Origin of the sequence: Actinophytocola sp., from assembly GCF_036002505.1 — a bacterium.
GTDB lineage: Bacteria > Actinomycetota > Actinomycetes > Mycobacteriales > Pseudonocardiaceae > DASYTH01.
Window position 1 is genome coordinate 1 of sequence record NZ_DASYTH010000021.1, and the last position, 57,229, is coordinate 57,229.

At 70.6% G+C, this 57,229-nt stretch carries 50 protein-coding genes and 1 pseudogene; 18 read left to right on the plus strand and 33 right to left on the minus strand.

Going from position 1 to position 57,229, the window contains the following annotated elements:
• A partial coding sequence (locus tag VGR06_RS00870) for an amidohydrolase family protein (protein ID WP_327556968.1) occupies positions 1-642 on the minus strand: 642 nt, incomplete at its 3' end.
• A 201-nt stretch (positions 643-843) separates the two neighbouring features.
• On the opposite strand from VGR06_RS00870, the gene VGR06_RS00875 reads away from it, so the two are divergent.
• The gene (locus VGR06_RS00875; protein WP_327556969.1) at positions 844-1,461 is read left to right on the plus strand and encodes a cellulose-binding domain-containing protein; all 618 of its coding nucleotides are present in this window, start codon (positions 844-846) and stop codon (positions 1,459-1,461) included.
• A gap of 34 nt (positions 1,462-1,495) precedes the next feature.
• On the opposite strand, the gene VGR06_RS00880 is transcribed toward VGR06_RS00875, so the two are convergent.
• Both VGR06_RS00880 and VGR06_RS00885 read right to left on the minus strand, forming a co-directional pair.
• Positions 1,496-2,377, minus strand: a complete 882-nt coding sequence (locus tag VGR06_RS00880) for a class III extradiol ring-cleavage dioxygenase (protein WP_327556970.1) — start codon at positions 2,375-2,377, stop codon at positions 1,496-1,498.
• 59 nt (positions 2,378-2,436) lie between these two features.
• A complete protein-coding gene (locus VGR06_RS00885) occupies positions 2,437-2,829 on the minus strand; it encodes a hypothetical protein (protein WP_327556971.1) in 393 nt (130 codons plus the stop codon).
• Positions 2,830-3,050: 221 nt separating this feature from the next.
• Here VGR06_RS00885 and VGR06_RS00890 point away from each other — a divergent pair, with 221 nt between their 5' ends.
• Both VGR06_RS00890 and VGR06_RS00895 read left to right on the plus strand, forming a co-directional pair.
• Positions 3,051-3,509, plus strand: coding sequence for a helix-turn-helix transcriptional regulator (locus VGR06_RS00890; protein WP_327556972.1), 459 nt, complete (start codon positions 3,051-3,053; stop codon positions 3,507-3,509).
• Between the two features lie 183 nt (positions 3,510-3,692).
• Positions 3,693-4,403, plus strand: a complete 711-nt coding sequence (locus VGR06_RS00895; RefSeq protein ID WP_327556973.1) for a creatininase family protein — start codon at positions 3,693-3,695, stop codon at positions 4,401-4,403.
• 56 nt (positions 4,404-4,459) lie between these two features.
• Here VGR06_RS00895 and VGR06_RS00900 read toward each other — a convergent pair.
• From VGR06_RS00900 to VGR06_RS00925, 6 genes and pseudogenes are all read right to left on the minus strand, one after another.
• Positions 4,460-5,053, minus strand: a pseudogene (locus tag VGR06_RS00900) (GTP cyclohydrolase II); the annotation flags it as partial.
• A complete protein-coding gene (locus tag VGR06_RS00905) occupies positions 5,017-5,943 on the minus strand; it encodes a lysylphosphatidylglycerol synthase transmembrane domain-containing protein (protein ID WP_327556974.1) in 927 nt (308 codons plus the stop codon). The pseudogene VGR06_RS00900 and the gene VGR06_RS00905, both read right to left, overlap by 37 nt.
• Complete coding sequence (locus VGR06_RS00910; protein ID WP_327556975.1) at positions 5,940-6,797, minus strand: class I SAM-dependent methyltransferase; 858 nt, start codon at positions 6,795-6,797, stop codon at positions 5,940-5,942. Before VGR06_RS00910 ends, VGR06_RS00905 begins: the two co-directional genes overlap by 4 nt.
• Positions 6,785-7,858: a glycosyltransferase family 4 protein gene (locus VGR06_RS00915; protein ID WP_327556976.1), complete on the minus strand. Its 1,074-nt coding sequence runs from the start codon at positions 7,856-7,858 to the stop codon at positions 6,785-6,787. Before VGR06_RS00915 ends, VGR06_RS00910 begins: the two co-directional genes overlap by 13 nt.
• Positions 7,855-8,253, minus strand: a complete 399-nt coding sequence (locus tag VGR06_RS00920; protein WP_327556977.1) for a 6-carboxytetrahydropterin synthase — start codon at positions 8,251-8,253, stop codon at positions 7,855-7,857. The genes VGR06_RS00915 and VGR06_RS00920 overlap by 4 nt, the downstream gene beginning before the upstream one ends.
• 16 nt (positions 8,254-8,269) lie before the next feature.
• Complete coding sequence (locus VGR06_RS00925) at positions 8,270-9,244, minus strand: dehydrogenase (protein ID WP_327556978.1); 975 nt, start codon at positions 9,242-9,244, stop codon at positions 8,270-8,272.
• Positions 9,245-9,271: 27 nt separating this feature from the next.
• On the opposite strand from VGR06_RS00925, the gene VGR06_RS00930 reads away from it, so the two are divergent.
• Entirely contained in the window at positions 9,272-10,054 is a 783-nt protein-coding gene (locus VGR06_RS00930; RefSeq protein ID WP_414637120.1) for a CDP-alcohol phosphatidyltransferase family protein, read from the plus strand.
• Positions 10,055-10,070: 16 nt separating this feature from the next.
• Here VGR06_RS00930 and VGR06_RS00935 read toward each other — a convergent pair whose 3' ends face one another.
• On the minus strand, positions 10,071-11,759 hold the full coding sequence (locus tag VGR06_RS00935; protein ID WP_327556979.1) for a sulfatase-like hydrolase/transferase: 1,689 nt from the start codon (positions 11,757-11,759) through the stop codon (positions 10,071-10,073).
• A gap of 201 nt (positions 11,760-11,960) precedes the next feature.
• Here VGR06_RS00935 and VGR06_RS00940 point away from each other — a divergent pair, with 201 nt between their 5' ends.
• Complete coding sequence (locus VGR06_RS00940) at positions 11,961-12,986, plus strand: glycoside hydrolase family 43 protein (protein WP_327557016.1); 1,026 nt, start codon at positions 11,961-11,963, stop codon at positions 12,984-12,986.
• Between the two features lie 73 nt (positions 12,987-13,059).
• Here VGR06_RS00940 and VGR06_RS00945 read toward each other — a convergent pair whose 3' ends face one another.
• The 3 genes from VGR06_RS00945 to VGR06_RS00955 all read right to left on the minus strand — a co-directional run bounded on the left by VGR06_RS00945 (position 13,060) and on the right by VGR06_RS00955 (position 18,733).
• A complete protein-coding gene (locus VGR06_RS00945; protein ID WP_327556980.1) occupies positions 13,060-13,512 on the minus strand; it encodes a VOC family protein in 453 nt (150 codons plus the stop codon).
• Positions 13,513-13,618: 106 nt separating this feature from the next.
• Positions 13,619-15,082, minus strand: a complete 1,464-nt coding sequence (locus tag VGR06_RS00950) for an alpha/beta fold hydrolase (RefSeq protein WP_327556981.1) — start codon at positions 15,080-15,082, stop codon at positions 13,619-13,621.
• Positions 15,083-15,172: 90 nt separating this feature from the next.
• On the minus strand, positions 15,173-18,733 hold the full coding sequence (locus VGR06_RS00955) for a M12 family metallo-peptidase (protein WP_327556982.1): 3,561 nt from the start codon (positions 18,731-18,733) through the stop codon (positions 15,173-15,175).
• 279 nt (positions 18,734-19,012) lie between these two features.
• On the opposite strand from VGR06_RS00955, the gene VGR06_RS00960 reads away from it, so the two are divergent.
• From VGR06_RS00960 to VGR06_RS00975, 4 genes are read left to right on the plus strand one after another with little or no spacing between them, the layout of a single operon-like run.
• On the plus strand, positions 19,013-20,344 hold the full coding sequence (locus tag VGR06_RS00960; protein WP_327556983.1) for a hypothetical protein: 1,332 nt from the start codon (positions 19,013-19,015) through the stop codon (positions 20,342-20,344).
• Between the two features lie 25 nt (positions 20,345-20,369).
• Positions 20,370-20,537, plus strand: a complete 168-nt coding sequence (locus tag VGR06_RS00965; RefSeq protein WP_327556984.1) for a hypothetical protein — start codon at positions 20,370-20,372, stop codon at positions 20,535-20,537.
• The gene (locus VGR06_RS00970; protein ID WP_327556985.1) at positions 20,537-22,009 is read left to right on the plus strand and encodes a TldD/PmbA family protein; all 1,473 of its coding nucleotides are present in this window, start codon (positions 20,537-20,539) and stop codon (positions 22,007-22,009) included. Before VGR06_RS00965 ends, VGR06_RS00970 begins: the two co-directional genes overlap by 1 nt.
• Positions 22,006-23,343, plus strand: coding sequence for a metallopeptidase TldD-related protein (locus VGR06_RS00975; protein ID WP_327556986.1), 1,338 nt, complete (start codon positions 22,006-22,008; stop codon positions 23,341-23,343). Before VGR06_RS00970 ends, VGR06_RS00975 begins: the two co-directional genes overlap by 4 nt.
• A 77-nt stretch (positions 23,344-23,420) precedes the next feature.
• Here the strand turns inward: VGR06_RS00975 and VGR06_RS00980 are convergent, their stop codons facing one another.
• The 4 genes from VGR06_RS00980 to VGR06_RS00995 are packed head-to-tail and all read right to left on the minus strand — an operon-like array spanning position 23,421 to position 27,582.
• Positions 23,421-24,314 carry a homocysteine S-methyltransferase family protein gene (locus VGR06_RS00980; RefSeq protein WP_327556987.1) on the minus strand — a complete coding sequence of 298 codons (894 nt, stop codon included), beginning with the start codon at positions 24,312-24,314 and terminating at the stop codon, positions 23,421-23,423.
• Entirely contained in the window at positions 24,311-25,435 is a 1,125-nt protein-coding gene (locus VGR06_RS00985; RefSeq protein WP_327556988.1) for a PLP-dependent aspartate aminotransferase family protein, read from the minus strand. The genes VGR06_RS00980 and VGR06_RS00985 overlap by 4 nt, the downstream gene beginning before the upstream one ends.
• Positions 25,432-26,304 (minus strand): class I SAM-dependent methyltransferase, encoded by an 873-nt coding sequence (locus VGR06_RS00990; protein ID WP_327556989.1) that lies wholly within the window; start codon positions 26,302-26,304, stop codon positions 25,432-25,434. The genes VGR06_RS00985 and VGR06_RS00990 overlap by 4 nt, the downstream gene beginning before the upstream one ends.
• Before the next feature lie 15 nt (positions 26,305-26,319).
• On the minus strand, positions 26,320-27,582 hold the full coding sequence (locus VGR06_RS00995) for a cysteine desulfurase (RefSeq protein ID WP_327557017.1): 1,263 nt from the start codon (positions 27,580-27,582) through the stop codon (positions 26,320-26,322).
• A gap of 65 nt (positions 27,583-27,647) precedes the next feature.
• On the opposite strand from VGR06_RS00995, the gene VGR06_RS01000 reads away from it, so the two are divergent.
• A complete protein-coding gene (locus VGR06_RS01000; RefSeq protein ID WP_327556990.1) occupies positions 27,648-28,313 on the plus strand; it encodes a hypothetical protein in 666 nt (221 codons plus the stop codon).
• 6 nt (positions 28,314-28,319) lie between these two features.
• Here the strand turns inward: VGR06_RS01000 and VGR06_RS01005 are convergent, their stop codons facing one another.
• Positions 28,320-29,624: an ABC1 kinase family protein gene (locus VGR06_RS01005; RefSeq protein ID WP_327556991.1), complete on the minus strand. Its 1,305-nt coding sequence runs from the start codon at positions 29,622-29,624 to the stop codon at positions 28,320-28,322.
• A gap of 211 nt (positions 29,625-29,835) precedes the next feature.
• Here VGR06_RS01005 and VGR06_RS01010 point away from each other — a divergent pair, with 211 nt between their 5' ends.
• Positions 29,836-30,804: a glycosyltransferase gene (locus VGR06_RS01010; RefSeq protein WP_327556992.1), complete on the plus strand. Its 969-nt coding sequence runs from the start codon at positions 29,836-29,838 to the stop codon at positions 30,802-30,804.
• Positions 30,805-30,872: 68 nt separating this feature from the next.
• Here VGR06_RS01010 and VGR06_RS01015 read toward each other — a convergent pair whose 3' ends face one another.
• The 3 genes from VGR06_RS01015 to VGR06_RS01025 form a co-directional block, all read right to left on the minus strand.
• Entirely contained in the window at positions 30,873-32,684 is a 1,812-nt protein-coding gene (locus VGR06_RS01015; RefSeq protein ID WP_327556993.1) for a GDSL-type esterase/lipase family protein, read from the minus strand.
• A gap of 79 nt (positions 32,685-32,763) precedes the next feature.
• Complete coding sequence (locus VGR06_RS01020; protein WP_327556994.1) at positions 32,764-33,405, minus strand: DNA-binding response regulator; 642 nt, start codon at positions 33,403-33,405, stop codon at positions 32,764-32,766.
• Entirely contained in the window at positions 33,402-35,609 is a 2,208-nt protein-coding gene (locus VGR06_RS01025) for a sensor histidine kinase (protein WP_327556995.1), read from the minus strand. The genes VGR06_RS01020 and VGR06_RS01025 overlap by 4 nt, the downstream gene beginning before the upstream one ends.
• 22 nt (positions 35,610-35,631) lie before the next feature.
• Here VGR06_RS01025 and VGR06_RS01030 point away from each other — a divergent pair, with 22 nt between their 5' ends.
• Positions 35,632-36,501: a hypothetical protein gene (locus tag VGR06_RS01030; RefSeq protein ID WP_327556996.1), complete on the plus strand. Its 870-nt coding sequence runs from the start codon at positions 35,632-35,634 to the stop codon at positions 36,499-36,501.
• Positions 36,502-36,653: 152 nt separating this feature from the next.
• Entirely contained in the window at positions 36,654-37,058 is a 405-nt protein-coding gene (locus tag VGR06_RS01035; protein ID WP_327556997.1) for a Scr1 family TA system antitoxin-like transcriptional regulator, read from the plus strand.
• A gap of 644 nt (positions 37,059-37,702) precedes the next feature.
• On the opposite strand, the gene VGR06_RS01040 is transcribed toward VGR06_RS01035, so the two are convergent.
• The 5 genes from VGR06_RS01040 to VGR06_RS01060 form a co-directional block, all read right to left on the minus strand.
• Positions 37,703-38,341, minus strand: coding sequence for a hypothetical protein (locus VGR06_RS01040; RefSeq protein WP_327556998.1), 639 nt, complete (start codon positions 38,339-38,341; stop codon positions 37,703-37,705).
• A gap of 3 nt (positions 38,342-38,344) precedes the next feature.
• Positions 38,345-39,196 (minus strand): methyltransferase domain-containing protein, encoded by an 852-nt coding sequence (locus VGR06_RS01045; protein ID WP_327556999.1) that lies wholly within the window; start codon positions 39,194-39,196, stop codon positions 38,345-38,347.
• A gap of 78 nt (positions 39,197-39,274) precedes the next feature.
• Positions 39,275-40,477 (minus strand): DUF6004 family protein, encoded by a 1,203-nt coding sequence (locus VGR06_RS01050; RefSeq protein WP_327557000.1) that lies wholly within the window; start codon positions 40,475-40,477, stop codon positions 39,275-39,277.
• Between the two features lie 178 nt (positions 40,478-40,655).
• Positions 40,656-41,522 carry a class I SAM-dependent methyltransferase gene (locus tag VGR06_RS01055; RefSeq protein WP_327557001.1) on the minus strand — a complete coding sequence of 289 codons (867 nt, stop codon included), beginning with the start codon at positions 41,520-41,522 and terminating at the stop codon, positions 40,656-40,658.
• Positions 41,522-42,238 carry a crotonobetainyl-CoA--carnitine CoA-transferase gene (locus VGR06_RS01060; protein WP_327557002.1) on the minus strand — a complete coding sequence of 239 codons (717 nt, stop codon included), beginning with the start codon at positions 42,236-42,238 and terminating at the stop codon, positions 41,522-41,524. Before VGR06_RS01060 ends, VGR06_RS01055 begins: the two co-directional genes overlap by 1 nt.
• A 197-nt stretch (positions 42,239-42,435) precedes the next feature.
• Here VGR06_RS01060 and VGR06_RS01065 point away from each other — a divergent pair, with 197 nt between their 5' ends.
• Both VGR06_RS01065 and VGR06_RS01070 read left to right on the plus strand, forming a co-directional pair.
• Positions 42,436-44,184, plus strand: coding sequence for a hypothetical protein (locus VGR06_RS01065; RefSeq protein ID WP_327557003.1), 1,749 nt, complete (start codon positions 42,436-42,438; stop codon positions 44,182-44,184).
• Positions 44,185-44,225: 41 nt separating this feature from the next.
• Positions 44,226-45,755, plus strand: coding sequence for a DUF6239 family natural product biosynthesis protein (locus VGR06_RS01070; protein ID WP_327557004.1), 1,530 nt, complete (start codon positions 44,226-44,228; stop codon positions 45,753-45,755).
• A gap of 25 nt (positions 45,756-45,780) precedes the next feature.
• Here the strand turns inward: VGR06_RS01070 and VGR06_RS01075 are convergent, their stop codons facing one another.
• Together VGR06_RS01075 and VGR06_RS01080 are read right to left on the minus strand one after the other, a co-directional pair.
• On the minus strand, positions 45,781-46,233 hold the full coding sequence (locus VGR06_RS01075) for an SRPBCC domain-containing protein (protein WP_327557005.1): 453 nt from the start codon (positions 46,231-46,233) through the stop codon (positions 45,781-45,783).
• 3 nt (positions 46,234-46,236) lie between these two features.
• Positions 46,237-47,862 carry an ABC transporter substrate-binding protein gene (locus VGR06_RS01080; RefSeq protein WP_327557006.1) on the minus strand — a complete coding sequence of 542 codons (1,626 nt, stop codon included), beginning with the start codon at positions 47,860-47,862 and terminating at the stop codon, positions 46,237-46,239.
• A gap of 217 nt (positions 47,863-48,079) precedes the next feature.
• Between VGR06_RS01080 and VGR06_RS01085 the strand changes: the two genes are divergently transcribed.
• Positions 48,080-49,102, plus strand: coding sequence for a methyltransferase (locus VGR06_RS01085; RefSeq protein ID WP_327557007.1), 1,023 nt, complete (start codon positions 48,080-48,082; stop codon positions 49,100-49,102).
• A gap of 8 nt (positions 49,103-49,110) precedes the next feature.
• Here VGR06_RS01085 and VGR06_RS01090 read toward each other — a convergent pair whose 3' ends face one another.
• Positions 49,111-50,727, minus strand: coding sequence for an MFS transporter (locus VGR06_RS01090; RefSeq protein ID WP_327557008.1), 1,617 nt, complete (start codon positions 50,725-50,727; stop codon positions 49,111-49,113).
• Between the two features lie 316 nt (positions 50,728-51,043).
• Positions 51,044-51,868 carry a metalloregulator ArsR/SmtB family transcription factor gene (locus VGR06_RS01095; RefSeq protein WP_327557009.1) on the minus strand — a complete coding sequence of 275 codons (825 nt, stop codon included), beginning with the start codon at positions 51,866-51,868 and terminating at the stop codon, positions 51,044-51,046.
• Positions 51,869-52,013: 145 nt separating this feature from the next.
• Here VGR06_RS01095 and VGR06_RS01100 point away from each other — a divergent pair, with 145 nt between their 5' ends.
• Both VGR06_RS01100 and VGR06_RS01105 read left to right on the plus strand, forming a co-directional pair.
• Positions 52,014-53,339 carry an aminotransferase class V-fold PLP-dependent enzyme gene (locus VGR06_RS01100; RefSeq protein ID WP_327557010.1) on the plus strand — a complete coding sequence of 442 codons (1,326 nt, stop codon included), beginning with the start codon at positions 52,014-52,016 and terminating at the stop codon, positions 53,337-53,339.
• Between the two features lie 28 nt (positions 53,340-53,367).
• Positions 53,368-55,050, plus strand: coding sequence for an ABC transporter substrate-binding protein (locus VGR06_RS01105; protein WP_327557011.1), 1,683 nt, complete (start codon positions 53,368-53,370; stop codon positions 55,048-55,050).
• Here VGR06_RS01105 and VGR06_RS01110 read toward each other — a convergent pair.
• The 3 genes from VGR06_RS01110 to VGR06_RS01120 all read right to left on the minus strand — a co-directional run.
• On the minus strand, positions 55,014-56,264 hold the full coding sequence (locus VGR06_RS01110; protein ID WP_327557012.1) for a DUF885 domain-containing protein: 1,251 nt from the start codon (positions 56,262-56,264) through the stop codon (positions 55,014-55,016). The genes VGR06_RS01105 and VGR06_RS01110 overlap by 37 nt on opposite strands.
• 99 nt (positions 56,265-56,363) lie before the next feature.
• Positions 56,364-56,897: an EF-hand domain-containing protein gene (locus VGR06_RS01115; RefSeq protein WP_327557013.1), complete on the minus strand. Its 534-nt coding sequence runs from the start codon at positions 56,895-56,897 to the stop codon at positions 56,364-56,366.
• A 148-nt stretch (positions 56,898-57,045) separates the two neighbouring features.
• Positions 57,046-57,229 (minus strand): hypothetical protein (locus VGR06_RS01120; RefSeq protein ID WP_327557014.1); only part of this gene is annotated, 184 nt, incomplete at its 5' end.

Genomic DNA, 57,229 nt, shown 5'->3' on the forward strand with positions numbered 1-57,229 from the left:
CTTGTGCGTGGCGATGGCCAGAGCCTCGTCCTGCCAAGGAAATGACGGGTGCGCGATGATGATCTTGAGGTCCGGGAAGTCCGCGGCAACGTCGTCGAGCGCGAGCGGGTTGGCGTACTTGAGGCGGATGCCGCCGCCGCCCCGCACGCCGGCGCCGATCCCGGTCTGTCCACTGTGGAACAACGCGACCATGCCGTGCTCCTGGAGGACCTCATAGAGCGGGTAAGCCAGGAGATCGTTGGGGTGGAAGGCTTGCAGGCTCGGATGGAACTTGAACCCGCGCACGCCGTGGCGCTCGATCAACCGGCGGGTCGCGCGGACGCCGGCCTGACCACGCCAGGGATCGATGCTGGCAAAGGGGATCAGCACGTCGGGATGCTCGGCGCAGGCCTCGGCGATCTCCTCGTTGGCGATGGGCGGATGGCCGGTGGCGGTCTCGGCGTCCACCGTGAAGATCACCGCGGCCATCCGCCGCTCCCGGTAGTAGGCGGCGATCTCCGGCACGGTCGGGGTGCGGGCGCCCTCGACGTGGAAGTAGGCGGCCGAGCCGGCCATCAGGTGCTCGGGCAGCGACGGATGGCCCGCGGCGGAGATCTCCGCGTGGGCGTGCACGTCGATGGCGACCAGATCGTCGAGGTTCATGGCTGCCACCCAACACCATGACGACCCGTGGTTTGACCGTGACCGCTCGTTGTCGTTACCGTGGCGGCACAGCCCTCATTCGAACGGCGTTCGATATTTCGAATTTCTGGGAGCGCTCCCAGAACCGGAGGGCACGGGCAACGATGCACGTACCGCCGGGAGGTCGACATGTCCGGTCGTCGTTTGCGGACAGTGGGGTCAGTGGCCGCGGCCGTGGCCGTCTTCGTGGGCAGCGGGGTCGTCGCGGGTGCACCGCCGGCCCGGGCGGCGGCGGGGTGCGCGGTGACGTACTCGGTGTCCTCCCAGTGGCAGACCGGGTTCGGCGCCAGCGTGGCGGTGACGAACCTGGGTGATGCGATCTCGCAGTGGACGCTGGAGTGGTCGTTCACCGCCGGCCAGCGGGTCACCGAGCACTGGAACACGGTGATCACCCAGAGCGCGGCCGCGGTGACCGCGCGGAACGTGTCCTACAACGGTTCACTGGCCACCGGTGGGCGTACCGAGTTCGGGTTCAACGGTTCATGGTCCGGCTCCAACCCCTCGCCGACCGTGTTCCGGCTCAACGGCACGACGTGTACCGGGGGTGTCGACCCCGGCCCCGATCCTGGACCAGGCCCGGGACCGGCGCCGGGGTTGCCGAACCCAACGAATGTTCGCCATGTTGGCCTCTGGCGGCGCCATGTTGGCGTGTGGCGTCGCCGTGTTGGCCGAGTGCGCGGTGCGGGTCGCCGCCAGCAGCGTCCGGCGTCGCCGTCACCAGCCAACACACCCACGCCAGAAGCCAACACAGCAACGTGGCGCGCCAACACAGCGACGTGAGACGCCAACACGGTGACGAAGTGGGGCTGCCGTGCTAGGCGGCGGTCTGGAAGGAGCGTTTGGAGAAGCCGATCATGTAGCCGTCGATGACGGTGTGCACCGGTTGATCGGCGCGGGCGGCGGCGCCCAGCGTGATGAACAGCGGGATGTAGTGGTCGGCGGTGGGGTGGGCGTAGGGCATGCCGGGCGCCTTGGTGCGGTAGGCGGCGAGCTCGTCCACGTCGCCGCGGGCGAGGGCGTCGGCGACCCAGGCGTCGAAGTCGGCGGACCAGGCCGGGACCGCACCGCCCAGCATCTCCGGGGTGATGAACGGCAGGCCGTGGGTCATGAACCCGGAGCCGATCACCAGCACGCCCTCCTCGCGCAGCGGGCGGAGCCACGTGCCGAGGTCGAGCAGCCGCGCGGGATTCTGGGTGGGCATGCTGAGCTGCAGCACCGGGACGTCGGCCAGCGGGTACATGGCCATCAGCGGCACCCACGCGCCGTGGTCCAGACCGCGGGAGGGGTGCTGGTGCGGGGTCTCCCCGTCCGGCACCGCCGCGGCCACCCGGCGGGCGAGGGCGCTGGCGTCGGGCGTGGGGTACTTCATCGTGTAGTAGCGCGGATGGAAGCCGCCGAAGTCGTACACCAGCGGGGTGTGCGCGGCCGGGGCGGACAGCGACAGGGGCGCGGACTCCCAGTGCGCCGAGACGATCAGGATGCTCCTCGGCTTCGGCAGCGACTGCGCCCACTGGAACAGCTGCCGCAGCCATGGCCCGTCGTCGAACAGCGGCGGCGCGCCGTGGCTGAGGTACAGCGCGGGCAGCGGTCCGTCCGCCTCGGTCCACGGGCGCTGGGTACGCGCCTTGCGGAGCGCGCCGGGGAGGAACTGGTCGTAGGCCCCCGCGGGCACCGCCGGGTCGAGGATGGAGTCCACCTCACCAACGTAGAACGAGCTAGTTGAACCGTCAACCAAACGTGCCGGCAGCTACCGCCTCAGAACTCGTCGCCGCTGGTCAGTTGCCGCTCGAACTCGTCGGCATGGCTGACCACGAGGTGCAGCGGCTCGACGAACTCCTCGCTGATGCTGAGATCGGTCAGCGGCACCGAGTGCCGCAGCAGCGCGACACCGTCGACCACGGCGGCCCCACCGACCGGCGCCGCCCCGGCGAGCTCGAGCAGGCGGTCAACGTCGATCTTGTCCGCCCACCCCACCGGTGACGAGATCTCGATCAGCTCCGGCCCGTCCGGAGTGGAGATGTGGTGCACCGCCACCTGCTGGGTGCGGTCGCCCTCAGTGTCCAGCCGGAACCGCAGCCAACTCTCGTTCTCCTCCAGCACCTCGTACCGCATCCGGACATAGTTGATCACGTCGGTCCAGCTGGTCACCCTCGTCGCCTCTCACTACCGGTCCCTGCGCGGCATGAGCATTTCACACTCCGCACCCCCGGGTCACCCGGCCGGCCGCTGCCGTGCAGGACGCCTTCGGGACGCGGGGCGACAGAAAGGGTCCCTTCAGGACATCAGACACCAATACCCGGCCGGCGACGTGGATTCGCAACTACTAGTGTCCGGGTGGTGAGGCGGAGCATGGAGGAATATGGAGGAAAGTGGTGCCGGAGGATTGGGCTGCGGTTGCCGAGGCAATCACGGGGCGCATGGCGATGCTCGGGTTGAGTCAGCGCGCACTTGCTGAGCGTGCGTTTGTTTCGCAGGCTGTCGTGCGGGAGATCCAGCATCATACCGTTGAGCGCCGGCGGAGTCCGCGAACGCTCGAGGCACTGTCGGTCGCATTGGGCTGGCCACCGCATTATCTCTCGGCCGTGGTCCGCGGCCGGCCACCGCTCGCCGGACCTGAAGTGGCCGCGGCCGATCGTCGCGGCCCGACGGTACTGTCCATTATCCAGAAACTGGATGAAATTGCCAGCCAGGTCGACAGTTTGACGACAATGACGACCGAGATCATGAGGCGGCTACCGGACTTGGCGGCGATGAGAGCTGAAACCGATCGGCGGGCCGCTCGATGCCGTTCGCCCGGAATGGGCGACGTCACCGGTGACCCAGGCTAGCCAGACCGATCACGAGCACGACGAACAGGCCGAGAACAAAAGCGGCGGCAAGCATGTACTTATCCTTTCGAGGGAATTCCCGAGCGAAATCAGCTTATCCGGTGCAGCCGGGACAAGTCATCAGGCGAACGAGCGAATGATTTGCCGGGCGGTAAAGTATTGCGAAGTAGGGAGGAGCGCGATATGGGCGAGTTGCTGCCGGTGGCGACGGCGGGTGAGGCGCGGGAGCGGGGGGCGCGGGTGGGGGTGTTGCCGGTGGGGAGTTTTGAGCAGCACGGGGCGTTTCTGCCGCTGGTGACGGATACCGTGGTGGCGGTGACGGTCGGGCGGGCGGTCGCCGCGGAGTACTCGCTTTTCGAGTTGCCGGCGGTGACGATTTCCTGCTCGCATGAGCATGCGGGGTGGGCAGGGACGGTGAGTGTCTCGGCGGCCACTCTGTACGCCGTCGTGAACGACGTGGCGGAGTCGTTGCGGCGGTCCGGTGTGGACCGGTTGGTGATCGTGAACGGGCATGGGGGGAACTACGTGCTGGGGAACGTCGTGCAGGAGGCGCACGGGCGGATGGCGTTGTTCCCTACCGAGGTGGACTGGGCGCGGGCACGCCAGGCGGCTGACATCGAGACGACGGCGGACGACGACATGCACGCCGGGGAGCTGGAGACGTCGATTCTGCTGCACGCCCATCCCGAGTTGGTGCGTGCCGATTACGCCGAGCACGACCATCTGGCTCCGGCAAGGGACCGGATGTTGACGGTGGGGTTGGCGGCCTACACCGAGTCGGGGGTGGTCGGGCGGCCGTCGTTGGCGTCGGCGGAGAAGGGGCGGTTGGTGCTGGCGAGCCTGGTGGCGTCGTTCCGGGGGGTGCTGGAGGCGTTCGGCCAGGTGTCGAGGTGAGGAAGCAGGTGGTTGAGGCGTTCGCGTTTGGTGCGCAGGTAGGAGAGGTTCTCGGCGGTGGGGGTGATCAGCAGCGGCACCTGCTCGGTGACGCGGATGCCGGAGCGGCGCAGGGAGGCGAACTTGTGCGGGTTGTTGGACAGCAGCCGGACCGAGTGGACGCCGAGGTCGCGGAGGATGCGGGCGGCCGGGCGGTAGTCGCGGGCGTCGACCGGGAGGCCGAGGGCGAGGTTGGCCTCGACCGTGTCCAGGCCCTGCTCCTGCAGGCACATGGCCTGGAGCTTGGCGAGCAGGCCGATGCCGCGGCCCTCGTGGCCGCGCAGGTAGATCAGGATGCCGGCACCCTCGGTGACGATCGCCGTGAGCGCGGCGGAGAGCTGCTCCCCGCACTCGCAGCGGGTGGAGCCGAAGACGTCGCCGGTGAGGCATTCCGAGTGCAGCCGGGTGAGCGGGGCGCGGGCGGTCACGGTGCCGTGCACCAGCGCGATCTGCTCCTGGCCGGTGGCCGTGTCGCGGTAGCCGACGGCCCGGAAGTCGCCATAGCGAGTGGGCAGATCGATGTCGACGACCCGTTCGAACAGGTCGTCGTCGTACCGGGCATCGGCCAACTCCGTCACACCACCGCCTCCCGTCGTCTCCGTGGCGCGCACGCCCGCACCAGCAGCACCCCGGCCCCGGGCAGGCTCGCCACCAGCGCCAGCACGCCGTACACCACGGCGGTGCTGAGGCCCAGCGCGGCGCCGAAACCCGCCGCGCCGAACACCAGCGCCGCCACCCCTTCCCGCGGTCCCCACCCGCCGACGTTCACCGGCAGCCCCATCGCGAGCAGCGACAGCACCACCAGCGGCACCAGCTCCGTGACCGGTGCGGTCGCCCCGGCCGCCCGCGCCGCCACGACGAACAGCGTCAGGTGCCCGGTCAGCGCCGCCGCGGACAGCGCCGCGACGCCCGGCCAGGCACTCCTGGCCAGCAGACCGGCCCGCACGTCCGCCGCCGCGTGCCACCACCCGGAGCCGTTCCGCGCCCACCGCCGGCCGGCCAGCACGGCGACGCCGAGCCCGACCGCCACGACGACGGTGATCAGCACCATACCCCGCACCGGCGCCACCGCCGGCCTGGTGAGCAGCACCGCAAGCCCGACGATGATCACCACGGCCTGCCCGGCGGTGCGCTCCAGCACCACCGCGCGCACGCCGCGGCCCACGTCGCCCTCCTGCCGGCCGTGCTCCACCGCGCGCTGCACGTCACCGAGCACCCCGGCGGGCAGCACCGAGTTGAGGAAGGTCGCCCGGTAGTAGTCGGCCACCGCCGGGCCCAGCTCCAGCCGCAGCCCGAGCCGGCGGGCCACCAGGCACCACCGGCCCGCGCTGAGCACCGTCGTCACCAACCCGATTCCCAGCGCAGTCAGCAGCTGCGGGGCACCGATCACGCGCAGGCTGTCCACGAACGACCGGGTACCCAGCCGCGCCAGCAACGCACCCACGATCGCCACGCCGATCAGAACCTTCAGCCACGGCCAGGCCTTCCGGAGCGCCGTCACCTCGCCACCTCCGGGAGGGCGAGGAGGTCGGCGTGGGACACGGTGACGCGCAGCGCACCGGCGGCGATGGCTTCGAGGCGGCGGTCGAGGTAGGAGCGGGCTGGGCCGGCGAGGGTCGGGAGCTGCTCCACCGCGGCGGAAACCCAGCCGTGCAGCCACTCCGCGGTCAGCGCGGTGTCGGTGGGGCCGAGCCGCCACGGGCTCGGCTCGCGGTAGACGACCGCACCGCGGGCGAAGGCTTCGGCGGCGACCTCGAACGCCGACGGGCCGAGCCGGTCGTCGCGGCGCTGGTGGGCGTTGAACGCGGCCGCGAGGTCCACGTCAAGCGGGTCGGGCGGATCGAACACGACGCGGCCCAGCACCGTCAGGGTGAGCAGGGCCGGGCAGCCCGCCCCGAGGCAGGCCGCGGCGAGCGCCTCCACCTCGGCCGCGGTGAGCAGGTCCAGCAGCGCGGACGCGGTCACCAGCGACGTGCCGGCGAGGTCCGCGGTGCGCAGCCCGGCCAGGTCCCCGGGCACCGCGGTCACCGACACCACCCGGCCGGACACGCCGAACGACTCGAGCGCCACCCGCAGCAGGCCGGGATCCCGGTCGTGCAGGACCCAGCGCTGCCGCCCGGGCAACCGGCCGGAGAGCCACCGGCCCATCGCGCCGGTGCCGCAGCCCAGGTCACGGATGAGCGGCTCCGCGCCGGAACCGGGAACTCGGGTGCTCGAACCGGGAACTCGCGTGTTCGAACCGGGGACTCGCGTGCTGGAGAGGCGGGCGAGCAGGTCCGTGGCGCGGGCCGCTGCGTCGGCGTTTTCGCGCAACGCCAACCATTCCGGGGCGAGCCCGGTGCTCAGGCCACCCATGTCGACTCCAGCGCCGCGAGCACCGCGGAGAGCTCCGCCGCGGCGTCGGCCCAGCCGCGGAGGTCCTTGCGCCGGCGCCGGGCGCTGACCCGCAGCGTGTCCGGCAGCCCGGGCTCGGTCAGCCAGTGCCGCAGCCCCTCCCCGAGCGCCACCGGATCCCGCGCCGGCACCAGAATTCCCGGCACGCTGCCGTCGGATGCCGCCCCGAGCGTGTCCGGGACCGCGCCGGCCGCCGTGGCCAGCACCGGAATCCCGCGCATCAGCGCCTCGGCGACGACCATGCCGTAGGTCTCGGCGCGCGACGGCAGCACGACCAGGTCGGCGTGGGCGTAGCTGGTCTCGAGTGCCGGGCCGGACCGCGGGCCGGCGAGCGCGACGCGGTCGGCCAGCCCGTACTCGTCGATCAGCCCGCGAACCCGGTCGGCGAACGGCGGGTTGCGGCGCAGCGGCCCGACGCACAGGCACGTCCACGGCAGGTCGGCGACGCTGGCGAGCGCCTCGACCAGCAGGTCCTGCCCCTTGTGCGGGGTCACCGCGGCCACGCAGAGCAGCTGCGAGCGGCCGTCGGAGCCGCGCGCCAGCCGGGCCCGGTCGGTGCCCGGCGCCACGGTGTGCACCCGGTCCGGGTCGAGGCCGTGGTGCTCGACCAGCCGGCGCGCCGCCCACGGGCTGGTGGCCACCACCGCGCCGGCCGCGCGCAGGGTCACCCACTCGCGGGTGTCCAGCTCGGCGGCGACCACGGGATCCAACCCGGTCTCGTCCGCCAGCGGCATGTGCACCAGGACCGCGAGCCGCAGCCGCTTCGCCGCCGGTCCGATGATCTCCGGCCAGCCGCAGGCCACCAGCCCGTCGACCACGACCAGCGCGCCGTCGGGCAGCACGGCCAGCGACTCCGCCAGGTTGGCCCGGGCCACCGGGTCGGCCATCGGCCAGCCGCCGGGCACGGGGACGTACCGGGCCGGCAGGTGCTCACACATCCGCAGGTCGTAGACGTTGCCGCCGCTGGCAACCTCGGGGTCGTCGACGTCGCCGGGAACGACGAAGGTGATCGGGCCGCTCATAGCACGCGGCGGTAGCTGGCCCACGCGACGTGCGATTCGCGCAGGGTGACGGAGATCTCGGCCAGGCCCCGGGCCCCCTCGCCGAGGGAGCCGTCGGCGACGCGCCGGGCGAGCCGGTCGGCGATGATCTTGGCGAGGAACTCGGTGGTGGTGTTGACCCCGGCGAAGTCGGGCTCCTCGTCCAGGTTGCGGTAGTTCAGCTCGGACAGGACCGCGCGCAGCGCCCCGGCCGCGAGCCCGATGTCGACCACGAGGTTGTCGGCATCGAGCTCGGCCCGGGAGAAGGCGGCGTCCACCACGAACGTCGCGCCGTGCAACCGCTGGGCCGGCCCGAACACCTCCCCGCGGAAGCTGTGCGCGACCATCATGTGGTCACGGACGGTGAGGCTGAACACCGGCCCTCCCCTCCACTCAGGTGTCTTCTTCGTAGCTAACACGTACGCACAGCGAGGATGGTTCATCATCGGCCAGCCGAGCCAGCGTGGTGGGCAGCTCGGCGAACCGGCACTCGCCGGTGATCAGCGCCTCGTACCCGGGGTCGGCGAGCAGCTCGAGGGCGATCGCGAGCCGGCCGGCGAAGTCGCGCCGGCCGCGGCGGGCCGGGGCGATCCTGCCCACCTGGCTGGACCGCAGGGTGAGCCGCCGGGAGTGGAACCACTCCCCCAGCGGCACGGCCACCGGCCGGTCGCCGTACCAGCTCAGCTCGATCACCACGCCGTCCGGGGCCAGCAGCTCCAGCGACCGGGCGAGGCCGGCCTCGGTCGCGCTCGCGTGGATCACCAGGTCGAGGTCGTCGCTGGCCCGCTCGGGGGTCGCGAACTCGACGCCCAGCGCGTGCGCGATGACCGCACGGTCCGGGTTGACGTCCACCAGCTGGACGCGGGCCGCCGGGATCCCGGAAAGGATCTTCGCCACGCAGGCGCCGACCATGCCCGCGCCGACCACCGCGATCCGGTCGCCGACCAGCGGCGCGGCGTCCCACGCGGCGTTCACCGCGGTCTCCACCGTCCCGGCCAGGACCGCCCGCGCCGCCGGCACCCGGTCCGGCACGACGGTCACCGCGGCAGCCGGCACGACGTACCGGGTCTGGTGCGGGTAGAGGCAGAACACGGTGCGCCCGCGCAGCCCGGCCGGCCCCAGCTCGACGACGCCGACGTTGAGGTAGCCGTACTTCACCGGAGCCGGGAAGTCGCCCTCCTGGAACGGCGCCCGCATCGCGTCGTGCTGGTTTGCCGGCACCTGACCACGGAAAACCAGTAGTTCGGTCCCCCGGCTGACCGCGGAGTACAGGGTGCGCACCAGCACCTCGCCGCCGGCCGGCGCGGGTACCTCGACGGGCCGGATCTCGCAGTGACCGGGTGTGCTCAGCCACAAAGATTGATCCATGCGGTCAATCTCCTCGTACTCACTTAAGTGGAGACCTTGACGCCAACTCTTGATCATCGCGTCGTCCCGCTCACGGTTTCAGCAGGTGAGGGGCACGCGCAAGCGCAGCCGTGGGCGCGGACCCTGTGGGCCGCCGCACTCGGGCAGGTCGCGCTGCTGACGCTGCTGTCCCTGGTCAGCGACCTCAACCCGGCCGGCTGGCTGGCGGCCGCCGGCTACACCGCCGTGGTCTTCTCCGGGTTGGCGTCCGGGCTGCGGCGCACCGGCCGCGTCGCGTTCGGCCCGGCCGACAAGGTCACCCTGGCCAGGTCGGCCCTGGTGGGCTGCGTCACCGCGCTGGTCGCGGACACCGGACACCAGCCGGCCCTGCTGGTCGGCCTGACCGTGGTGGCACTGCTGCTCGACGGGGTGGACGGCCAGGTGGCCCGGCGCACCGGCACCGCCTCGGAGCTCGGCGCGCGGTTCGACATGGAGGTCGACGCCTTCCTCATCCTGGTGCTCAGCGCGTTCGTGGCCGGGCAGTTCGGCCTGTGGGTGCTGGCGATCGGGCTCATGCGGTACGCGTTCATCGCGGCCGGGTGGATCGTGCCCTGGCTGCGCGTGCCGATCCCGCCGAGCATGGCGGCCAAGGTGGTCGCGGCCGCGCAGGGGGCCGTGCTGATCGTCGCGGCGGCGAGCCTGATGCCGCCGGTGATCATGGCCGGGATCGTGGCCGGGGCGCTCGCGGCGCTGGTCTGGTCGTTCGGCCGGAGCGTGCTGTGGCTCTACCGCCATGAATGCCTCATTCAGGGCGCTGGACGCCCTGAATGAGGCATTCATGGCACCGTTACCGCGGCGGGGAGCCGTACGCGCTGAGGAACCGGTCGCGGAACTCGTTCATCCCCCAGACCGGGGCGCGCGGGCCCGGCTTGAGGCCGGTGTCCCAGCCCCAGGCGGAGATCCTCGCCAGCACGGCCGGGTCGCGGGCGACGACCGTGACCGGCACGTCGTGGCTGGCGCCCTGCCCGGTGACGACCGTGGCGGGCTGGTGGTCGCCGAGAAAGATCAACACGAGGTTGTCGTCGCCGTAGGTCTCCACGTAGGAGATCAGGTTGTTCAGCGCGTACTCGATGGAACGCCGGTAGTTGGCGCGCACCCGCTCCGGGTTGCTCGAGAAGATCGACTCCGGCTTGGCGTTGTCGCCGGCCATGGTGTCGAAGATCCGGCCGTCGCCGACGTCGTTCCAGCCGATCAGCCGGGGCACCGGTGACCACGGCGCATGGCTGGTCAGCGTGACGATCTGGGCCATCACCGGGGCGTGGCCGGGCGCGGCCCGCTCGCTGCGCTGGAAGGCGGACAGGACGTACTGGTCGGGCATGGTCGCGTAGCTGAACCGGGTGCCGCGGTAGCCGAGGTCGGCGGCGGCGTACACCTTGTCGTAGCCGAAGAACGCGCCCTCCGGGTAGGCCTGGGTGACCGCCGGCTCGACCCCGACCGTCCGCCAGCCCGCCTCCCGGAAGGCGCGGACCAGCGTCAACCGGTCGGTGGTGACCAGGTTCCGGTAGCGCTGCTGGTTGTTGATCCACAGACCGGCGTCCAGCGTGGCGTGGGCCAGCCAGCTGCCGCCGCCGTAGGTCGACGAGGTGAGGTAGGCGCTGCGGGAGTCGAACCCGGCCTTGTCGAGCCGGGCGGTCCCGGCGTCGAGCACCGCGGTCAACTCGGCGAGCTCCGGGTTGTCGAGCACGGTGCGCCCGTAGCTCTCGACGAAGGTGAGGACGACGTCCTTGCCGCGCAGCGCGGTCAGCAACTGGTCGCCGGGGGTGCCGCGGAAGGCGTCGACCGCGGCCTCGGCGGCGAAGTTCTTCGCGTCCTGGATGGCGGCGGGCACCTGGCGCGCGTGGGCGTAGGCGTAGGTCGCCGCGGTCCGGGACGCCACCGGCAGGCCGGGCTCGATCTCCACGCCGAGCACCGCGCAGACCAGCCAGACGACCACGAGCGCCCGGGCGGTCCGGGTGGTCGCGGTGGGGTGCCGGGTGGCGATGCGGGTCAGGCGCAGGGCGGCCAGCGTCGTGAACACGATCAGGGCGACGACCAGGACGATCGCGCCGACCACCGCGGCCGTGGCGGCGAACCGGCCGGCGGTGACCGCGACGTAGTCCACGCCGGCCTCGAGGAAGGTCCAGTCCAGGACCGGGTCGAAGCCGCGGTAGAGGGTCGCGTCGAAGCCCATGTCGGCGATCTTCAGCACGGTCAGCAGGCCGAGCAGCGCACCGGCGATCCCCGCCAGGATGCGGCCGGCGCGCGGTGGGAGGACGAGCACCAGGGCGGTGAGGACCAGCGCCTCCACCGGAATGCGCAGGAACGCGGCGACGGTGAGCCGGTCCAGGTCGTTCGGGGCGAGGAGGCCGAACAGCACCAGCAGGCAGGCACCCGCGGTCAGCACCCGGGCCGCGGCGCGGCGCCACACCGGGCGGCGTCGTGCGGGCGGCTCCTCGGCCGCGGTCCCGGTCTCCTCGTCGATGACGTCAATCGTCATGGCGTGTCACGGTAGCAAGCCCACCCTGTTCGAAATTCCGAATTCTATACGGCGGACCGAACGTCCGGTATGGTCGAATCACGGCACTCCGGACAGGGCGAGTTGCCTGCTGATTTCTCCTGTCGAATGAGGATGTGAGTCTCAATGGCGCGACGTGCCGGACGGAAATATTTCCGTCGCTCATGGTCTTCCCGGGTGGCGATGTCGGTCGCGGCGCTCCTGGCCGCGAGCCTGGTCTCGGTGACCTCCCCGCAGGTGGCGAGCGCGGCGAACACATTCACCAATCCGCTGAGCCTGCACGGCCCGGACCCGTGGCTGAAGTATTTCAACGGCTTCTACTATCTTGCCACGACCACCTGGAACCAAACCATCACCATGCGCAAATCGCGCACCCTCGGCGGGCTGGCCACGGCCCCCGACACGGTGATATTCCGGCTCACCCGCCCCAACGGCGCCGGCACGATGTGGGCCCCGGAATTCCACCTGCTCAACGGCCCCAACGGCCAGCGCTGGTATTTGTACTACGTCGCCGGCCGGGAACCGTTCAACCTCAACACCCAGCGCATCCACGTCCTGGAAAGCACCGGCCTGGATCCCATGGGCCCCTACAACTTCAAGGCCGACATGCTCGACCCGACGCAGAACAACACTTGGGAGCTCGACCCGAGCATTCTCCAACTCAACGGCCGGCTCTACCTCCTCGGCACGTTCTTCAACGGCTCTCAACCCAATTTCATCCGCCCGCTGTCCAACCCCTGGACCGCCAGCGGCACCCGGCACATCCTGTCCACCGCGACGTTCGGCTGGGAACGCGTGGGCGGCGCCGTCAACGAAGGCGCCGAAGTCCTCCAGCGCAACGGCCAGACCTTCATCGTGTTCTCCGCCAGCCACTGCTCCACTCCGGACTACAAGCTCGGCATCCTCCGCTACAACGGCGGCGACCCCCTCAACCAGTCCTCCTGGGTGAAGTCGCCCACGCCGGTCTTCCAGCGCAACGACGCCAACCGCGTGTTCGGCCCCGGCCACAACGGCTTCTTCAAGTCGCCCGACGGCACCGAGGACTGGATCGTCTACCACGCCAACAGCTCCCCCACGCAGGGCTGCGACATCAACCGCACCACGCGCGCCCAGAAGTTCACCTGGAACGCCGACGGCACCCCCAACTTCGGCACTCCGGTCGCCCTCGGTGCCCGCCTCCCATCCCCCTCCGGCGAACCCACCGGATGAGGTCGTGCGATGAACGACGCCTTCGTCCAGTTGGGAGCAACGAAGGCGTCGTTCATCGCACCTAGCACTCGTCCTACGCCGCGCAGAACTCGTTGCCTTCGGGGTCCTGCATGATCCACCAGTGCCCGGCGGGTCCCTTGTCGACCTCGCGGATCCGGGTCGCCCCCAGCTCTTCCAGCCGGGCCACCAGCTTGTCGAGGCCGCCGGGCTCACTGTGGACGTCGATGTGCAGGCGGTTCTTGCCGGACTTGCCCTCGGGCACGTCCTGGAACAGCAGCCGCCGGCCGTGGCCGACGCCGCTGGTCCGGTCGAACGGATCCTCGGGGTGGCGGATCGCGGCGTAGCCGCGGAAGGTCTTGCGGCCGCGATGCTCGAGGACCGCGTCCGCGCCGAGGTGGCCGGCGGCCAGCAGCTGCTCGACGAGCGCGCTGGGGTCCTCCACCTCGTACTCGAGGGCCGCGGCCCAGAAGTCCGCGAGGACGGCCGCGTTCGTGCTGTCGATGACCAGCTTCCAACCCAGTGCCATGTAACCAGTTATATCCCGCCCGGGCGATGAGACGTGCCACCGCAACGATCACCAGCGACGAGCCGTGCGCCACCAACCCCGCCAACCGTCCCTTTGCACCACCTCCTTAGCAACTGACGTTCTGGGCCGGTAGCTGGCCGGTGCTGAGGTAACCGGCGACGGTGGCCAGCAGGCAGGCGTTGCCCTGGAACGGGATCGGGGCGTGGTACTGGGCGTCCACGGTCACCAGCCGGGAGCCGCGGAAGGCCGCCAGCGTGGCGAGCGTGTTGCGGACTGGCACGACGGAGTCGCGGGTGGCCGCGGCGAACAGCATGGCGGGTGGGCGGGTGGGCGGCAGCAACACCCGGTTGTCCGCGCTGAACGGCCAGAAGGCGCACATGTTCACGTTGGCGAGGGCCGGGCCGTAGTTCGGGAACCGGGTGCCGTAGACGGTGAGGTCGCGGCGGTAGGTGTCCAGGTTGGTGGGCCAGGCGCGGTCGGCGCAGCGGTAGGCGGTGTTGACGGCGGTGTGGTTGTCGGCCGGGACGCCGGGGGTGCCGGGCAGCGCCGCGGGATAGAGCTGCAGTGGGATGGGTGGTGTCGCTCCGGCGGCGAGTGCGGCGAGGTCGGTGGCGACCACCGGGAAGAGTTGGTCGACGGAGTTGCCCAGCAGGGTCAGGTAGCCGACTTCGCCGACGGTCCAGGTGTGGCCGTCCGGCGTGGTGAGCCCGCCGGTGTTGGCGCGGTCGAACAGCGCGCGCAGCGAGCCGGCCACCTCCTCGGCCGTGCCGCCGAGGCCGAACGCGTTGCCGGCGGCGGCGAACGCGGTGAAGGCGTGGAAGCCGGCTTCGAAGCTTTCCGCGCGGTCCAGTTCGAAGGGACGCCAGATGGCGTCGGCGAACGGCGGGCTGTCGAGGACGAAGCGGTCGACACGGTGCGGGTAGAGCGCGGCGTAGGTGGCGCCGAGCAGGCCGGCGAAGGAGCCGCCGAGGTAGGAGATCTGCCGCTCGCCCAGGGCGGCCCGGACGAGGTCGAGGTCGCGGGCGGCGTTGGCGGTGGTGGCGTGTGGGAGCGCCCAGCCGGCGTGCCGGGCACAGTCGCGGGCGTACTGGCGGGCCTGCGCGGCGTGGCTGGCGAACGGGGCGAAGCCGGCGGTGCGGACCCAGTAGCCGCCGGGCTCCTCGGTGGGCTGGCCGCAGCTGATCGGGGTGCTGCGTTCGGTGAACCGGATGTCGAACCCGACGAGGTCGAAGGTGGCGCGCACGTCCGCCGGGAGGACCGGGCCCCACTGGACGGGGAGCGGAACGCCCGGGCCGCCCGGGCCGCCGCCGGTCATCAGCAGGACACCGTGGCGGCGGGCCGGATCCCTTGCCGGGAGCCGGGAAATGGCCACATCGATGGTGCGGCCGCGGGGCCGGGCATAGTCCAGCGGCACGCGGACCAGGGCACAGCGGAGATCGGGTTGGTCGATGCCGGCGCAGGCGGTCCATTCCAGCCGTTGCGGCGGCGTCGCCTCGGCGGGGCTGACCGGCGCCAGTTGCAGGATCAGGCCCGCGGTGAGCACCACCCGGGCGAGGCCACCGTTGCGCATACGGAATTCCTTTGCCGGGCGAGGGAAAGGGAAGCAACGTCACGGTGATGCCCTAGCGGGCAAGGAACGTCACGTTGCTTCCCAGGCCAGTTACAGGATGACGAGGTTTCCGTTGGTGACCGGGGTTTCGGCGGTGGTGGTGCCGGTCCAGTTCGACGAGAACAGCAACCTGTTGCCGTCGAAGAGGGTCAGACCGAACGCGTCCGGCCGGGTGTCGGTGGCGGTCAGGCGGAAGGTCAGATCGGTGGCCACCGGAACGGCGTGGAAGGGATCGGTGACGTCGATCAGGGTGGCCCGGGTGCGGAAGTCGAGGCCGCCCGGACGCGTGCTGCGCGCCCCGAACGACTCGAAGTCCGTGCCGAGGATCTGGTAGCGGTGTCCGCCGGACTGGAAGATCGCGGTGGCCAGACCCGTGGTGAACGAGCCGGTTCGGCTGTGCGCCAGGAGCAGCGCGACCTCGGCCCGGGAGCCGGGGTCGGCCGGGAAGGCGCCGCTGGACCGGGTCTCGGGCAGGGTGGCCGCGGCGATCACGATCCGGTTCTGCGCCGGGGCGACCGTGACCTGGCCGGTGCCGAGCGCGGCGTAGTTGCCGCCGACGGCGATCGTGACGTCGCGGACCCCGACCGGCAGCGTGGCCGTGCAGCTCGCCGACGCGGCGGTGGTCTCCGTGCCGAGCAGGCCGACGACGCCGGTGCACAGGGTCTGGCCGCCGGCGGTGAAGGTGACGGTGCCGGTGCGGACGTCACCGGCCGACCTGTCCGCGCCGCCGAGCACCGAGCCGTCCCGCAGCGTGGCGCGGAGCTGGACCGGCGCGTTGTCCCGGGCGAACGCCAGGGCGTCGCCGGTGTAGGTCACCTCGGCGTCCTCGGGGAGCACCCGGACGGACAGCGCGGTGGTGCTGACGATGCCGGATTCGTCCGTCACCGCAACGGAAACCGGGTAGTCACCGGGTGCCGCGGCGGTGTTCCCGGTGACCGTCCAGGTGCGCAGGCCGGGGCGGGCGTCGGGGTCCGAGGTGGCGCCGGGCGTGAGCGCCAGGCCGGCGGGCAGGCCGGTGGCGGCCGCGGCCAGGGCCGGGCCGGCGCCGTCCGGGTCGTTGGCGCCGACCGTCACCGCGGGGGTGTCGCTGTACTGCACGGTGGTCGGGCCGGAGTTGGTCAACCGCGGGGACGCCTGGATGGTCAGGTCGGCGTCGTTGAGGTCGAAGAACACGTTGCCGACCGCCTCGACCTTGATCCGCCCGTGGCTGGTGGCGAGGTCCGGCAGGGTCACGATCTCGTTGCCGTCATTGGGGGTCCGCTCCGCCAGCACGTGCGGGTAGGTCAGCCCGCCGTCCAGCGACAGGGAGATCTTCACCTCGGCCGCGTCGACCGGGGCGGCCGAGGTGCCGGCCACGTCCCAGGTCACCGGCTGCGCCGAGCCGCCGCGCAGCGCCGCCGCCGAACCCTGCGAGGTGACCAGGAACGGCCCGGCGTCCGGGGCCAGAACCACCGCGGTGTCGGCACTTCCGACGCCGCCGCCACCGAGGCGGGTGTCCCGGGCGGTGAGCCGGAAGTGCAGCGTGCGGGAGTTGTCGAGGCCGGCCCAGTCCGGGGTGGGCAGGAACTCCGAGTAGCAGTCGACCAGCGCGGGCGGCAGGGCCGTGGGCGGGGCCGGAGCGGCGGGGCAGGCGCCGCTGGCCGCGTTGGTGTTGTTGGCCGCGATCTGCGCCAGATCCGGGAACACCCGGGTCGGGTCGCCGTTCACCGCGTTCTCGCCCGGCGAGTAGTACTTCAGCGTGTCCTCGGCGCTGACGATGGCCGCGGTGCCGAACTGGCGGAACAGCGGGCCGTTGGCCTTGATGTTGTTGGTCAGCGCGGTTCCGGTCGCGCCGCCGCGGTCGGTCTGCTCCCACAGGTAGGTGACCGCGTCGTTGTCGGCGTCGGTGGCGCTCCCGGTGAGCGCGAACGGGGTGCGCACCGGGATCGTGTAGGAGGCCGGCGCGGTGACCACGGGTGCGTGGTTGGCGGTGTCGGTCACCCGGCCGCCGTTGTCCTGCGCGCCGCCCTTCACCGTCTCGCTGACGAACGCGGAGACCCCGGTGGCGTTGGTGACGCCGAGCGAGTCGAGGTTGGTGCCGGCGACCACGCCGCCGTTGAACGTGACCTGGAACCCGGTGTCGTCCAGGGTCGCGGCGCCGCCGAAGCCGGTCACCGTGACGGTCGCACCGGCCGGCCAGTTCCGGGTTCCCTCGATCGCGGCCTTGATCCCCGCGGTGGTGTAGTTGACGCCGCGCACGACCGGCGCGGACAGCTGGCCGCCGGAGAAGAAGGAGAACGCGTCGCCGTCGGTGTCGAACTCGCGCAGCGCCACGTTCTGCACCTCGTTGATCAGCGGCCGGGTGGCCGTGACGTACGCGGTGATCTCGGCGAAGCTGCGGAACGACCAGTACGGGTCGCTGTGCGGCTGCAGGTTGTCCTGCTGGCAGATGCCGGCGTAGGCCATGATCGACGTGCCGCTGCCCGGCTCGACGGAGTTGGCCGCGCTGCGGTTGCCGCCGGAGCAGTTGAGCTGCGTGCCGTTGAACGGGTGGTTGCCGCCGAACTGGTGGCCCATCTCGTGCGCCACGTAGTCCACGGCGTAGAAGTCGCCGACCGGGGTGGGCAACCCCGTGCAGCCGCGGCCCTTGGTGGCGCTGCCGACCACGCCGAGCCCGGCCACGCCGCCACCGTTGACGCCGAGGCCGATGTGCCCGATGTCGTAGCTGCTGGCGCCGACGAGCTGGCCGAGCACGAAGTTGTTGCGGGTGAGCAGACCGCCGCTGCAGCCGGCGAGCTGGGCCGCGGTGAAACAGGGCGCCGAGCCGCACGGGCCGTTCGGGCCGGTCGCCAGCGCCGGGGTGTTCAGGTTGGTCCGGTCGGTGTCGTTGATCAGCACCAGCCGGATCGCGGTCTCGTCCTCGTAGACCTGGGTGACCCGGTTGATCAGGGTGACCTTGGCGGCGGTGACGTTCTCGGCGCCGAAGAACGTGGCGTAGGACGGGTCGGTGACCAGCGCCAGCCGGTAGGTGCGCAGCTTGACCACCGGTTCGTCGATCGCCGGCGCGAGGTCCTGCACCAGCTGCTCGATCTCCTCGTTCTCCACCAGCGGTCCCGGCGAGGCCAGGTCGTGGCCGTAGTAGCTGGCGTAGAGGCTCTGGTCGAGGTGGTGGTACGGGTCGACGAACCACTGGCCGAGCTTCGAGCGGACCGAGGCGTGGAAACCGAGCGGGGTGAGGTCGGCGCGGACGGTCGCGGTCGGGTCGTCGATGCCCTTGCCCGCGTAGGTCCTGATCTCCGGGTGCGCCGCGGCGAGGCCGGGCTCCATCACCGGCGAGTCGACGAGCTGGAACCGCTGGAGCTCGCCGGACGGCGCCGGCAGCGCGAGGATCGTCTGTGCGGCAACGGATGCGCGGCTGAGCCCGGTCTGCATCAGCGGCCGGTCGAGGGTGAACGCGGCGAAGCGCGTGGTGCGGACGTCGGCCGGCTGGGCGGAACGGCTGGCGATCGTCGGGTTGTCCACCTTGGTCCACGGGTTGTCCGGGCTCGGCGCGGCGGCCGTCGGGGAGCCGGACATGAGCAGCGCGGCCGCGAGCGCCGCGACCACCAGCAGGGCATACGAGGGTCTGGCCAACGCAGGGTCTCCTTGCCAACCACGCACCGGCCCGGACGCACGGCACGTTCCACCCCGAATTCTGGCCATCGCGGACCCGCCCCATAACGGACGAAAGTAGGTCAGTGCCGGGCGCGCCCTGAACCAGATGCCCTAGTGGGATGCGGCGAATGACGCCGATACAGGGTCCGGTTGGGGCGGTGTGACAGCCCGGTCGGGCCGGCTAGTTTCTCCACACGTCATTGATGTGGAGGTCGGTGGAAAATGATTCGCAATACCATTACCCGGAATTATCTGGACATGGTCGAGCGGCTTCGTATGCCCGCCAACGAGTTGGTGGACGTGGCGCGCCGTGAGGACGTCCTCGACACCACGGTGTACCGGGGTAGATGCCTGACCCGTCCGGTGTTTCTGGACCGGGCCGAGCACGCCGAGCTGAGTACCGACCTGCTCGCCCTGCACGCGGCGCTGACCGAGCTGCCGAACCGGCTCTTCGGCGGTGATCTCGGCGCGTTCGCCCGCGCGGTGGGCATGACCGAGGGGCAGACCACGGCCATCCTGCGGACCCGGAGCGACGCGCCGACCCGGCTGGGCGCCACCGACATCTACCACGACGGCACCGCGTTCCGGTTGATGGAGCTGAACATGGGCAGCAACGTCGGCGGCCTGGACAACGCCGTGCTCAACTCGGCGTTCCTGACCCACCCGGCATTCGCGGAGTTCGCCGGCACGCACGGCCTCACCTACGTCGACACCTTCGAGGAACTGGCCCACACCCTGCTCACCGAGTGCAAGATCCCCACCGGCCAGCGTCCCTTCGTCGCCGCGGCCGACTGGCCGGCGACCTATGCCGGCCTGGAAACCCGGCTCAAGGACAGCGCCGCCCGCCTCGGCAAGCTCGGCATCGACATCGTCCCGTGCCATCTCGGCCAGCTGTCCGTCCGGGACGGTCGGGTCTGGCTGCACGACCGGCCGGTGGATCTGCTCTACCGGATCTTCCTGATCGAGGACCTGCTCGACCCGGACGCACCCGAGCTGATCGACCCGGTGCTCCGCGCCGCGGAGCGTGGCGAGATCAAGATCTTCACTCCGCTGGACGCCGAGCTCTACGGCAGCAAGGGCGCGCTCGCCATGGTCTCCGACGAGGCCAACCGCCACCTCTACACCGACGCGCAACTGGACAGCCTGGACCGGATCGTGCCGTGGACCCGCATGGTCCGGCCGGGCCCGGTCACCGTCGGCGGCGAACAGGCCGACCTGCTCGACTACGCCTGGGGCGCCCGCCAGGACCTCGTCCTCAAACCGACCACCCTGCACGGCGGGCAAGGCGTCGTCCCAGGCTGGCTGGCCGACCCCGACGAGTGGCGCCGCTCGGTCACCGCCGCCCTCGACGGCCCGTTCATCCTCCAGCACCGCATCCGTCCCGAACCCGAACCCTTCCCCGCCGAAACCGGCACCGAGCCCCTCGTCGTCAACTGGCGCGTCTTCCTCTCCGCCAACGGCTACGCCGGCGTCATCGGCCGCGGCATCGACGACCCCGACGCCGGCGTCTCCAACATCGCCAGCGGCCGCGGCGGCACCTGCTGCTTCCACGAAGCCCAAGCGTCCCTCGATCGGGGGAACCAGGACTGACTTAGATATTCTATAGTCAGTTGACATGCGACCCGAGTTCGACGGTCCAGTCGAGGTTCCGGTCCGGGCTGACCGGGTGGAACGGGAGGGACCGACGGGGCCGGTGCGGGAGCCGGCCCCTGAGGGGGGTGCGCACGTCTGGCTGGCCGATCAGGACACGCTGGTCGCGTTCATGTTGCTGCGCGGGCGCTGATGGCGCAGCGCGTCGACGAGGCGTTCGCCGCGCTGCCGTTGGGAAAGCTGGCCGAGGCGGGGCTCACCCGGGCGCGCCGGCTCGGGGCTGCCCGGGCGGCGGTGCGGGTGGAGCGGGTGCGGACCGTGGAGTCGGTGACGCACAACGGGAAACCGCGGGCCGGTCGGGACGAGACCGAGGTCGGGCTGTCGGTGCGGGTGGCCTGCGGCGGAGGCTGGGGGTTCGCGGCGGCGGGGACGCTCACCGCGGAATCCGCGGTGCGCACGGCTGAGCGCGCGGTCGCGGTGGCGGGCGCCTGCGCGGGGCTGAGCGGCCCGTTCGTCGACCAGGTCGACGAACCGGTCTACCGGGACGTGGTCTGGACATCGGATTGCACGATCAACCCGGTCGGCGTACCGGAGGCGGAGCGGGTGGCGGTGCTGGGCGACTGGAGTGCGCGGCTGCTCGGGGCGCCGGCGGTCGAGCAGGTGCTGGCCAAGGTGGTGGCCACGCAGGAGAACAAGTTCTATGCGGACCTCGCGGGGACGGTGATCACTCAGCAGCGCGTACGAATCCACCCTCAGCTGGTGGTCTCCGGGGCGCGGGCGAACTTGCGCACGGTCGGCCCGCCGGCCGCGCGGGGCTGGGAGTACCTGTCCGGTGCGGGCTGGGACTGGGAGCGTGAGCTCGCCGAGCTACCGGGACAGCTCGGCGAGAAGACCGGCGCGGCACCGGTCGAGCCGGGCGAATACGACCTGGTGCTCGACCCGTCGCACCTGTGGCTGACGATTCACGAGTCCGTCGGGCACGCGACCGAGTTGGACCGGGCGCTCGGCCACGAGATCTCCTATGCGGGCACGACGTTCGCCACGCCCGGGCGGCTCGGCACGCTCCGGTTCGGCTCGGCGCTCATGAACGTGACCGCGGACCGCACGGCTCCGCATGCGCTGGCCACGGTCGGGTTCGACGACGAGGGCGTCGCGGCGCAACGCTGGAACCTGGTCGAGGACGGGGTGCTGACCGGATTCCAGCTCGACCGGCGCACCGCCGGCGCGATCGGCGCGCCGCGGTCGACCGGGTGCGCGTTCGCCGAGTCGGCGGGCCACGTTCCGCTGCCCCGGATGCCGAACGTGTCGCTGCGGCCCCTGCCCGGCGGACCCACGACGCAGGAGCTGATCGCGGGCGTCGAGCGGGGGATCTACCTGGCCGGCTCCGGTAGCTTCTCCATCGACGCCCGGCGGAAGTTCTTTCAGTTCACCGCCCAGCGCGCCCACCGCATCCACAGAGGACGCATCACCGGCCAGGTCGGCCGGGTGGCGTACCAGGCGGGCACGACCGGGTTCTGGGGAGCGCTCGACGGGCTCGGCGGGGAGCGCACCTACCAGACGTTCGGCGCCGACCTGTGCGGGAAGGGCCAGCCGGTGCAGATCGCGGCGGCCAGCCACGGGTGCCCGAGCGCGCTGTTCCGGCGGATCCGGGTGGTCAATCCGTGAGCGGAACCGGGGCACGGTGGGCGGTGGAGCGGGCCGTCGCTGCCTGCCGGAGCGCCGAAGGCTGCGTGGCGATCGCCGACGACATCTCGTCCGCGCACCTGCGCTGGGCGGGAAACGCGTTGACCACCAACGGTTTCACCCGAACGCAGCGGCTCACCGTGATCGCCGTCGCCGGGGACGCCGCGGGCGTGGTCGCCCGGGAAGGCGGGCTGGACCGGGACTCGGTGGCGGAACTGGTCCAGGCTGCCGAGTGCGCGGCGCGGCTGGCCGGGCCGGCGCCGGACGCCGCGCCGCTGCCCACCGGCGACGGCCGCGACCCGCCGGGTTGGTCCGATCCACCCGCGGAGACAACGTTCGCGCGGCTGCACCCGTTCATCACCGGGCTGACCCACCTGTTCGACGATGCCCGGCAGCACGGCCGGGAGCTGTACGGCTATGCGGAGCAACAGGTACGCACCACGTATCTCGCGTCCACCACCGGGTTGCGGCTGCGGCACCGGCAGCCCACGGGAATCCTGGACCTCACCGCGCCGGCCGGCCACGGCACGCCGGCCTGGACCGGGTTGAGCGTGCCCGACCTGACCCAGGTGCGCATCGCGGCGCCGGACACCGGTCCGACCAGGACGGTCGACCTGCCGCCCGGCCGCTACGAGGTGCTGCTCCCACCCTCGGCGGTGGCCGACCTGATGATCCACCTGTACCGCGCCGCGGCCGCGGCGGACACGCACACGGTGTTCGGCGACGGAACCCGCCTCGGGGAGCGGCTCACCGAGGCTCCGCTGACGCTGTACGGCGACCCGCACGAGCCGGGCCTGGAGTGCGCGCCGTTCGCCATCGCCCGGTCCTTCGCCGCGGACGCCTCGGTCTTCGACAACGGAACCCCGTTGCGCCGCACCGAATGGATCACCGGCGGGGTGCTCACCTCGCTGGTGCGGACCCGGAGCACCGCGGGCGCGACCGGCCTGCCGCACACCCCGATGATCGACAACCTGGTGCTCTCCGGCCCCGGCGGCCGCACCCTGGCCGACATGATCGCCGGCACCCGGCGGGCACTGCTCCCGACCTCGCTGTGGTACCTGCGCGACGTCGAACCCCGCACGCTGCTGCTCACCGGCGTCACCCGGGACGGCGTCCTGCTGATCGAGGACGGTGAGATCACCGGCCGGGTGCCGGACTTCCGGTTCAACGAGAGCCCGGTGGCGCTGCTCGACCGGGTCACCGAAGCCGGCCGCACCGAGCGGACCCTGCCCCGGGAGTGGGGCGACTACTTCACCAGGACCGCCATGCCGCCGCTGCGGATCGCCGACTTCGCCGTCTCCGCGTTCCTTCGGTGATCCTGGAGAGACATGCCCTGAAGGCCGCCTTCAGGGCGTTGAACGTCCCCAAGGACGCCTTCAGGGCAATGCCCAGGTCAGGAGAGTGCGGCACCGTGCAGCAGCCCGCTGAGCGCGGCGAGGTGCGCCGGTGCCGTGCCGCAGCACCCGCCGGCGACCGTCAGGCCGTATTCGGAGCACCAGCCGGCGACGCGGTCGGCGAACTCGTTCGGGCCGAGCAGTGCGCGCAGGTGCCGGTCGACGTGCCCGCCCGCGGGTAGCCCGGCGCGGTCCTCGTTGTTCGGATAGGCACCCGCCGGCCCGGACCACGCCTCGCGCAGCGCCCGCAGCGCGGCCTCGGTGTGCTCCGGCGGGGTGCAGTTGACCAGCACCGCCTCGGCGCCGTCCGCGGTCACCGCCCGCACCGCGCCGGGCAGCGGCTCGCCGGACAGCAGGAGCCCGCCAGCCGCGCAGGTGAACGAGACCCAGGCCCGCCCACCGAGGCGGAGCACCTCCGCCAGCGCGATCCTGGCCTCCCGCACGGTGTTCATGGTCTCGATCAGGAACAGGTTCACCCCGGCCCGGGCGAGGCGCGTGGCCAGCCAAGCGTGCTCGGCCCGCAGCTCCTCGTCCGGCGGCACCAGGTCGGGCCGGTAGCAGTCGGCGGCCGGGCCCACCGACCCGGCGACCAGCGCATCGGGCACCCCGGCCCCGTTTCGGGCCGCGCCCGCCACCCCGACCGCCGCGTGCACCAGCCACTCCCGGCCGGCTTCGTCCAGCCTGGTCCGGCGGAGCGCCCGCACGTTGGTGCGGAACGTGTTCGCCGTGATCACCCGGGCGCCGGCGGCAAGGTACGCCTCGTGCACGGACCGCAGCAGCAGCCGGTGGGCGTCGGTGAGCAGCGCCCGGCTCGACCACCACGGCTCCCGCACCGGCAGCCCGGCGCGCTGGAGCTCGGTGGCGAGGCCGCCGTCGAGCAGCAGGGTTGTCATCGGCCGGCCTCCAGTGCGGCGGTGAGATCCTCGATCAGGTCCACCGGGTCCTCGATGCCGACCGAGAGCCGGATCAGGTCGTCGGTGATGCCGGCCGCCAGCCGCCGCGCCCGCGGCATCGGGCGGTGCGTCATCAACGCCGGGCTCTCGATCAGCGAGCGCACCCCGCCGAGGCTCACCGCGCAGGTGAACAGGCGGGTACCGGCCATCAGCTTCTCCGGGTCACCGAGGCAGCGGAACGAGATGATCGATCCGGGCCCGCTCATCTGCTTGCGCGCCAGCGGATGCTGCGGGTGCCCGGGCAGCCCGGGATAGATCACCTCGGCGACGTCGGGCGACTCCGCGAGCGCGGCGGCGATAGCCCCAGCGCTGTCCACCTGACGGGACACCCGAAGCGACAACGTCTTCACGCCGCGGTGCACCAGGAAGCAGTCCAGGCCGCCGGGCACCGCGCCGGTCAGCTCCCGGTGCCGGGTGAACGCCTCGTGCAGCGCCGCGTCCGAGTAGACCAGGGCGCCGCCGAGCACGTCGGCATGACCGGCGACGAACTTGGTGGTGCTGTACAGGCTGACGTCGGCGCCGAGCCGGAGCGGGAGCTGCAGCGCGGGACTGGCGAACGTGTTGTCCACCACGACGATCGCGCCCCGCTCGTGCGCCGGCCGGGCGGTCTCGCCCACGTCCACGATGGTGAGCAGCGGGTTGCTCGGCGTCTCCACCCACACCACCCGGACGTCCGGCGGGAACGGCCGCGGACGGGTCAGGTCCGCGTAGTCCACCCGGATCCCGTATCTGTCCATTGTGGAGAACAGGGCGTAGGTGCCACCGTAGACGCCGGCCGAGGAGACCAGCCGCTCCCCCGGCGAGAGCAGCGACAGCACGGCCGCGGCGGCCGCCTGCCCGGAGGAGAACACCGTGGCGTACCGGGCGTCCTCCAGCGAGGCGAGGCAGCGCTCCAGCGCCTCCCGGGTCGGGTTCTCCCCGCGAGCGTAGAAGTAACGCGGCGGATCCTGGGCGTACCGGTCGTAGGTGGTGGCCACATGCACAGGGGGCACCACGTCACCCGTGCCCGGTTCGGCTTCCTGTCCACTGTGGACAAGCTTGGTGTCGAACCGCACGGTCATCGGCCGACCGGAACGGCGGCCCGCAGCAGCAGAGCCTTGCTGGGCAAGGAGACAAGGCCGTCCGCCACGCGGTAGGGCAGCACGGCCGCGAGCACCGCGGCCCAGGTCTCCGGGTCGTCCACCCGGCCGAACCGGGCACGCAGTGCCTCCTGGAGACCCGGCGGAGTGGAGGCCCGGGTGAACTCGACATACCGCTCCGGTGAGTCGAGCACGAACGGCACGTCGAACGGCGTCACCGTGACGTCCTCGAAGCCCGCCGCGGCCAGCTCCGCTTCGAGGATGCCGGGATCGGCCATGCTGAACGGTCCCGGCGAGCCGGGCGGGGGCGGCGCCAGCTCCAGCCGGGCAGCAAGCACCTGGTAGCCCAGCGCCATCATCGGCACCTGCGACCACGGCCCCCACACCGCGGCGGCCAGCACACCGCCGGGCACGAGCACGTGCGCCAGCGACCGGAACGCCGCTACGTGATCCACCGCGAACATCAGCCCCCACCGGCTCAGCACGACGTCGAACGCCCCGGCGCCGAACTCCAGGGACTCGAGATCGCCGGTGCGGAACTCCACGTTGCTCACGGCACCGGCCCGGCGCCGGGCGACCGCGATCATGTCGGGGGCGAGGTCCACGCCGACCACGTACCCCGCCGGCCCGACCACCTCCGCCACGGTGAGCGCGGGCTCGCCGACCCCGGTGGCCACGTCGAGCACCCGGTGCCCGGCCCGGACCCCGCCGAGCTCGAGCAGCCGCGCCGTCACCGGTGCCCCGCCACGCTCGAACTCCTCCTGGCAGGACGACCAGCCGGCGCTGATCGCGTTCCAGTTGATCCGCTGCATGGCCTTGAACGCGATGGGATCGAACCCGGTGACGGTCATGATTGCCTTTCCCCGTCAGAGAAATCGCTCGGTCGGATGCTCGGTGGTCCAGAAGCCGGGAGTGAGCGTGCGGAGCACCCGCCGCACGAGGTCGACCTCGGCCTCGGTGTTGTAGATCGCGAACGAGAGCCGGACGGTGCCGACGACGCCGAACGTGTCGACGAACGTGTTGGCGCAGTGCACTCCGCTGCGCACGGCCACGCCGTGCCGGTCGAGGTGGCCGCCGACGTCGTACGGATGGATGCCGTCCACCACGAACGAGACGATCCCGCTGGGAGCCGCGGCGGGATCGCCGAGCACCCGAACCCGCGGCACGCTCTCCAGCGCCGCAACGGCCTGGCGCACCAGCGTTTCGTCGTGGCGCCGGATATTCGGCCAGCCGAGCCCGTCGACGTACCGGAACGCCGCGGCGAGGCCGATCGCGCCGGCGATGTGCGGGGTGCCCGCCTCCAGCCGTGCCGGCACAGGTACGTAACGCACCGGCTCGGCGAGCGTCACGCCCTTCACCGTGCCGCCGCCGACCTGGTACGGCTCCAGCCGCGCGAGCAGCTCACGCCGGCCGTAGAGCACGCCGACACCCATCGGCCCGTAGATCTTGTGTCCGGAGAAGCAGTAGAAGTCCGCCGCCAGCTCGCGGACGTCGACCGGCCAGTGCGGCACCGCCTGGGCGCCGTCGACGATCACCGGGATCCCCCGCCGGTGCGCCTGCCCGGCCATCTCCCGCACCGGGTTCACCGTGCCGAGCACATTGGACACGTGGGTGACCGCGGCCAGCTTGGTCCGCGGCCCGAGCGCGGCCGCGAACGCCTCGGGCGCCACCCGCCCGTCCGCACCGGCGGGCACGACCACCAGCTCGGCGGCGGTCGCCGCACACAGCCGGTGCCACGGCAGCAGGTTGGAGTTGTGCTCCATGCCGGTGATCACCAGCTGGTCCCCGGCGGCGAGCCGGGCGCGACCGAACGTGTCGGCCAGCAGGTTGATCGCGGCGGTGGTACCGGAGGTGAAGACCACCTCGTCGGGATGCTCGGCGTTGATCGCGCGCTGGACCTCGGCCCGGGCGCCCTCGTAGGCGTCCGTGGCGGCGTGGCTGAGCTGGTAATAGCCGCGGCCGACGTTGCTGTTGACCTCGGTGTAGTAACTCGTCAGCGCGTCGAGCACGGCCCGCGGCTTCTGCGTGGTCGCCGCATTGTCCAGGTACACCAACGGGTTTCCGCCGAACCTTCGGGTCAGGATCGGAAAGTCATGCCGGATGGCGGTGGTCCGGGTGACCGCGGTCATCTCCACGAGAAGACTATATCTTACTTAAGCAACAAGGTAGGGTGCGGTCCGGAAGGAGGGACGCCATGACATCGCCCGAGGCCGCGGCCCTCGCCCCGGTGCGCCGCTCCCTGCCCGCCCCCGCCGCGTACCTGTGCGGGCTCACCTGGGACGGCGCCCGGCTCTGGCATTCCGACCAGGACGCGAAGAAGATCTTCGCCATCGATCCGGTGACCGGCGCCGTGCTGCGGGAGCTTCGGTGCGGCTGGGTGCGGGCCGACCTGGCCTACGACGGCGCCCGGCTCTGCCAGGTCGGCGGGCGCCCGAAGCGGATCGTGCTGGTGGATCCGGAGACCGGCGAGGTCACCGGCCACAAGGAGGTGCTCCCCGCCAGCGGCCGGCTGACCGGCATCGAGCTCGGCCCGGAGGGGATGTGGCTGTGCCTGCGCGGCCCGACGGTCGTCCAACTGCGCGACTACGCCACGATGACGCTCCTCCGGGAATACCGGACCGCGGGCGGGTCGCCGTCCGGGCTCACCGTCGCCGGCGGCTTCATCATCTACGGCGACTTCGACGATGCCGTGCTCCGCGCGCTCCACCCGGGCACCGGCGAGATCGTCGGCACGGTCACCGTTCCCGGCCGCCCGACCGGACTCACCTGGGCCGGCCAGCACCTGTGGTACTGCGACTTCCCGGCCCGCCGCCTCCGCGCCCTCGACCTCGACACCGTACTCGCCGGCCAACCGGGATGAGCGCGATCACGGTGCTTGCCGGACCCGCGTGCCGGCGCCGAAGAGGCCGCGCATGAGTTGCGGTCTGGCGGCTTCCTGGAAGTCGAGGTCGGGGTCGAGCGCCCGGATCGTGCCCTCGATCACCAGCAGGGACAGCAGCGGGAAGATCAGTTCAGGGGCGGCGTGAATGCCGAACCTGCGTTGCAGGTCGAACATCTCGGTGGCGAACGCGATCAGGCTGAACTCCCTGGCGGGTTGGCCGTGGCTGCGCTCGACGAGGTCCGCCATGCGCACGGTGAAGCCTTCGAGGTCGGCGCCGTCCGCCACGCTCGCGGAGCTGCGGATCACGATCTCGGCGGCATGCCGGCCGCGGCCTATCGCCATGTTCATGAAGAACTCCGCGAACAACCGGCGCAGGCGCTCGGAGAGCTGCACACTGAATCCGGCGTCGAGCACGACGACCTGCGCGCCCGCGGTGAAGTACAGGTTGCCCGGATGCATGTCGCAGTGCACGAACCCGTCCACGAACAGCATCTGGTACATGGCAGCCAGGCCCGAGGCCGCGAACCGCCGGCGGGCAACCGGTGAGCAGCGGTCGGCGGTGTCCGTCGCGAGGCCCGGGATGAACTCCATGACCACGCACCGGGGCCGGCAGGCCTCGGGATACACCTTGGGCACCCACACCCGAGGCACCTCGGCGAGGTTCTTCCGCAGCCGCCGCAGGTTGTCGGCCTCCCGCTCGAAGTCGAGCTGGCCGAGGATCGCCTCCGCCATACTGGCGACGACCTCGCGCACCGGAACCCCGCGCAACCCCGGCAACAGTGCCACGAGCCCGGCGCCCGCGCGAATCAGGGCCAGGTCCCGTGCCATGATCCGCTCGATGCCCGGCCGGCGCAGCTTGACCGCCACCTCCTGGCCGGTGCGCAGCCGGCCCCGGTAGACCGACGCCACGCTCCCGCTCGCGACCGGCGCCGGCTCCAGCTCGGCGAAGATCTCGGCGGCGTCCGCGCCGTAGGCCTCGTCCAGCGCGCGGGCGGTCTGCCGGGGGCGGAGCGGCCGGACCGCGTCCTGGAGCACCGACAGCTCGTCGCACAGGGCGGGCGGCAGCACGTCGCGGCGGGTGCCGAGCACCTGCCCGCCCTTCACGAACGCCGGACCGAGCATCATCAGCACGGCGACCAGGCGCCGGTAGACGAGCCGCTGCCCCGCCGCGCGCCCGTGCGTCACGGCCCGGAACAGTCCACAGAGGATGGCGGGCACGAGGACCGCCGCGACGGTCCCCACCACCCGAACGGCGCGCGCGGCCAGCGAGCACCCGGTATGCGACCCCATCGAGCACCGCCTCAACTCACTACATAAAAGTATCTCAATCAGTCCTCGCTCGCCACGGCTGCCGATGCCTCGATCGGCACATGATCTTTTAGTGATCTCGTTGCCCGACAGTGTCGATCTGGCTATATTCGAATCAATTATCTGGCACGCGGCCGGACGGACGTGTGCGGGACGGGGCGTATTCGCTTCGTGGCGAAACGGGAGGCGCGAAATGCGCGTTCTCTTCATGCCGGCCCCGGCAGCTGGGCACGCGTTTCCGTTGGTCCCGCTGGCTTGGGCATTCCGCGCCGCCGGGCACGACGTCACGTTCGTCACCGGCGGGGACGCCCTGGCCGTCGGGCAGGCGGGCCTGCCGGTCGTCGACACACTGCCCGGCCGGCACCCGGGCCCGGACCCGCTCACGGCGCTCGTCCGCGACGTCGATGCGCACCTCACACTCGCTGAGCGGCTCCGCCCCGAACTGGTGGTCTGCGACTCGACCTTCGCCGTGGGCCCGGCGGTCGCGGCGGCGCTGGGCGTCCCGATGGTGGGGCACGGCCTCGGCCTGTCCCGGTGGCCGACAGAGCTGCCGGAGGGCATCCCGGCCATCGACGTCGCGCCGCCGAGCCTGGTCGAGGGCCCACCGCCGGCCCTGACCATGCGGTACGTGCCGTACCACGGCGGCGGTGTGCTCCCCGAGTGGCTGCTCAGGCCCGCGAACCGGCCGCGCATCGCGGTCACCTCGGAACCCACCGACGGTGCGCGGCATTTCTCCCACGACATCAGGCGGATCGCGGCCGCCACCGGGGACCTGGAGTACGTGGTCACGCTCGGCGAGGAGGCACTCGGCGACCTGCCACCCAATGTCCGCGCCGCGAGCCCGGTGCCGCTCAACTCACTGCTGCGCACCTGCGCCGCGGCGATCCACCACGGCGCCGACGGCCCGATCATGACCTGCTGCGCGCTGGGTGTCGTCCAACTGGCCGTGCCGATCTCACCGGAAGGACTGGCCAACGCCGAGTTGCTCCAGGAACGCGGCCTGGCGCACGTGCTGGACTCCGAGGCGCAACTGGACCCGGCGGCCATGTATCGCCTGCTCGCCGACGACAAGTTGCGCCTGGTCGCGGCAGAGGTCAAGGCGGAGATGGCCGCGCTGCCGCCACCGGGCGACCTCGTGCCCCAACTCGTCCTCGAGCTCTAGAACGCGGATGCCCTGAAGGCGGCTTTCAGGGCATTGAGCGTCCCGAAGGCCGCCTTCAGGGCATGTGGTCACCCCACGGGCGTGTCGTCGTGGCTGCCCTTGCCCCGGTCACCACCGTTCTCGGGGTTGTCCGCCGGACCGGACCTGTGGCTGCCGGACACACCCTTGCCACGGTCACCACCGTTTCCAGGGTTGTCCGCCGGACCGGACTTATGGCTGCCGGACACACCCGATCCCCGGTCACCACCGTTTCCAGGGTTGTCCGCCGGGCCGGTCCTGCCCGAACCCGAGGAGACGGAGCCGGTCCCCCGGTCACCACCATTTCCGGGGTTGTCAGCCGCGCCAGACCGCCCCGACCCTGAAGGAGCCGACCGCGCACCCCGATCACCGCCGTTCTCGGGGTTGTCAGCCGGACCAACCTTGTGACCACCCTTTCCCCGATCACCACCGTTCTCCGGGTTATCAGCCGGACCCGACTTCGCGGACCGCTGCGGCGGTGTGGGAGCGGCGGGTTCGGGCTTGGTCTCGTCGACACCGGTGGACGGGGATGGTTGGGGGTTCGGCGGCGTCGGAATGGCCGGCTTCTGGATGGGCTTCGCGGGGGGCACCGGGGTGCCGGGAACACCATCGATGGGTAGCGGGCCACCGGTCCAGTTGATCCTGTTTGGCTGCGGGGCGGGATCGTTGTGCTGGGGGGCGGGCGTGAACCGTTGGGGTTGGGCGGGTGGCCGGGTGCGGGTGGGCGCGGGCGGCCGGGCGGGGTCCTGGGTCACGCGGTTCGTCGGGTAGGGCGCCGGGCCGTGGTGGGGGGCGGCCGGGTGCAGGCCGGTGACCTTCGCGACGGCGCCGGCGATCGCGTCGGCCATCGCGGTCTGGCCGGCGGCGTTGGGGTGCATGGCCTCGTCCCGGTCGACCAGGCCGAACTGCGGGCCGAGATCGTGCAGGTACGGGTCGTCGGTGTAGACCTCGTGGCCGGTGAAGGCGTGCGCGTTGTCCGCGACGGTGGCGCCGGTGAGCCGCCCGGCGATGCGGATGGCCTCGTTGAGGCTCCGGACGATCTCCCGGTAGGAGGCGAGCTCGTTCTCGCCGATCGGGCTGAACGTGCTGGTGGCGTTGGGATCCGCCACCTCCGGATAGGTGGTGATCACGATCTGGGCGTGCGGCATGGCGGCCTTGGCGTCCAGGATGGCGCGGACCAGCTCGCCGGTCACAGTCCGCTGCTGGCCGGGCGGGCGGGCGGCGTCGGCCCGGTAGTCCGCACCGGACAACCCGGTGTTGAGCTGCCCGGCCCGCAGCTCGGCGAGCCGGCCGGCCACCACCGCGCCGCCGTTGTCGTACACACCGTCCTCGATCAGGCCGACGAACCCGATGTCGTTGCCGCCGAACCCCATGATCGCGACGTCGGCACCGGGGTCGACGCCCTCCAGTTGCGGACGGTTCAGCGGCACGTCCCCGTACCAGTGCTCCTCCACCTGCGGCTGGTACAGGTTGTCGATCGTCGCCCCGGACGAGCTGTTGTTCTGCACGGTGATCTCGAGCCCCGGGTTGGCCGCCTCCAGCCGGGCGAGCGCCTGCAGAAACCCGGCGTTGCGCGACTGGCGGTGCGTCCCGGCCCGGTACTGACCGGCGCCGAGCCCGGTGAAATACGAATCGCCGAGAGCCACCACCCGCATCTCACGTTTCTGCACCTGCGTCGCCGGTGCCGGCGGCGCGGCAGGTGCGGCCGGAGCCGCGGGCGCGGCGGGTGCGGCCGACTCGGGCTGCGCCGCGGCCGGTGCTGCGAACACCGCCGCCAGCAGTGCCGTGCCGCTGGCCAAGGTGCCCGCCCGGATCAAGGCCGTGGTGAGCCAGCCATAGTCCTCGTTCTCGTGCCCTCGCATGATTTCTCCCTGGGATTCGGGTCGCAACCCGACCCTAGGAAGATCACGGCCTGGACGGTGAAATCCGTTCGTACCTCAATCACAGTTCGTCAATGCGCACCAGGCCGTCCTGCAGGGCGCGGGCCACGAGGGCGGCCTTGGTGGGGGCGTCGCGGCCGACGCCGGCGTACTTGGCGCGGACCCGGGTGAGGTAGGTGTTCACCGTGGAGACCTTGATGTTGAGCGCGTCGGCTACGCCTTTCTTGGATTCGCAGTGGAACCATTCGCGCAGAACGTTGATCTCCTGTTCGGAGAGCCGGGGCCGGTGCGGGTTGGTGTCGGCGCCGAGCGCACCGGCCAGCGCGGGCGGCGTGTACGGGCGGTTCGCGGCCGCCGCGTGAATGGCCGCGACCAGGTGAGACTCGCTCTCGGCCTTGGTCAGGTAGCTGAACGCGCCGATGTCCAGGCAGGTCAGCGCGGTCTCCTGATCGTCGCGCATGGTGCTCACCACGACCCGGCGGCCGGCGTCGACCAGCCGCTTGAGGTCGCCGTAGGCCGGGCCGGAGAGATCCAGCTGCAGGTCGAGCACGACCACGTCGGCCCCGGCGCCGGGGCCGACCCAGGCGGTCGCGACCGTCGGGCCGGAGTCGAGGACGGTGATCGGCGGGTCGGCGAGCGCGCACCACGCCCGCACCCCGGCCACCACAACGGGATGGTCGTCCACCACCACCGCCGTGATCATGCCGGCCGCCAGGTCGCCTTGATCCAGACACGGTCGCCGTCGACCCTTGTCGACATGTCCACCTCCGGGGACGAGAACGGCGCCACGAACTCGACGGGAGCGTCGGCGACGACGCTCACCGTGACCGCCTCGGGGCTGCCGATCACGGTCAGCCGGGCCGTGCTGGCCGCGGTCGCGAGCGCGGCGAGGGCGGGCCCGGTCAGCGCCCGCCGCACTGCGTCCGGAACGTCGGGCTTGACCCCGCGCTCGGCGAACTGCACCGCGATCCCGTTGCGCTCGGCCAGTTCCACGCACGCCCGCAGCTCGTGCGAGAGCGGATCGTCGGGGTCGGTGGCGAACAGCCGGCGCAACCGGGCCGCCTCCACCGCGCACGCCCGGCGGACCGCGGGCTCACCGGGATCCGCGGTGCCGCCGGCCAACCCGGCCAGCAGTGGCGCGGTGGTCCCGGCCAGCTCGGCACAGCGGGCGGCGCGATCCCGGTGCACCAGGTCGGCCACGGCCCGGGCGGTGCGCAGCATTTCCTGCTGGTGCGCACTCGCCGCGGCGGTCACCGCCACCGGACGCAGCGCCGCGGCGACGATTCCGACCGACACCTGGTAGCCCAGCACGATCACGGTTGCGTTCACCACGTCCGCCAGCGCGATCGCGGCCGCACCGCTGAGGGCGAAGATCATCAAGTACTGCGCGGCCAGCAGCCCGACCAGGACGGCGAACCGGGAGTCGAGGAGCACCAGCACGATCGTCCAGGCCGCGTCCCCCTCCGACCAGTGTGCGAAACCGAGGCGCAGCCCGCCGGGCACGGACACGGTGCCGAGGATCGACGCCGCGAACACCGCCGCGACCAGCGGCCAGCGAACCACGCCGAGCGGGCGCCGCCGCCACAGGTACCCGGCGACGACCAGGCTGACCCCGGTCAGCGTCCCCAGGGTCACCAGCTGCGCCCACAGCGGCCGGTAGTTCTCCTTGCTACTCAACAACCTCGGAAGGTCAAGTCCATAAAGGATGATCAGGTTCATGGCCAGGACCGACCAGCGCAGCGCCTGGAAGACGTTCGTGCTGATGGTCTCGACGTCCGCGCCGCCGGCGTCCGGCGCGATCAGCGTGCGCACGAGACGCACCCGGGTTCCGTGGCCCGGGCGGCTGATCACCTCCGCCCGCCCGCCGGCCCGGGCCATCCGCTCGACGATCGACCGGGTCACGCCGTAACGGTGCCCCTTGACGTGCAGCGGATCGAACCCGGCGCCCTGGTCGGCGACCTCCACGGTGACGGTGTCCTCGTTGCGGCACAGCGAGATCACCGCCTCGCCGACGCCGGCGTGGCGCACCACGTTGGTCAGCGCCTCGCGCACCCCGTGCGCCAGCGTGGCCGCCTCGACCGCGGGCACGATCACCGGGTCCGGCGCGTCCCACCGCACGGTCAGCGGGATGCTCCGGGCCACCTCCCGGAGGTGCGCGACCAGATCGACGTCTCCGCTCGCCGTCCGGTAACGCCCGTTGACCACCTCCAGGTCCCGGGCCGCCTGCTCGGCGAGCCAATGTCCACACGGGACACCGGAGGCGACCATGAGCAGCGTCGCCGACGCGGTGTCGTGCAGCGCCGCCAGGTACTCCCGCTCGTCGTCCCGGCGCGCCTCGGCCACCGCCGCGTCCCGCCGGGCCCGCTCCCCCCGGGCGACCGCCGCGTCGGCACTCCGCGCCCCGTGCCGCACCAGCAGGTACAGCGCCCGGGACAGCGCGGCCTCGATCACCAGCCACAACTGCACCGGCGCGACCTCCAGCCAGCCGTGCGGGTCGGCGATCGCCGCGCCGGTCAGGTACGCCGCCATCACGATCACCGTCGCTGCCGCGTGCCCGGCCAGGCTCAGCTGCCAGGCGTAGGCGATGACCGTGATCCCGGCGACCCCGATGATCCAGGTGACGCCGGCGGGCGGCTCGCGGGCCGGCACCGTCCACACCTGGGACAGGCACACCGCGCCCAGCACGGCGACGTCGGCCGGCACCAGCCACCGCCCGCGCCGGGCGAACCGGTAGGCGTACCAAGCACTCCAGGCGTTCACCCCGGCCGCCGCGACCACCATGGCGGCCGGCACCGGCGCCGACTCCAGGATCAGCGGCGCGAGCGTGGACACCAGCACGACGACCATGCGCACGCCCAGGGAGTACCGGATCCCGGTCCGCAGCAACTCCCGCTCCGCGCTGCCCACGGGACATAAGATGCTATGTCCCATGCGCGCTGTAAAGTCGGTGAGCGTGCCGGCCGACGAAACCCATCCACGGCGCCGGAGACGGTTGGCGGCAGCCGACGTCCGGGAGCGGATGCTCGCCGCGGCCCGGGAGATCGTGTCCAAGACCGGGGTGACCGTGCGGGTGGAGGACCTGAGCCTGGAACAGGTCATCCAGCACGCCCGGGTCCCGCGCAGTTCGGTGTACCGGATCTGGCCGTACAAGGAGGAGTTCCTCGACGACCTGCTCTGCCACCTCGCCGGCCCGGACTGGCTGGGCGGCACGGTCTTCGACGAGCAGACCATCGAAACCGTCACCGAGGTCGTCACCGCCAACCGGCACCGGCTCAGCACCGCGGCCGGCCGGCGCGCCGTGCTGTGCGAGACCGTCCGCCTGGGCGTGCTGCGCAACCTCCAGGCCGTCACCACATCCCGGGAACGCCAGATCTTCACCGCGCTCGTCGTCACGCTCGACTCGATCCGCGGCGACCGCGCGCGGCAGCGCATCCAGACCGCGCTGGAACGCACCGAGACCGACCTGATCGGCCGGATGAGCGAGTTCTACCGCCAGCTCTGCGCCACCCTCGGCCTGCGGCCCCGCCACGCCGAATACACCTTCCCGCACCTCGCCGCCGCCGGTGCCGCCCTCGTCGAAGGCTTCGCCCTGCGCGCCCGGATCACCCGCGAAGCCACCGGGTCACCGGCAGAAGCTCCACAATGGACAATCCAGGACGTCGTCGAGAACCCGCTGCCCGGACCGGGACTCGACGGGCAGCCGGCTGACTGGAGCCCGGCCGCGATCGCGTTCCTGGGTCTCGTCGACACCTACCTCGAACCCGACCCGGGCTTCCGCGCCCCCGTCGAAACGCCCTAGGCCGAAGTTACGAATGATCAACTGCATGCACATCAGGTTTGAGCTGGGCGGACGATCTCGAGCGGCGGTCGGGATTCTGGCTACCTGACCACGAGCCGCCGGCCGAGAGGTGCGAAGGTGATGCGACGAAAGCGTCCTTGGTCACCCTGGGCGTGACAAAGGACGCATTCGCCACACTCGGTCCAATTCATGTTGCGGTCTGGCTGGGAGCCTGCCAGGTCACCGGCGCCGAGTTCGAAGAGGTGATCAACCTGTGCCGGATCCGGATCGTCCCGGTCGACGGTGTGGGGCCGGGCATGGCCTTTCGGCTGATGGACTACACCGACCAGCCTGCATGCGGCCATGTGCGCTACCTGACCGGCAGCGTGTTCCTCGACCGACCTGACACCCTCGCCCTCTACCGCGCTCACCTGGGCTGGCTCGACCAGCACGCCTGGCAACCCGACCAATCCCACGACACCCTGCAGACCTGGGCCACCCGCTACGCCGTGCCCGACACCATCCCCAACGCCTCCCACATCGCAGTCCTGAATGGACAGGAAGAGATCGCCCGATGAACGACATGGGGTACAGGCGAGATCGGCACCGGACAGGCGGTGCGTCGTGAGCTACGCGCCGGGCGTGGGCGTGGATACCTCGATCGTTCTGGGGGTCGGCCACAAGGGAGCCGATCGACCTGTCGGTCAACCGCGCCGACCGCGTCGCCCACCTGGTTGCTCTACCCTGCCAAACAAGCACGCCGCTGGCTGAGAGAAATAGATCAACTGCGCCGTTCGTCACACGGCTGACCCGTGGGAACACGAGCTGCACGAGATGATCACCGAAGCCGACCGAGCCGGCTTCCTGGTGCACAGCTACCAGATCGACACGACAGGCCGTTGGCGCTGTGCGCGGATTGCCGGACCGGACAGCACACGCGGTCCGAAGTGGACGTGTCGCCGCTCGAGACGGTCACTCTGCACTGGTTCGTGCGAGTACGGCCAGTGCCCGCAGCCGTGCCGGACGCGGAACGTGGGCGTGAACCAACGCATCGACGGCACACCCAGCACCGGCTCGGAGACGAAGCGATGCAGTCGGCACCGGCGCCTGTATGGGCTGCCCGTGCTGCCGCCGCCCGTGGCGAGGTTGTGCGTGCCGCCGCCAAGCGTGTTACGAACCGAGGGGCCGACATCGGGTCCGGAGGAGTTTCCGTCACGGAGCGCTAGCCGGCGCTGATGCCGGGGACCACGACGGCGCGGAGTTGAAGGGTGGTGTGGTCGCAGTACCAGATACGGCTGCCGTCCCAGGTGAGGCCGGTGGGGTTGCCGGCGACGTGGTAGCAGGCGACTTCGCGGCGGGCGGTGATGTCGACGAGGTTGATGGTGCCGCCCTGGTAGTCGGCGTAGACGAGGTAGTTGTCGGAGGCGGTGACACCGGCCGGGCGATGGCGGACCGGGAAGGTGTCGAGCAGCGTCAGGTTGTCGGCCGTGCGCAGGTCGACGAGCCGGAGATCTTCGTAGCCGAACCAGACGCCGTGCCGGGTGGCCTCGAGGCCGCAGAGGATGTTGCCCGGCCGGGGGTTCGGCAGCTCGGTGAGGGTCTCGCCGGTGCCGGGGTCGATCACCCGAAGGGCCCGGGCGTCCCCCGCGACCTGCACCAGGCTGCCGCCCATGGTGGTCAGGTCGGTGCGCACGCCGGGACAGGAGATCCGCCCGGCGACCTCGCCGGTGACCGGGTCGACCGCGATGATCTGGTTCAGCACCCCCTCGGAGAACCACAGCGACTCCCCCGACCAGGTCAGCCCGCACAGTTTCAACGCCCGCACCGGAATGTCGCGAACCGTGCCCACGGAGAACGGCATGATCTACCTCCGAACGATTCCGCAGTCCAGCCGCCAGTCGGTGGCGACGCGCGCGGCACGCGACTCGCGGGGGCGGTGGACGGTCACCCGGATCTCATCGCCCGGGGCCAGCGCGGTGTGCCGCACCGGCCAGATCCAGACCGCCCAGTTGCAGCCCGGATAGGACGGGAAGTTCGACAGCGTGATGCCCTCGGCGAGCTCGGCCGTGAAGTACCCCATGATCGCGTGCACCTCACCGGGGCGGGCGACGTCGAGCCGCACCGTGCCGGCGAGCGGCACGGGTTCGCTCAGCAGCACGGGCTCCCGCTGGAAGAAATGCAGCTGGGCACGCGGTTCGGCGTATTCCTGGACGGCGTCCAGGCGGTAGCCGTGGAAGTCGCGACCCCAGATACCCCAGCCCTCGCCGTCGAACTGGATCGCGGCGAGCGTGGTCGTCAACCCGCGGGGCACGACCACGCCGCCGGGACGGAGATTGCGCCGCGCCACCGCGCCCAGCACGGCCATCATGTCCTCTTCCGGGCCGAGGTTTCCCATCATCTCCGCGACGACGACGTCCGCCTTGCGCGGCAGGCGAACCACGCGCGCATCGCCCTGAATGAGCGTGACCCTGTCCTTGACATCGTTGTCCGCGATGATCCGCTCCGCGACGGCCGCCATCTCCGGATCGGCCTCGATCGCGTACACGTGCCCGGCGCCGCGCTCGAGCGCCAGCATGGACAGGGCCAGCGTGCCGGCGCCGACATCGACCACAATGGACCCCGGCCCGACGGTCCGCTCGAGCGCGCCACCATAAGCCCGCATTCGTGACCGGTCGGCGAGCATCATCTGGTGCATGAGCAGCAGCGCCTGGTCCATGTGAGCTCCCAGCGAGGTGGGCTGAATGACTCATTCAGTGCGGTTGTGTGCACTGAATGAGTCATTCGTGGCGGTCGGCTACACGTTGACCGCGGCGTGTTCGCCGACGAAGGCGTCGCGCATCATCAGGTCGATGCCGGTCAGCCTTGCCCGGACCTCGTCGCCGGTGGTGACCAGCGCGGTGTCGGTGCCGTTCATGTGCAGCTCGGTGCCCGTGGCCTCCATCGTGGTCAGCTTGCCGAACACGTGCACCGGGTTCGTGGCGTACAGCGTCGCCTCCGGGGTGACCAGCTCGAACTCGGTGTCGACATGCAGCTCACTCGGGTAGCGAACCCGGCTCAGGCTGTCCTCGCTGCCCTCGCCGAGCGTGCCGCCGGATGGACGTGGCCAGCTGACCCGGAGCATCACCCGGCCGCCGAGCTCGGCGCAGTGGCCGGTGACCGCGATGCGGGAGATCTGGGCGAGCACGCCGACACCCTCGTCGTGCTTTTCGGGGCCGAACAGCAGGATCTCGGTGCCGGCCGCCCGTTTGTAGTCGCCGGCCAGCTCCACCCGCACGGCCTTGCCGCCGACCTCCAGTTCGGCCTGGCCCTCGAGCGAGACCTGCATGATCATCGACGGGTCGACGAGCATGGACATGCAGGGACCCGCGCTGGGCATGAAGAACATGCTCGGGGTGATGCCGACCGGCTCGTTGTCCTCGTTGGCCGGGTACCAGGCCTCGGGCAACGTGGTGCCCTTGGCCACGTTCGGGGCCGGCACCACGTCGAACGGTCCGTCGCCCCGCGGCTTGCCCAGGTACGGCCCGGTCAGCGGCTCCTTGAACGGCGGCACGTGGTCCACGACCCCGTAAATGTCGATCACGTTGCGGTGCGCCAGCCGCAGCGTGCTGGACTCCAGGATGCCGAAGCGGCGGATGTAGAACTCGGCGGGGAAGTTCTTGCCGGGCACGATCTGCCGCACGTGGCCGGTGTTGGGCAGGAACGGGTTGGACAGCACCTGAATGCGGTCGTCCAGCTCGTAGCTGAAGCCCTTGATCCCGACCTCGGGCGCGCTGATCAGCTCGGTCTCGAACTCGGCGTAGCCCTTCTCGTCCACCCGGTGCTCGAATCCCGGCATCGGCCACTTGTTCAGCTGGACGAATCCGGACAGGTTGATCGTTTCCTTTCGCCCGGCGTAGTAGTCCTCGCCGAAGGCAACCGTGGCGGCCGCGAGAATGTGCGGGCGGATCGGCTTCGGCTCCAGGTTCAACGACTCGTACGTTTCCTTCAAAGAACTCAATCCAGACACCTCCAGCGTCTGCACATCCGTGCAGGTGAACCCCGTCCATCGCACGGCGGAATCGGGCTGCGCGGGTGGCATGCCCAACCGTAACGCTATATGTTTTTTAATCGACTAGTCAACGGGGCAGGCCGGGGCCGCGAAGGAATTCACCCGGTTGTCGCACCCCGGCGTACGCTCAAACGGCGGCGGCCACGGCGCGCAGCAGGAGGGCCTTGCTGGTCAGGTCTATCCGACCGTTCGCGGTGCGGTGCGGCAGAACCGCCTCGGCGACGGCCGCCCAGGTCGCCGGGTCGTTCTCGTCGCCGTACCGTTCGCGGATCATCATCTTGAGCTCGGGTGGGCTGACCACCTTGTTGAACTCGGCGTACCGTTCCGGCGAGTCGAGCACGAACGGCACCGAGAACGGTGTCACCTCGACGTCCACGAAGCCGCCCGCGGCCACCTCCGCGCCGACCGCACCGGCGTCGGCCATGCTGAACGGACCCGGCGCGCCAGGCGGTGCGGCCGGCAGGTCCAGCCGGGAGCTGAGCACCTGGAAACCGAGAGACAGCATCGGCGCCTCCTCGGGCGGACCCCATACCGCGGCGGTCAGCACGCCACCGGGCACGAGCACTCGGGCCAGCGACCGGAACGCGGCGACGTGGTCGGCCGCGAACATCAACCCCCACCGGCTGATCACGACGTCGAACGAGGCCGGCGGAAGCCCGATCGACTCGAGGTCGCCGACCAGGAACTCGACGTTGGCCAGGCCTCCGGCCCGGGTCCGGGCGACCGCGATCATGTCGGGGGCGAGGTCGATCCCGACCACCCGACCGGTGGGGCCGACGACCCCCGCGGCGGTCAGCGCCGGCTCCCCGATCCCGGTTGCGACATCCAGCACCGCGTGGCCCGGTCGTACGCCGCCCAGCTCGAGCAGCCGCGCGGTGACCGGTCCCCCTCCCCGCTCGAACTCCTCCTGGCACAGCGACCAGCCGGCGCTGATCGCGTTCCAGGTGGCGGCCTGCACCTGCTTGTACCGGACCGCGTCGAACCCCGGGGCCATCAGGCCGCGCCCCGTCGAACCGTGAACAGGTTTCGGAACTCGTCCAGGTAGTGCCGCGGAAACTCGAACACCTTCTGCTCCGGATATTGGCCGGCAGGACACTTCGGACCGAAGAAGAACCAGCAGATCTGCGCGATCTGCTCGGTGAACAGCACGGGATGGACCTCGTCCGGATACATCCTCATGTGGACGAAGGAAGCCTTGAACTCACCCCGCGGCGCGAAGCTGCCCCCCGACATGACGTGGCCGAAGATGTCGTGCACGGCACGGAAGATGTCATTGTGGCTGAACTCCACGCCACTGGCCACGATGCCCGACGGCGCCAGCATCGGATGACGTCGGCGGGCCGGTCCCGGCCCGTGCCCGGCGCTGGTCAGGTACACGTGCAGCACCCCGGTCGACCGGACGGATCCGCGTAGCTCGGCGGACCCCGGATAGGGCTGTCCCGGCGAAAGCCACGGTTCGACCGCGATGCCAGCGTCCAGAACTACTTGGTACTGCTGGAGATTCTCCTGCTTGAACCGGTCATAGAGCCGGGTGAGCCGGGCGTCGCAGCCGAACAGCGGGGCCTGGTCGAAACACGCCGCCACCCGGCGGCAGTACTCCTCGTCCCAGCGAAGCCCGGATGCGATGACCGAGGCGATCGATTCCACGGCCCGCTGCGGAAACCGACGGTCGACGTAGGCCTGCGCGAGCCTGGTCAGGTCACCATTCATCGAGATCACCCTCTACGATGACAGTCTATTACAGTAGTCACAATGTCCCTGTCCTGGCCATCCCGCGACGTGACAACGTGTAGCCAGTGCGCTCCTGGGCTTTGACCCATGTGGTCGATTGCTTACTACGTCCGAGCTCACTATAACTTTCAGTACTGTCATTGGCACCGCCAGTCGGGTCACCCGAGGGGGCCACGTTGCGATTCGTTTCGCCGCGCCAGCGGTTCACCAGGTCCGTAAGCCTCATCACGACCGCGGCCACCACCGCCGCCCTGCTGACCGCGGCGAACCAGCCCGCGACAGCGCAGATCCAACTGTCGACATCCAGCGTGACCGGTTCGGACGGAAAGGTGTACAGCGTCACCAACCACCTCAAGGTCGGTGATCTCGAAGCCGGCCACCACCCCCGGCGCCCGCATGAGTACCTGCTGGCCTGGACGGGAGACAGCGAGCCGAGGGCCGACGGCACCCAGGAGCCGGACTTCCTGGCGATCATCGACGTCAGCCGGGGTCTCCCGACCTACGGCAAGGTGGTCAACACCGCGACGCTGAGCCCGCTGACCGGCAACGAACCGCACCACATGCAGTACACCTGGCAACGAGGCCAGAAGCTGTACGCGGGCGGACTGCTCGGTGACACCATCTTCGTCTTCGACATCGGCCAGCTGCCCGAGGTCACGCTGAGCGGCGTCGCCCTGCCGACCGACACACCCTGCGGCTCGGCGCCCGACGCCTTCTCGGTGCTGCGTGACGGCACCGCGTACGGCACCATGCTCGGCGGCCCGAACGTCTCGGGGCCGTGCACCTACAGCAACGGTGAGACCCGATCCGGCAACGGGTTCGCCGGTACGCCCGGGGAGGTCGTCCACATCGGGACAGATGGCCGCATCCTGGCCGAGGTGGCCGCCGCCTCGGCGACCGGCGAGGATCCCGCTCTCTGCCACAGCATTCCCGCGCTGCCGGTACCGACGTGCGCCAACCCGCATGGCATCGCCGTGCGGGAGGACCTGAATGCGATGCTCACCAGCGATTTCGTCGAGGTGCGCAATCTGGTGGGCGGGCACGGGCTGCCGGATCCATTCCTGGCCAGGAACACGATCCGGTCCTACGACATCAGCGATCGCGCCCGGCCACGGCTGCGCACGGTGATGCGGCTGGCCGTGGGGCCGCGCAACGGGCCGGTGGCCAGCCAGGAGAACCTGCTCGTGATGGAGACCGCGGTGACCCACCAGGCGCGGCACCGGGGTGCGTTCGCCTCCACCGCGAACGGCGCGGTGTACTACACCCCCGATTTCACCGCCGCACAGCCGGTGTGGCGCGAGATCCTCGACGATGCCACCGCGTTCACGTTCCTGTATCCGGTCAACCCGCCGACCAGTGACAGCGACGGGGGAGGCTGGCTCCAGGTAAGCCCGGACGACCGGTTTCTGTTTCACACCGTGATGTACGGCGGCGTCAGCTCACCGGCGCACCAGGACTCCGGAATGGTCTACGCGCTCGACATCAGCCGGTTGCTGGCCGCCGGCACACATACCTCGTGCGAGATCGACAGCAGCGCCGAGATCACCGCCGGCGGCGCCGAGCCCGACTGTCCGGTCGTCCGCGGCGCGGTGCCGATCGTCGACCCGACCTCCGGTGGCGCGCACTGGGGTGCCATGGACAACTTCGCGGCCGGCTCGAGCGGCTACTTCCACGAGACCGACCGAATCCGGCGCCTGGCCGTCTCCAACTACTTCGTCGCGGTCGCCGGCTTCGACGGTGATCACCGGATCTGCCTGGTGAACGTGGGCCCGGCCGGTCGGCTGTCCCTGGACACCTCCTTCCGCGACGAGGTGACCAGGCGGCCGTGCCTCGACTTCGACCGGGCCGGTTGGCCGCACGGCGACACCGGAGCGGCGCGACCGCACGGCGTGGTGTTCGCCGTCGCCGAAGCGGACCTGCGCTGACCACAGGCGTCGTCGCCGCGGGACCGGCCGGGCATGGCCATGTGCCGGCGGCGAGCCTCGACCTGAGCGCGGTCGCCTGGTACGTCGTCCTGGGATCCGTGCTCGGCGTCGCGGCCTTCGTCCTGCTGCGCCCGTTCATCGCGGCACCCGGCCGGCGGGGCGAGGTGCTGGCGGTGGTGCTGGCCGCGACCGCCGGCGCCGGCGACTGGCTGCTCGCCGGCGCGGCCGGCGCCGCGCCGCCCGGATGGGTTCCGCTGGCCGGCTCCGCCGCGTTCGGTGTGGTGCTGTGGCAGTTGGTCCAGCCGTCCGGCCGACTCGCGGGTGCGCTCCGCCGGGCCGCGCCCGGGCTGGCCCTTGCCGGCGCGACGCTGAGCGGGGCGGCCGCCGCTGTGCTCTGGTTCGGTGACACCGAAGCCGCCAGCCTCCCGCTGGCGCACGGCGCCCTGCTAATCGCCTGCGCGGCATCGGCCTGGTTCGTGCTGTGCCACCCGACCCGCCTGGTCGCGGTGCTGGCGATCCGGGGTACCGCCGCCGTGCTGGCGATCTCGACGCTCGCCCTGCTCGCGGAGCTGGTGAGCGCCGGCCCGGTGCCCGGGGTTCCGCTACTGGGCTCGGTCGCTCTCGGCGACGGCAGCACCCGGATTCTCGTGGTCCCGCACCGACCCGGCTGGAACCTCGTCCAGGTGGAAGGCGACGACGACGCCGTGGGAACCGGCCCGGACACGCTGGCGACGGCGACGACCCGGCCCGGCGCGGCGGGCGCGTGGGCACCGGTATGGCTGCCGCCGGGACGCGGCCAGCTCTGGATCCGCCGGAAGGGCAGCCTCGCCACCCTCGCGGTGAACACCGGGCACCGCCCGGCGAGCCTGGACCTGAGCGGACCCGACGGGCCGGAATGCGCAAGCGCCGCGCTCGGTGGGCTCATCGCCGGCTCCAGGCAACCATTGCTCGCCTGCCCGTCCGATCGCCTCACCGCCGAGGAATCCGTCGCCCTGCGCGGCCTCGTCGGCTTTGTCGCCGCTCGGGGAGTGTCCCGGGTGACGCTGGTGACCGACTCGTCCCGGCGATCGGCGAGCGCGGCGGAGGTCGTTCGCCAGGCGGCTGCGACCGGTGGGCTGACCCTGCTCACTCCGGAGCATCCGGCGGGTCCGGTGCTCATCGTGTCCGGTTGGGCGGCGGCCGCCGGCGCCCTGCGCCGCGTCGCCACCGGTGCGCTGCCGGCGTACGGCGGTAGTTATCTCGCGCCCTGGCTGCTGGCCGGGCAGCTGCTCGAGATACCGGCGGCACAGCTGCTTCCGTTGCGTTACTCACCGGCGACCGATGCCGAGCCGGCTCGCTACGCCGCCACCCTGGCGGCCCGGTTCCCGCCGGCCGGGCCGACCGCGTCGGGTTACGCCGCCTGGCTCGCCGCCGGGAAGACCACCGCGTCCGCACCGTACCGGCTGTTCGCCAGTTCGACGGTGAACCCGTGGCTCACCGCGGCACCACGGCACGACCACGGTGGGCAGCGGTGGCTACCGGCGGGCGCCATCGCGCCGGTGAGCGGACCGCTGCCCGGACAGCGGCCGTGACACCCGGTGGCGCGGCCCCGGCGGTTCAGCGGCTCGACGTCACCAGCGGTACGAGGCGCTGCTCGATCAGCTCTCGCCAAGCCTGTTCGTGCTCGGTGGCGGTCTTCTCGTCCAGGAAACCGGCGTGGGTCAACCGGAGGTTCGTCCGGTCATCCGTACCCGAGAGCTCGATGGTGACCACCGTCTCGACTCCCCCGGTGCCCGCCTGGTTCATCCAGGTGAACTCGAGCAGGTGCGGCGGATCGACCCGCAGGAAACGCCCGTAATGCGGGTGGTCCCGCCCATCATGGTAGGACTGGAAGAAGTACACCGAGTTGACCGCGGGCTCCATCAGGATGGCGCCGGGCTCCGCGAACCACCGGTCGAATTTCTCCGTCCATCCGCGGTACACCTCGTCGGGGGGCGCGGAAATTGTTTCCTCAACGGTCGCCCGGAACGGCCGGCCGGACAGATCAGGTGGGCAGATCACCGATGTCATGAACTATCTCCCTGCAGTGGAGGTCGTCGTGTTCCGTACCCTATCCGGCGGCTCGAGCCAGAGGTTCGCGGCATCGAGCCAGCGGTCGACCTGCGGCAGCGGAAGGGCGTTGCGGACCCGCCCGCTGGTCATGTGCGGAATTGTCGGCTCACACGCCAGAATGGGTACGATCGCGACATCCTCCAGCACCTGCTTGTCGACGGCGTGCCAGAGGAGCTCCGCACGCGCCATGTCCTGCTCGGAAAGCGCCTGGAGAATGAGCTCGTCCACCATGGGGTTGCGGTAGTTTCCGTAGTTGCTCGTGCCCACGGCGAAGTTTGACTGAAACATCGGCTGGACATAGGCACGCCCGTTGTTGCCGAACCAGTCGGGGGTCCACGCCGGCGCGGTGACATCCCATTCCCCGGCGATCGCGTTGGCCGGGTTCTGCAGGACGCGGTAATACTCGTCCGCGGAGCCGGCGAACACGAGCTCGACGTCGATCCCGACCGCGGCCAGGTCCTCCGCGTAGGACTTCGCGATCGAGTCGTGCGGCGCGTCCGCACGGTAGAGCGCGCGCAGGGTCAGCCCGCCGGCGTAGCCCGCCTCGGCCAGCAGGGCCCGGCTCCGGTCCCGGTCACCGCGATCGCCCGGCGTCGGGTACCGGTCGTACTCCCGGTGACCGAAGTTCCCTCGCGGAATAACGGTGTGGGCGGTCTCGGTCACCGTACCCACGTTCATCTCGTCGAGGAACCGGACCATCGCGGCCTTGTCGATCGCGTAGGCGATCGCCCGCCGGACCGCGACGCTGCGCAGCGCACCGCGCTCGTTGGGACTGCTCATGTTGAACACGAGATACGGGTTCAGCGCGTAGCCGAGGTGGCGGTCGGCATCCAGTACCTTCCGGTCCCGGCGGATCACCGGAGCCCCCCAGGACAGGTCCGCCTGCCCACTCTCGATGGCCTGGCGCACCTGGTCGTCACTCACCCGTGCCATCCGCACCGCCATGCCGTCGACGTACTGGTGCCGGATCGGATCGGTGCTCTGCCGCCAGGCGGGATTGCGCTCCATCGCCAGGAACACGCCGGGTTGGTAGCCGGTCAGCCGGTACGGCCCGTTGGACCGGATGTCGCGGATCAGTTCCGGGCTGTCCGGGACGAACACGTCATACTCGGCGGGTGCCGCCGAGGCGAAGATCATGGACAGAATGTTCAGCATGTCGTTCGCCGGCCTGATCAGCTCGATGACCAGTGTTTTGTCACCGTCCGCCCGCAGACCGGAGATGGTGTGTGAATTCTGGAATTCCGCCAGATCGCGCGCCGCCGGAGTGACCCCGGCGAACGCATCGCGGTAACCCGCGGAGAACTCAGCCATCCCTTTGATGGTGCTGGTGTAGTAGGTGACCGCGCCGGCGCCGGCAACCGGGTTGCACATACGCTTGAACCCGCGAACGAAATCCATTGCGGTCACCTCGCGCGCGGGTGTGGTGTCCCAGCGCACTCCGGAACGGAGCCGAATGGTGTAGCGGCGTCCATCTCGGCTCAGGCCCCCGTTGTCGATGGTGGGAATCTCCGCGGCGACGTCCGGGACGGGTGTGAGCGCGGACTCGTCGAGCGCGGTCGGATAGCTGAACAGCTGCCGCGTGAACAATCGAAGTATCTGGTGCGAGAAAGCGTAGTAGGCACAGGCCGGATCGACATGATCCAGGCCTCCTGGCCCGTAGTACCGGAGGGTGCCACCGTATCGTGGTTCAGCCACCGCCATGGTTCTCGACCTCCCGTGCCGCTCGGGCCGGAGCTTCCACCTCTTGCTATTATAATGCATAGTGATTCACCGTCCCGGTGGACCACCGCCACGGGAGGGCGAGATGGACGACCGGCAATCCGCGCACTTCCTCTTCGCCGAGGCGATGGGCTACACCTGTTCGGCTGCTCTGCGTGCCGTGGCGGCGCTCGGTGTGGCCGACCACCTGGACCGGCCACGCACGGCCGCGGAGCTGGCCGAGGCGACCGGCTCCCGGACGGACGCGTTGCACCGGACGCTGCGGCTGCTGGCCACGCGCGGAGTGTTCCACGAGGACGGTGCGGGACGCTTCCACCTGACCGCGAAGGGCAGTGCGCTCCGGGCCGACTCCCCGTTTCCGGCCCGGGCCGGAATCCTCATGTTCACCGACACCATGTTCTGGACCCTGACCCACCAGCTGCCGGTGAGCGCCCGGCAGCCGGATCCGTCGTTCGAGCGGCTGTTCGGCGAGCCGCTCGCCGAGTACTTCGCCCGGAACGCGGACACGGAAGCCCTCTTCTATGACGGCATGGAACAGGTCTCCGACGCCGAGAACCCGCTCGTGGCCGAGCGCATCAGGTTTCCCGCGTCCGGCACCGTGGCCGACATCGGTGGCCGCCACGGGGGCCTGTTGAGCGTCGTGCTGCAGCGGAACCCGGGACTGCACGGCGTGCTCTTCGACAACGAGGAGCGGGCGCTCGACGCGCACCGGCTCGACGCCGACACGCTGGCCGGCCGCTGGAAGACGGTCCATGGTGACTTCTTCCAGGAGGTTCCGGGCGCCGACATCTACCTGCTCAAACGCATCATCCACAACTGGGACGACGAGCAGTGCGTGCGGATTCTGCGGAACTGCCGCCGGGCCATGACGCCAGGCGGCCGGGTGGTGGTCATCGACGCGATCATCCCGCCGGGAAACGATCCGCATCAGAGCAAGGCGATGGATCTCATGATGCTCTCCGCCCTCACCGGCCGGGAACGGACCGAGGCGGAGCTCGCCACGCTGTTCGAGGCGTCCGGGCTGCGGCTGGTCCAGGTCGTACCCACCGACTCGGTCATGTCGGTGGCCGAAGGCGTCATGACCGACGGAATCGAAGGCAACGGCTGAGCCCACCGCTATCCGGCCACCGGGCGGCCCCCGGGGGCGTCATGCGCGGCGGAGGGAACCGCCCTCACCAGCGGTACCAGCAGGATCGCGGCCACCACGACGATGGCCCCCACCAGGGTGGCGAACCGGAAACCCGTCATGAACGCGGCATGTGCCGCGCTGGTGATGGCCGGGACGGCGGAGTCGGGGGTCCCCGGCGGCACCGGTACCACGCCCTGCGCGATGACCGTCCTGGCTTCGGCCACCCGATCGGCGGTCGGCCCGGTGACCCCGGCCGACCCGAGCAGCCCCGGCAACGCGCTGTTGACTCGCGCGGAGATCAGCGATCCGAGGGTCGCGATACCGAAGACCGCCCCGACGAACTGGGCCGTCTGTGTGATCCCGGACGTGATGCCGGTGAGCTCCCTGGGCGCGTAGGCGATCACGGCCTGCGTCGCGGTGGGGGCCACGAGCCCACTGCCGAGTCCCAGTGCCAGCACGAACGGCCACACGGCGGCGTAGGACGCACCGATCACGAGCCGGGACAGCCCGAACATGGACACACCCAGGAACAGCAGACCCACGGCGACCGCGAACCGGGGCCCGAACCTCTGGTTCAACGCGCCACCCAGCGGTGCGCCCACCGCGAACGAGACCGGAACCAGGATGAGGCCCAGGCCCGCCTCCAGCGGAGTCGCGCTGCGTATTTCCTGCATGTACAACGCCACATAGAAATAGGTGGCGTACATCAGCCCGCCGGCGATGAACAGGATGACGGTTCCGGCCGCGACCGTCGGAATGGCGAACAGTCTCGGTGGTATCAGCGGCCCGCTCGTGGATCGTTCGCGCAGGACGAACAGCGCCCCGGAGACCACCGCCGCGCCGAATCCGATGAGCGGGTACGCGCCACCCCACCCGTAAGCCGGCACCTCGATGACGCCCCAGACCAGTCCAAGCAGGAACACGGTCAGCAGCGCGATCCCCGGGACATCGAACGGCCGCGCGGCGCCTTCGGCTTTCAGGCGCGGGACCAGCACCGACACCAGCACGAACGAGGCGGCGCCGATGAAGACGTTGAGAAAGAAGGCCCACTGCCAGCCCGCGTACTCGACGACGACTCCGCCGAGCACCGGACCGGCGGCGGCGAACAGCGCGAACGATCCGGTGAACGTCCCGATCGCCATTTTGACCTTGTCCGGCGGGAAGACGAAGCTCACCAGCGCCAGGCCGGTCGGCATCAGCACCGAACCGCAGGCGCCTTGCAGCACCCGCCACAGGATGAGCAGCTCGATGTTGGTGGACAGGCCGACCAGGACAGAGCTGACCGAGAACCCGGCCAACCCCATGAGAAAGATCCGCTTGTGGCCGAACCGGTCGCCCAGCTTGCCCGCCGTGATCAGGAAGACCGCGGTCGCGAGCAGGTAGCCGTTGGCCACCCACTGCAGCTCCGGAAGGCTGGTCTGCAGGTCCGCGGCGATCGACGGGTTGGCGACGGAGACGACGGTCGCGTCGAACGCGTCCATCGCCACCCCGAGCGCCAGCGCGACCAGGATGAACCACGAACGCCCGATCCGTGCGTCCCCAGTGGACGGAGAGCGGCCCGCAGGCTGTTCCGGTGCCGCGCTCTGGTCCGGTTCCGTAGCCATCTCGATGCTCCTTTGAAAGGAGTGGCCGCAGCGGCGTTTCGAGGCTTACTCACCCAAGGTTACGCAACCAGCAAGTTACCCGTCAAGGCGCGCCCAATCCGGCAGCCGCACGTCGTAACCATGTTGGCGTCTCACGTCGCCGTGTTGGCGCGCCACGTCGCCGTGTTGGCCTCTGGCGTGGGTGTGTTGGCCGGTGACGACGCCGCCGGACACCGCTGACGGCAAACCCCGACGCACACCCGGCCAACACGACGACGCCACAAGCCAACACGGCGACGCCACACGCCAACATGGGCTGGGGGCAACACACCGAACATCACCCGGCGGGTGCGGTGGCGCGCGGCAGGGGGAAGGTTTCGCCGGTCTCCAGGAGGGTCTTGAGGTTGGCGAGAATGGGCGGCCACCCTTGGCGGACGCTCTCCGACATCTGGGTGCGACCGTCGAAGTCGTCGTGGGTCACGGTGAGCTTCACCACCGAGCCCACCGGCTCGATCTCGAAAGTGATCTTCGAGATCTTCTCTTTCCGCAACTCGGCGAAGGTCTCCTCGGTCCAGCCGAACAGCTCGGCATTCTGCCAGCGGTAGTTCCCCCAGCGGTAGGACAGCCGCCGGTACGGCTCGGACTCCAACACCTTCATGTCGCCATGGTCGTGGAACTCCTCGCCGGCAGCCCACTGCACCAGGACCGGCGACCCGACCGTCCACTCCGACCGAACCCCGACGCCCCAGTACTGCCGGGTGAACTCGGATTCGGTCAGGGCCCGCCACAATTGTTCCGGCGTGGTCCGGACGTAGGTCACGTAGACGAAATCGAACGTGCTCATCGACTTGTCCTCCAGCGCCTGCTTCAGGTTGGCGAGCGCGCTGACCCGCTGGCGGTTGTACCGGCCGATCCAACGTTCGGCGATGGCGTTGATGGGGGCGACGTTGAGGTAGTGCAACTTCTCGCGGCCCCGCCGCACCGTGGCCACGAGCCCGGCCTCGGCGAGGACGTCCAGGTGTTTGGTGACCGCCTGCCTGGTCATGTCCAGGTCCGCGCACAGCTCCCACAGGCTCTGGCCGTTGCGCGCGTTCAGGGCGTCGAGCAGCTGGCGTCGGCTGGGGTCGGCAAGTGCCTTGAAGACCGCGTCCGCCTCCCTCATCCGGACAGCCTATCATCAGGCAACTCCGCGGCTGCATGAGAACGCCGGCGACGATGGGACGGCCACTACCCAAAGGGTGAAAACTAGATTAAATAATCTATGGTAATCTGGCCCGAGCCGAGCGCCCACTCACCAAGGAGTGCCCGTGACGCAGAGCGCGACGTCCAGCGACAGGATCGGCCAGGCTCCCGGAGTGCCGCCACCCGAGCGGCTGCGCGAGGCATCCTGGGGAACCATCCGGAAGCTGTTCGCCCTGGAGCCCGGCTCCATCCATCTGAACACCGGCACGATCGGCGCCATGCCCCACGCGGTGCTGGACACCAACGACCGGGTGACCCGTGAGTGGAACGGCTCGATGCGGGACGTGTATCCCCCCGGTATGTACACCGAGCACCGCGCGGCGATCGGCCGGTCCTTCGGCGTCGACGAAGACGAGATGGTCATCTGCCACAACGCGACGGAAGGCGTCGCGCGCATCATCCACGGCCTCGACCTCCATGACGGCGACGAGGTCGTCACGACCACCCACGAGTGCTACTCCGTACTGTCCAACTTCAACCTCGTGCGCAACCGGCACGGCCTCACCATCAGGACGATCACGTTGCCGACCGGCTACCACGTGCGGGCCGGCGACATCCTCGAGCTCTTCGAGCGGGCCATCACCCCGCGCACCAAGGTGCTCGCCTTCGCGGCGATCACGTTGTTCACCGGCACGAGGCTGCCCCTGCGCCGGCTCTGCGAGCTGGCGCAGCGGCACGGCCTGATCACCATCGTCGACGGCGCACTGCTGCCCGGGATGCTCAACTGCAACCTGCGCGCCACCGGCGTCGACTTCCTCTCCGGCTCGGGTTCGAAGTTCCAGTGCGGACCGCTCGGCACCGGGTTGATCTACCTTCGCAACAAGATCTTCCCCGAGTACAACTCCTTGCCACTGCCCACGTTCTGGCCGGTCATCTCGACGTGGTACCCCATGATCGGCAGCACGCCGCCGCGCACCCGCACCGGCGTGGCGAGCTACAACATCGGCGACTACGTGCAGAGCGCGGGCAGTGCCAGCATCGCCCGGGGTGCCGCCCTGGCCAAGGCCTGCGAGTTGTGGGACCTCATCGGCCGCGATCGCATCGAGCGCCGCATCATGAATCTGGCCGAGTACGCGCGGCAGCGCCTGGTCGAGGCGTTCGGCGAGAGTGCGCTGTTCTCGCCGGGCAGCGATCCCGCACTGCGCTCGCCCTTGATCGCGTTCAACCCGTTCCGGGACGCGGCGGATGCCTGGAACATCAAGAAGTACATGGCCTTCGTCGACCGGCTGGAGAGCGAGCACCGCATCTGGACCCGGTGGACCGAGTTCGACGTCCCCGGGTCGCCACACCAACATTTCGCCGCGCGCGTCTGCACGCACATCTTCAACACGTTCGACGAGATCGATCACGCGGTCAAGGTCATGGTCCGCCTGGCCGCCGACATGTCGTGACCAGGTACCCGCGACAAGGATCCCGCGAATGAACACGAGCGAAGCGCGCACCGGTGGGCGGCTGCGGCTCTACGGGCCCGGCGACGTGGACCACCTGGACCCGGCCGCCTCGTACCGGGGCTCGGCCGGACCGGTGATCACGCTGTTCGCCCGCCAGCTCTTCACCTATCCGCCCGAGACGAACCTCAGCAACTGGCAGGCGATTGATCCGATACCCGATCTCGCCGCCGGCATTCCGTCCACCTACAACGCCGGGCTCGGGGCAAGCCACCGGTGTTACATCGTGCACCTGCGGCCGGGTGTGTTCTGGGATACGACACCACCGCGAGAGGTCACCGCGGACGACGTCGCACGTGGCATCAAGCGGCTCTGCGCCCCCATCCTCCGATCCGCGGCCCTGCCCTACTTCACCAGCACGATCCGGGGAATGGAGCAGTTCCGCGCGGACTATGCGGCGACGAACCCGCGCACCGCCGCCGACCACGCCGCTTTCCAGAACTCCCACGACATTGCGGGCCTGCTCGTCATCGACGACAAGACCGTGGTGTTCGAGCTGACCCGGCCGGCTCTCGACTTCGTGAACATCCTCGCCCTGCTCTGCGCTTCACCGGCCCCGGTCGAGTACGACTCGATCGTCCCGGGCAGCGCGGAGTTCCCGCACCAGGTCCGGTCGAACGGCCCGTACCGACCGGTTCACTGGGTGCCCGGAAAGGAACTGCGCCTGGCCCGGAACCCCGTGTGGCGGCAGGAAACCGATCCCAGCCGGCAGCAGGTTCCGGACACGATCGAAATCATCAGGGGCGAGGTGAGCGTGGACCGCACGGTCCACACGATCGCCGACGGTTCCGCGGACCTACCCTGGGGGCTCGTCCTCGCCGAGCGCCAGGGCGGCCCGCCCGGGCCACCCGACCACGGTCTCGGCTATGCGCTGAATCCCTATCTGGTCTTCAACCTCCACGGATCGCGGGCCGGTGCCGCGGTGCACCAGCCCCAGGTTCGCCAGGCGATCTCCTACACGATCGACAAAGCGGCCATCGCCGAGATCTTCGCCGGGCTGGGGGCCGTGACCCGAATCGCGGGTTCGATCATTCCCCCCGGCAACAGCGCGCACCAGGACATCGATCCGTACGCGACGCCGGGTGGCCGTGGTGACCCGGAGAAAGGCAGGGCCCTCCTGGTTCAGGCGGGATATCCGGACGGCCTCACGCTCACCGCGGTGTATCCCGAAACGGACCTGCACACCGGCATCGCCCGGTCGTATGCCGCCGACCTGGGAAAGACGGGCCTCACGGTGCGCCTGGTCGCGCTCGACCCCGACGACTACGGCGAGCTGCTTCGGGACCCGCGCCGGGTGCGGGCGCAGGACTGGGATATCTGTACCGCGGCATGGTCGCCGGACTGGTTCCACGGCAACGGCAGGGTCTTCCTCCAGCCCATGTTCTCCTCCGGTAGCAGCGGAAACTACGGCAGCTATCGCGATCCGGTGGTCGACGAGCTGATTTCCCAGGCGCTCGCCTCGGTCGAGGAGCCGGCGCGGGCGGACGCCGCGTGGCGGCAAGCCGAGGACCGGATACTGGCCGACGCCGCGATCGTGCCGATTCTGTTCCAGACACCGGCACTCCCCCCGCTACGGGGCCGGCGGGTGCACGGTGCCGCGGTCATGCCGACGTTGGACTACGCCTTCGACCTGTCGTCGCTGCGGCTGGGCTGAGCCGATCCGGGCCGGCGTAGCTCCTCCTCGAGCATCGAGGGCAGCAGCGGCTCGTCCAGCAGCACCCGGTATCTGTCGATGATCGGCTGCTCCGGTGGGCGGGCCGCCAGCCATTCGCCGACCAGCCTGGCCCCCTCGACATAGGTGACCGAGTAGGCCCGCCATACCGGGTCGAGCAGGAACCGCACCATGTGCTCGGCGCGATCTGCCGGCAGCAGGAGCCATCGCTCGAGGTAGCGCACCACCTCATCGGCGTCAGCCCCGCGGTCGTGGAGCAGGATGGCCGCGTCCTGCCGGGCCGGCATCAACTGACGCACGAGGTTCACCATGCGCTCCACAAGCTCGCCGTCGGAGTACACGTCGTGCTCGGCGAGCAGTTCGGCGGTCCAGCCACCCCACCCGTCACCCAGCAGCGCGGTGGCTCCGTGTTCGGCCGTTCCCTCCGCCACCAGGCACTGCGGCGTGTTGACCAGCGCGATGGCGTGCTCGGTGTGGCCTCGCCCGTTCACCAGCCCGGCTTCCTTGCGGCAGCGCTCGGTGTGGTGCCCGGGATAGGACTCGTGCGTGACGATCAACGGTACGGCGGCGATCGTGCGTCCGGCGCGGACGTTCAACGCCACCGCCGACCGGAAGTCACCGAGGTAGCGGTTGAACGCGTTCCAGGGCTCGTCCCGCACAATCTCGTATTCGACACGTTCCCGATCCGGAAGCCCCAGTACCGGCCGAACCTTCACCCGCAGTTCGTCGGACACCACCTGGATCGCCCGCTGGAACCGGTCGGGCGGAATGAGGTTGCGTTCGTAGAACGCCTCCACCCGCGCACGTCGGCTCCCCGATCCCGGGAGCAGCTCGGAGATCGCGGCGTGCACCTGCGCGTAACGGTCCGGATCGCCCAAACCGATGTCCACGTCGAAATACGCGTGGACCTCGTCCTGGAACGGCACCCGAATGCCGGCCAGCCGCCTGGCCGAGCACTCCAGGCCGGTGAGCTGTGCGGCGAGAAACCGCTGGCGCGGCCGGGCGATACCGGTGTCGCCCAGGGCGGACCTGAGCCCGGCCGCCCGCGCGGCGATGTCGAGCGGCAGCGGCGGGGGCTCGGCGTCCACCTCCCTGGCGAGCGTCGGGTCACCGAACCAGCAGTCGACGAATCCCTCGACAAGTTTGCCCATGCGCAACGCGAGCCGTAGGTATTCGCAAACCACCTCGTCGTCCATCGGACCCGCCATCCAGGCGGTGGCCGCCGGGCCACCCGGTGCACCGCATGACGATATTTGATGGTGTATCGATCGTCCCCGGCAGTTCCCGGGTTATGGCTACAACTGACCGGCCATCAGGTTGCCGACGGCGCCCTGGTCATCGCTCTTGTAGAACTCGGAGATCGCCTGGGCGTACTCCTCCTTGGTGACGTACCCGTCACCGTTCCGGTCGAGCTGCCTGAACAGTTCAGCGGCCTCCGCCTGGTTCAGCCCCGAGACGGTTTGGCCTGCCATCCACCGAGCGAAGGAGACCTTGCCCTCACCCTCGGCATCACCGAGCTCGAAAGCCGCCATTGCCATGGGAATCGCGACGTCGTCGACGAAGGTGGGGTCGTCGTGCGCCGCCACCCACTGATCCCTGGTGACCGCCGTGCCAGCCTTCACACTGAAGCGCTGCTGAACTTCCTGCCACATCGTGTTCGCGCTCGCGGTGATCTGCCGCCACTTGCCAGAACCCGGGGCTGCGTTGACGGTCGCGCACCACCCCTGTACCAGAGCGTCGATATCGGACTGATCAACCTTGCCGTCGTGGTCGGCGTCAAGCCGTTCGAAAAGCTTCTCAAACTTGCGCCGCTGGAGTTGCGTCGGCATTCGATCCCTCCTGAGGCCTAAAACAGATACCGAGCAGCCGCGCGGGAACCGGGCCTCCGCTCCGGGCCCGCCCGACCAACTTACTATAGAAATGTATTGCTAAATCGCGCGCGAGTAAAGGGGTTGGACCTGATCGGGATCGATAAATTCACTCCGTCGTGTGACCCGAATAGTTCGTGGTGAGCGGTCGGGCCATGAAGCCTGGTCGACGCCGCTCGCCGCGGAAGACGAAGCGGGCTTTGTCCCAGGCGCCTTCTTCGCCGTCCCAGCCTTCGACGTCGCAGATGATGATGTGACCGGGTTGCAGCTCGCCGAACAGGATCTTTTCGGAG

Bases quoted from the DNA above. Each gene is read 5' to 3' on its own strand.
- VGR06_RS01075 (WP_327557005.1), bottom strand. From the start codon at position 46,233: ATGACATCGGTGATCTGCCCACCTGATCTGTCCGGCCGGCCGTTCCGG.
- VGR06_RS00980 (WP_327556987.1), bottom strand. From the start codon at position 24,314: ATGACAACCCTGCTGCTCGACGGCGGCCTCGCCACCGAGCTCCAGCGC.
- VGR06_RS01030 (WP_327556996.1), top strand. From the start codon at position 35,632: ATGCGCGCTGTAAAGTCGGTGAGCGTGCCGGCCGACGAAACCCATCCA.
- VGR06_RS00995 (WP_327557017.1), bottom strand. From the start codon at position 27,582: ATGACCGCGGTCACCCGGACCACCGCCATCCGGCATGACTTTCCGATC.
- VGR06_RS00910 (WP_327556975.1), bottom strand. From the start codon at position 6,797: ATGGGTGGCCTGAGCACCGGGCTCGCCCCGGAATGGTTGGCGTTGCGC.
- VGR06_RS01115 (WP_327557013.1), bottom strand. From the start codon at position 56,897: ATGCCGACGCAACTCCAGCGGCGCAAGTTTGAGAAGCTTTTCGAACGG.
- VGR06_RS01055 (WP_327557001.1), bottom strand. From the start codon at position 41,522: ATGGCCCCGGGGTTCGACGCGGTCCGGTACAAGCAGGTGCAGGCCGCC.
- VGR06_RS01020 (WP_327556994.1), bottom strand. From the start codon at position 33,405: ATGATCACGGCGGTGGTGGTGGACGACCATCCCGTTGTGGTGGCCGGG.
- VGR06_RS00950 (WP_327556981.1), bottom strand. From the start codon at position 15,082: ATGCGCAACGGTGGCCTCGCCCGGGTGGTGCTCACCGCGGGCCTGATC.
- VGR06_RS00990 (WP_327556989.1), bottom strand. From the start codon at position 26,304: ATGACCGTCACCGGGTTCGATCCCATCGCGTTCAAGGCCATGCAGCGG.
- VGR06_RS01000 (WP_327556990.1), top strand. From the start codon at position 27,648: ATGACATCGCCCGAGGCCGCGGCCCTCGCCCCGGTGCGCCGCTCCCTG.
- VGR06_RS00970 (WP_327556985.1), top strand. From the start codon at position 20,537: ATGGCGCAGCGCGTCGACGAGGCGTTCGCCGCGCTGCCGTTGGGAAAG.
- VGR06_RS00960 (WP_327556983.1), top strand. From the start codon at position 19,013: ATGGTCGAGCGGCTTCGTATGCCCGCCAACGAGTTGGTGGACGTGGCG.
- VGR06_RS01015 (WP_327556993.1), bottom strand. From the start codon at position 32,684: ATGCGAGGGCACGAGAACGAGGACTATGGCTGGCTCACCACGGCCTTG.
- VGR06_RS01090 (WP_327557008.1), bottom strand. From the start codon at position 50,727: ATGGCTACGGAACCGGACCAGAGCGCGGCACCGGAACAGCCTGCGGGC.
- VGR06_RS01105 (WP_327557011.1), top strand. From the start codon at position 53,368: ATGAACACGAGCGAAGCGCGCACCGGTGGGCGGCTGCGGCTCTACGGG.
- VGR06_RS01005 (WP_327556991.1), bottom strand. From the start codon at position 29,624: ATGGGGTCGCATACCGGGTGCTCGCTGGCCGCGCGCGCCGTTCGGGTG.
- VGR06_RS01085 (WP_327557007.1), top strand. From the start codon at position 48,080: ATGGACGACCGGCAATCCGCGCACTTCCTCTTCGCCGAGGCGATGGGC.
- VGR06_RS00895 (WP_327556973.1), top strand. From the start codon at position 3,693: ATGGGCGAGTTGCTGCCGGTGGCGACGGCGGGTGAGGCGCGGGAGCGG.
- VGR06_RS00965 (WP_327556984.1), top strand. From the start codon at position 20,370: ATGCGACCCGAGTTCGACGGTCCAGTCGAGGTTCCGGTCCGGGCTGAC.
- VGR06_RS01040 (WP_327556998.1), bottom strand. From the start codon at position 38,341: ATGCCGTTCTCCGTGGGCACGGTTCGCGACATTCCGGTGCGGGCGTTG.
- VGR06_RS00925 (WP_327556978.1), bottom strand. From the start codon at position 9,244: ATGGATCAATCTTTGTGGCTGAGCACACCCGGTCACTGCGAGATCCGG.
- VGR06_RS01110 (WP_327557012.1), bottom strand. From the start codon at position 56,264: ATGGACGACGAGGTGGTTTGCGAATACCTACGGCTCGCGTTGCGCATG.
- VGR06_RS01095 (WP_327557009.1), bottom strand. From the start codon at position 51,868: ATGAGGGAGGCGGACGCGGTCTTCAAGGCACTTGCCGACCCCAGCCGA.
- VGR06_RS01010 (WP_327556992.1), top strand. From the start codon at position 29,836: ATGCGCGTTCTCTTCATGCCGGCCCCGGCAGCTGGGCACGCGTTTCCG.
- VGR06_RS00935 (WP_327556979.1), bottom strand. From the start codon at position 11,759: ATGACGATTGACGTCATCGACGAGGAGACCGGGACCGCGGCCGAGGAG.
- VGR06_RS01045 (WP_327556999.1), bottom strand. From the start codon at position 39,196: ATGGACCAGGCGCTGCTGCTCATGCACCAGATGATGCTCGCCGACCGG.
- VGR06_RS00915 (WP_327556976.1), bottom strand. From the start codon at position 7,858: ATGAGCGGCCCGATCACCTTCGTCGTTCCCGGCGACGTCGACGACCCC.
- VGR06_RS00945 (WP_327556980.1), bottom strand. From the start codon at position 13,512: ATGGCACTGGGTTGGAAGCTGGTCATCGACAGCACGAACGCGGCCGTC.
- VGR06_RS00985 (WP_327556988.1), bottom strand. From the start codon at position 25,435: ATGACCGTGCGGTTCGACACCAAGCTTGTCCACAGTGGACAGGAAGCC.
- VGR06_RS00940 (WP_327557016.1), top strand. From the start codon at position 11,961: ATGTCGGTCGCGGCGCTCCTGGCCGCGAGCCTGGTCTCGGTGACCTCC.
- VGR06_RS01060 (WP_327557002.1), bottom strand. From the start codon at position 42,238: ATGAATGGTGACCTGACCAGGCTCGCGCAGGCCTACGTCGACCGTCGG.